The sequence below is a fragment of the Sanguibacter sp. A247 genome (assembly GCF_052324925.1).
GTDB lineage: Bacteria > Actinomycetota > Actinomycetes > Actinomycetales > Cellulomonadaceae > Flavimobilis.
The window spans coordinates 113,463-171,133 of record NZ_JBQPRE010000002.1 but is presented as its reverse complement, the minus strand read 5'-3'; the positions used below and the strand labels follow the sequence as shown (position 1 = coordinate 171,133).

Sequence of the window (57,671 nt, the reverse complement as noted above, 5' to 3'; positions counted from 1 at the left end):
AGCCGTCGTCGTGCGGTCGAGCTCGATGACGAGACGCTTGTCCGTCGCGTCCTCGGCGGCCGGCGACGCGTCGACGACCTTGGCCGCAGCCTCGGCGGAGTACGGCACGTACGCCTCCCCGACCTTGACGGCCACGGTGCCGAGGTCACCGGCGCGCGAGGCGTCGGCGTAACCGATCGTGCCCTCGGCAGCCGAGACCGTGTCGACGACACCCGAGGTGCCGTTACCGGACTGGCCGCCCGAGACGGGCCAGTCGCCCGACGGCTCGTGCGTCCACGCGCCCTCGCCAGCAGCGGCGAGGTACTCGGTGAAGTTCTCGGTCGTGCCCGACTCGTCGGAGCGGTTGACCGGGATGATCGCGAGGTCCGGGAGCTCGACGCCCTCGTTCTGCGCGGCGATCGCCGGGTCGTTCCACTTCGTGACGTCGCCGTTGAAGATCTGCGCGATCGTCTTGGCGTCAAGGTTGATGTGGGCGGCCGAGACCGACGGCAGGTTGTAGATGACCGCGATCGGCGAGATGTAGACGGGAAGCTCGAGCGCCTCGCCGCCGTAGCAGCGCGTCTGGGCCGCCGTGAGCTCTTCAGGCTTGAGCGCCGAGTCGGAGCCCGCGAAGAGCGTCGAGCCCGCAAGGAACTGCTCGCGGCCCGCGCCCGAGCCGGCCGCGTCGTAGGAGAACTGCACGTCCGGGGCGAGGTCCGCGAAGCCCGCGGCCCAGCCCTCCATGGCCTTGCCCTGCGACGAGGCGCCGGCGCCCGCGAGCGTGCCGCTCAGCTGGGCGGGGGCCTCGGAGGTCGTGTCACCGGAACCGGTGGAGCCGGTGGCGCCGGGGGTCGTCCCGTTCGAGTCGCTGCAGGCGGCGAGAGCGAACGCGAGGGCGCCGACGGCTACGAGGGACCCGGCGCGACGGCTGGTGCGGCTGATGCTCACTGGAGATCCATCCTGAAGTCTGTCCGTCGCAGGTCTTGTGCCTGCGATCCGTCCATGACGCTAAGCAGCCAAGATGACCCGCTCAGGTGGCCTCGGTGAACCCGCGGTGAACAGCCCCCGAAGTCGTCGGACGCCTCGCGCGCGCACAGAACACAGTGAAGGGGGCCGCCCCGGCAGCGCCAGGACGACCCCCTCCTCGTCGTTGCCGACTCAGTCGTCGGTCAGCTTGTAACCGAGGCCGCGCACCGTGACGAGCAACGTCGGGCTGCCCGGGTCCACCTCGATCTTCGCCCGGATCCTCTTGACGTGAACGTCGAGCGTCTTCGTGTCACCCACGTAGTCCGAGCCCCACACGCGGTCGATGAGCTGGCCGCGCGTGAGCACGCGGCCGACGTTGCGCATGAGCAGCTCGAGGAGCTCGAACTCCTTGAGCGGGAACGCGACAGGCTCACCGTCCACGGTGACGACATGACGGTCCACGTCGAGGCGCACGTTGCGCGCCTCGAGGACCTCGTCATCGTCGGCAACCTCGGCGCGCGCGCTCGTCGCAGCCGCCGTCGCAGCCGTGACCTCCGCGTGACGGCGCAGGACGGCCCGCATGCGGGCGAGCAGCTCGCGGAACGAGTAGGGCTTCGTCATGTAGTCGTCGGCCCCGATCTCGAGACCCACGACCTTGTCGATCTCACCGTCCTTCGCGGTGAGCATGATGACGGGAACGTTCGACCGCAGGCGCAGCTCGCGGCACACCTCGATGCCCGAGAGCCCGGGCAGCATGAGGTCGAGCAGGACGAGGTCGGCGCCGCCGTCGTCGAATGCCGTGAGCGCGTCGGGGCCCGTTCCGACGGCGACAACCTCGAAGCCTTCGCGTCGCAGCTGGTACGTGAGCGGTTCGGCGTAGGACTCTTCGTCCTCGACGACCAGGATGCGGGTCATGCGTCCTCTTCCTCCTCAGCGGCCGGCCCGGCAGGCGCCAAGGCTTCGGTCGGCCCGGCAGGCGCGATATGCGCCGCCGGGATCTTCATGGTGAACGTCGAACCCTGGCCCGGCTGGGACCAGATGGTCATCTCACCGCCGTGATCAGCGACAACATGCTTGACGATGCTCAGGCCCAAGCCGGTCCCCCCGGTCTCGCGCGAACGCGCCGGATCGACGCGGTAGAAGCGCTCGAAGATGCGGTCCTGGACGTCACGCGCGATCCCCACACCCTGGTCGACGACCGAGATCTCGACGAAGTCGAGCGCCCTACGGACACCCACCGAGACCGACGAGCCGTCCGGGGAGTAGTTGACGGCGTTGTCGAGCAAGTTCCGCAGCGCCGTGACGAGCAGGTTGTGGTCGCCGTACACGGCCGCGTCAAGGTCGCCCGCGCTCGCGAGGCGAATGTTCCGGCCCGTCGCCGTCGTGCGCGCACGATCGATCGACTCCTCGACGATCCCGCGCACCGCGACGGCCTGCACCTGCGTGAGCGCACTCGCCGACTGCAGCCGCGAGAGCTCAATGACCTCGTGGACGAGCGCACCCAGACGCGCCGACTCCTGCTGCATGCGCCCCGCGAAGCGGCGGACCGCCTCGGGGTCGTCGGCCGCGTCGTGCACCGTCTCCGCGAGCAGCGCGAGCGCACCCACGGGCGTCTTGAGCTCGTGAGAGATGTTGACGACGAAGTCCCGCCGGATCGCCTCAAGGCGCCGCGCCTCCGTGCGATCTTCCGCGAGGACGAGCACGTTCCGGCCGTCGACCTGGGCGACCCGCACCTGCAGCAGGACGTCACCGCGGCCCGACGGCCCGCGCGGCAGCTCGATCTCGACGTCGAGGATCTCCCCCGTGCGCCGCACCTCCGCAACCATGTCCTCGACCGCGCGGTGCGCGAGCGCGTCGTGCCGCACGAGACCGAGCGCATACGCGGGCGCCGACGCCCGCACGATCTCGTCGGCCTCGCCGACGACGACCGCCGCCGAGCGCAGCACCGCGAGCGCCCTGACGAAACCCTCGTCAAGATCAGCCGGCGGCCCAACCGGCGCCACACGCTCGCGCCGCTCGTTCCACAAGAACAGGAGCGTCGCGAACACGCCCGTGACGAGGCCGACGATGCCGGCGATCACGAAGAAGAGTCCGTCCACGTGCCCCAGCGTAGGCGGGCCCTACGCGTCCATGTGACCGCGCGAGGCTTGGACGACGGTTGCTCGCTCGAAGTTCACCAAGGGCGCGTCTGCCGTTCACCTTGAGGTAGCCGCACGCTGTGACAGTGAGGCGGGGCCGTCATGCCCCCGGCCACCCTGGCCGCGCAACCGCGCCCGGCACCATGTGCCAGGCCGAGCCGGCCTGCGGCCGACAACGATGAAGGAAGTGGACATGCGCGAGATCTTCGAGGCAGAGCTGCGGCAGATCGGCGACGACCTCGCCGCGATGGCGCGACTCGTCGAGTCGGCGATCAAGGACGCCGGGACTGCCCTGCTCGAGGCTGACCTCGAGCTCGCACAGTCCGTCGTCGAGAAGGACGGCGAGATCGACGCGCTCGAGCGTGACCTCGACGAACGGTGCGTGCTCCTGCTCGCACAGCAGGCCCCGGTCGCGACAGACCTGCGCGTCGTCGTCTCCGCCCTGCGGATCTCGTCGACGCTCGAGCGCATGGGCGACCTCGCCCGGCACATCGCGCAGATCGCACGCGGCCGCTACCCGCGGCCCGCCGTGGCCGGCGAGGTCGCGCTGACGTTCGCGCAGATGAACACCGCGGCCGTCGCGGTCGCCGAGCGCGTGACGCAGCTGCTCGAGTCACGCGACCTCAAGCTCGCGCACAAGATCGAGCGCGACGACGACCAGCTCGACGCCCTCCACCAGGACACATTCGCAGCCCTGCTCGGCGGCGGCTGGTCCGGAACCCCGCAAGAGACGGTCGACGTCACCCTGCTCGGCCGGTACTACGAGCGCTTCGGCGACCACGGCGAGTCGGTGGCTCGCCGCATGCTCTTCCTCGTCACGGGCGCATTCGAGGCCGCAGAGGCCTGACCTTCCCGCGCTCGGCGAATCGAACGCTGGCGTGACCGTCGGCGAGCCGACAACGTCCACGACCGACAACGTGCGCGTCGCGGGCCTCTCCCTGCTGTGGGGCCCCTTCCGCTCCTGGCTGCGCTGGGCACCTTCTGCTCCTGGCTGCGCTGGGCACCGCAGCAGCTCTCGCCTCATGCTCGGATGACCGTTCGCCGCACGAGAGGGCGGGGGCGCGGCCCGCAGACGACGAGACCCCCGGGAGCGATGCTCCCGGGGGTCTTGGCCGACAGTCGTCAGACGGTCACTTCTTGCCCTGGTTGGCGACAGCCTTGATGGCCTCCGCCGCAGCGTCGGGGTCGAGGTACTCGCCCGGCTTCACCGGCTTGAGGGTCTCTTCATCAAGCTCGTACACGAGCGGGATGCCCGTCGGGATGTTGAGGCCCGCGATGTCCTCGTCCGAGATGCCGTCGAGGTACTTGACGATCGCGCGCAGCGAGTTGCCGTGCGCGGCGACGAGGACGGTCTTGCCGGCCTTGAGGTCAGGAACGATCTCGGCATCCCAGTACGGCAGGGCGCGCTCGAGGACGTCCTTGAGGCACTCGGTGAGGACCTGCGGGGCGTCCGCGTAGCGCGGGTCAGCGTCCTGCGAGAACTCCGAGCCGACCTCGATCGCGGGCGGCGGGACGTCGTAGGAACGACGCCAGAGCATGAACTGCTCCTCGCCGAACTCGGCAAGTGTCTGGGCCTTGTCCTTGCCCTGGAGCGCACCGTAGTGACGCTCGTTGAGGCGCCAGTTGCGCTTGACGGGGATCCACAGGCGGTCCGCGGCGTCGAGCGCGAGGTGCGCGGTGTTCATCGCACGGCGCAGGAGCGACGTGTGGACGACGTCCGGGAGGACGCCGGCGTCCGTGAGGAGCCGGCCGCCGCGCTTCGCCTCCTCGACGCCCTTGTCAGAGAGGGCCACGTCGACCCAGCCGGTGAAGAGGTTCTTGGCGTTCCACTCGCTCTCGCCGTGGCGGAGCAGCACGAGGGTGTAGGTCATGGTTCCTATTGTGACGCACGCGCGGAGCGGCGCGCGGGGGACCTCGGTCCGTGGGACGTCAAACGTCGGCAACCGGCCGGGCGCCGCGGCGCGGCACGACTCCGATCCGCGCGCCGGAGACGCGCGGCGAGCTAGTTGCGTCCAGGCACCCCTTGGGGGTGCCCAGACGCAAGCAACTCACCGGCGCCGGGGACGCGCGACGAGTTAGTTGCGTCCAGGGACCCCTCAGGAGTGCCCGGACGCAAGCAGCCGGGAGCACGCTCCCGAACGCCCACACACATCCCACACGCACCCCGGCACGACGCCGATCAGCGCGCCGGGGCACGCGCGACGAGCTGATTGCGTCCCGGCACCCCCAGGAGGGTCGAGGACGCAAGCAACTCCCCAGGGCCGGGGACGCGCGGCGAGTTGGTTGCGTCCAGGGACCCCTTGGGGGTGCCTGGACGCAAGTAGCCGGGAGCACGCTCACGAACGCCCACACACATCCCGCACGCACCCCGGCACGACGCCGATCAGCACGCCGAGGCGCGCGCGACGAGCTGATTGCGTCCAGGCACCCCCAGGAGGGTCGAGGACGCAAGCAACCTGCCAGGGCCGGGGACGCGCGGCGAGTTGGTTGCGTCCAGGGACCCCTTGGGGGTGCCTGGACGCAAGTAGCCGGGAGTCGGCTGGACGACGGGGAGGACCCGCGGGAAGGGCCCGCGGGACGGGGACGCGCGGCAAGTTAGTTGCGTCCGGAGACCCCTTGGGGGTGCCTAGACGCAAGCAGCCGTGAGCACACTCACGAACGCCCACACACATCCCGCACACACCCCGGCACGACGCCGATCGGCACGCCGGGGACGCGCGGCGAGTTGGTTGCGTCCAGGGACCCCTTGGGGGTGCCTGGACGCAAGTAGCCGGGAGTCGGCTGGACGACGGGGAGGACCCGCGGGAAGGGCCCGCGGGCCGGGGACGCGCGGCGAGTTGGTTGCGTCCAGGGACCCCTTGGGGGTGCCTGGACGCAAGTAGCCGGGAGTCGGCGGGACGACGGGAAGGACCCGCGGGACGGGGACGCGCGGCGAGTTGGTTGCGTCCAGGGACCCCTTGGGGGTGACTGGACGCAAGCAGCCGGGAGCCGGCGGGACGACGGGAAGGGCCCGCGGGAAGGGCCCGCGGGCCGGGGACGCGCGGCGAGTTGGTTGCGTCCAGGGACCCCTTGGGGGTGCCTGGACGCAAGCAGCCGGGAGTCGGCTGGACGACGGGGAGGACCCGCGGGAAGGGCCCGTGGGCCGGGGGTCAGCCGTGGCGGGCTCGGCGAGCCTTCGTCGCCTCGCGGTAGACGTCGAGCATCCCGCGCGCCGCGACATCCCAGCCGAACCGCGCACCGACACCGAGCGCTCCCTCGCCCAGGCGCGCGCGCAGCGCATCGTCGCGGAGCACGCGATCAAGAGCGCGCGCCCACGTGCGCGGATCATGACCGTCGACGAGCAGACCCGAGACCTCGTCGACGACGACGGTCCGCAGCCCACCCACAGCGGTCGCGACGACGGGCGTGCCGCACGCCTCGGCCTCGGCCGCGACCAGACCGAACGACTCCGAGTGCGACGGCATCGCGACGACGTCCGCGCTGCGGTACCAGTCCGCGAGCGCCGCACGCGCGACCGGCGGACGGAACAGGACGTGGTCGCCCACCCCGAGCCGGTCGGCAAGGACGGCGAGCTCGCGCACGGCCGTCGGGCGGCCCGACGGTCCCCCGCACACGACGATCCACGGAACCGGACGCCCCTGCGCACGCAGCTCGGCCGCCGCCTCGATGAGCGTGTCCGGGCCCTTGAGCGGCTGAACTCGCCCGACGAACAGGACGAGCGGCCCGTGCGGGAGTCCGAGCTCGTCGCGCAGCGCGGGGTTCGCCGCACCGCGCGGACCGGGCAGGCCGTGGAAAAGATCGAGGTCCGCGCCCGGCGCGACGACGTGCACGCGCTCAGGGGCCGCGCCGTACAGGTCGCGCAGCTCGGCGGCCTCGTCGGGCGTCGACGCGACGAGCGCGTCGGCCGCCTCGACGACCTGCTCCTCGCCGACGACGCGACCGTGCGGCTCGGGCACGTCACCCGGCGCGAGCGCGGCGTTCTTCACCTTCGCCATCGTGTGCATCGAGTGCACGAGCGGAACGTCCCAGCGGTCCGCGGCGAGCCAGCCGACCTGCCCCGAGAGCCAGTAGTGCGAGTGCACGACGTCGTACCAGCCCGGCCGGCGCGACGCCTCGGTGCGCAGGACGCCCGCCGTGAACGCGCACAGCTGCCCCGGCAGGTCACCCTTGTCGAGGCCCTCGTACGGACCGGCCGGGACGTGGCGCACGAGCACGCCGTCACCGGCCTCGTGGACGTCGGGCTGCGTCGACCTTGTCGCGCGCGTGAAGATCTCGACGTGCGCTCCGAGCTCCGCCAGTGCGCGCGCAAGCCCCGTGACGTACACGTTCATGCCACCCGCGTCGCCCGTGCCGGGCTGCGCGAGGGGCGAGGTGTGGACCGAGAGCATCGCCACCCGGAGCCCGTCAGCGCGCACGACCTCACCGGGGATCGCGTGCGGGGGCACGCTGCGAAGCTCGTCGGATGCCATGCCCTCAGTATCTGCCAGTCGGCACGCCCCCGGGAGCCCGGCAGGCGAGACGCCGCTCACTCCGACAGGGGCCGGAAGTCCTAGATGATCCCGTGTTTAATCCGCCAGAGTTGTCCCATGACCGCTTCTGGTGAGACGACACCGAACCCGCTCGAGGCTCTGCGCGCGAAGCTCGCCGAGGAGCCGATGGCCGTCGACGCCGAAGCGCCCGTCGTGGACGCCGCGACCCTGCCCGACGACTACATCGTCTGCCACTGCACGAACGTCACCGCCGGTGAGCTGCGCGGGCTCATCCACGAGGCAGGCTGCTCGTCTCTCGACGAGATCCAGCGCTGCACACGCGCAGGTGGCTCGTGCGGCAAGTGCGTCCCGCTGCTCACCGAGGTCGTGACGATCGAGCTGGGCCGCGCAGGTATCGCCTAGCTCCGACCGCGTCGGCGTCGAGGCTCAGGCCTCGACCACGCACGACGGCCGCACGGGCAGGTCGAGTCGCCCGACGATCTTGCCCGTACCGTCGGCCGCGATGCGCAGCGCCTCGAGGCAGGCGCCGCCCTGCGACGCGACGAGCACGAGATCGCCGTCCACGCTGCGCGACGCCGCCGCGATGAGCGCGTGATGCCGCGGCCAGGTCGCCCCGAGCTGCGTGTCGGCAAGGTGTCGCAGCACGCACGGCCGGCCCTCCGCGTCACGTTCGACTGCGAACGTCGCGATGACGTCCGGCCCGCGCACCCCCAGGTACAGGCGCGTGCCGTCGGGTGAGAGCGAGATGTGCGCGGGGAAGGTGCCCTTGTCTGACGGGGGCGTCGTGCACGCGGGCCACGAGCCGACCGCGACCCCCGCGGCCGAGCCGTCGACGAGGTACGCGGTGACGGTCGAGTCGAGCTCGCCCGCGACGAACGCGACCCCCTCGGGGTGGAACGCGACGTGGCGCGGGCCCGAGCCGGGCGCTGCGTGCGCCGCGATGCCGTCGGCCTCGACCCGGACGACGCTTTCGGAGCCCTCGAGACGCAGCGAGTAGCGGCGCAGCCCGTCGGTCCCCAGGTCAGCAACCCACGCGTACTCGCCGCCGGGCAGCTCCCACGCCGAGTGCACGTGAGCCGCCTCCTGGCGGTCGGCGTTGGGCCCGGAGCCGAGGTGGACGTGCGTGACGCCGTCACCCGTCGGGCGTCCGTCGACGTCGAGCGGGATGACCGTGAGCGTGCCCGTGCCGTAGTTCGACACAAGGAGTGATCCGTCGTGCGGGCCCGCAACGATCGCGAGGTGGCACGGGTAGTCGCCGCCCGCGCTCAGCCGCGCCACCTCGGTGAGTGCGTCGCCGTCGACGTCGTACGCGACGACGATGCCCTGGGTGGTCTCGCTCGTCGCCCACAGGGTGCGGCCCGACGGGTGGAGCTCGACCCACGACGCGTGCGGGAGCTCGGCGGCATTGCCGCGGTCGACGAGCGTGCCGTCGGGAAGAAGGTCGACGCGTCGCACACCCGAGGGCTGCTCGGGGGCGTCGTCGCTGGTCGGGTACGTTCCGAGCCACAGGCGCACGGGGTCCACGGGGGTCCTTCCGGTCGGGCGGCCACGGCCGCCGGGATGCTCACCCGATCATGGCAGGACGAGCGCCGGCGGGCATGGGCGGCTCAGGGAGCGAGGAGCGCGGCGGGGTTGGCGATGAGTCCGCGCAGCACCTCGACGGCCCCGCCCGTCATCGCCGCCTCAGCGCCGACGACCGAGGACTCGACGACGAGGTCGGGACGCGGCGCGGTGAGGACCCGGGCCTCGAGCTGCTCGGTCACGTGCACGTGGAGGTACGGCGTGAGGGGTCCGTAGACGCCTCCGAGCACGATGTGCGCGACATCGGTGAGGTTGACGAAGGTCGCGAGGGCGACGCCGAGGGCCCAACCACCGCGTTCCAGTGCGGCGAGCGCGGCCGGGTCGCCTGCGTCGGCCTGTGCGCACAGGTCGCTGATGGGCCCGAGCCGGTCGAGGCCGGCCGCGACCATGAGCGAGTCCTTGCCCGCGTAGGCCTCGAGGCAGCCGCGGGAACCGCACACGCACGCGGGCCCGCTGGGCTCGACGGTTGTGTGGCCGAGCTCGCCCGCCCACCCGCGTACGCCGCCGAAGACGGCGTGGTCGTGCACGAGCGCGCTACCGATCCCGACCTCACCGGAGACGTAGAGGAAGCTGGGTTCGCGTCGACTGCGGGCCCGCCACTCCGCAACCGCCGCGACGTTGGCCTCGTTCGTCACGGTGACGCCGAGCCGGTCGAAGGGGGCGACGTCGCGCAGCGCCGCGAGGTCGACGTCGGCCCAGCCAAGGTTAGGTGCGAGGCGGAGCCTGTCGGCGGCGGGGTCGACGAGGCCGGGCAGGGCGAGGCTCGTGCCGACGACGTCGACGCCGCGGGACTCGAGGTCTGCGACGACGTCGCGTGCGTGGGCGGCGAGCTCCGCGAGCACGGTGGCAGGGTCGGAGCTGTGGTGGTCTCCCGGGACGACGAGGTCGGCGAGGATCTCGCCGGCCAGATCGACCGCGCGCACGCCGAGGTAGTCGACGTTGACCTCGAGCCCGAGGCCCGCGAGCGTGCCGCGTGCGGGGGTGAGAGGCACTGCGGGGCGACCGGCCGAGCCGGTCTGCACGGGTTCTCCCTCGGCGAGGACGCGCCATGCGACGAGCGAGTCGACGAGCGCGGACACGGTTGCGCGGGTGAGTCCGGTGGTCACCGCGAGGTCGGCTCGTGAGACCGGGCCGTCCGCATCGAGGACACAGCCGAGGACGAGCGAGAGGTTGTGGGCGCGCAGGCTTCCTTGGCGCGCCGCGGTGCCGCGGCCTGTGCCGCGCCCGTGGGCGCGGCCGGAGGCGGCCTGAGCGCCAGGCGGCCTCGATGTGCTCGTCGACATGGGTTGACCATACCGCCGGACGGCGATAAGTTCATCCACAATACAAATCTCGACGAGGAGACCCCATGTCGCTCAAGCCCACCCCCGCTGACAAGTTCTCGTTCGGTCTGTGGACCGTCGGCTGGAACGCCCAGGACCAGTTCGGCTCCGCAAGCCGCCCCTGGCTCGACCCGGTCGAGTCCGTCCACCGCCTCGCCGAGCTCGGCGCGGCCCACGTGACCTTCCACGACGACGACGTCGTCCCCTTCGGCTCCGACGCCGCCGAGCGCGACCGCATCCTCGCGCGCTTCAAGAAGGCGCTCGACGAGACCGGCATCACCGTCGAGATGGTCACCACCAACACCTTCTCGCACCCCATCTTCAAGGACGGCGCGTTCACCTCCAACGACCGCCGCGTGCGCCGCTACGGCCTGCGCAAGGTCCTGCGCAACGTCGACCTCGCCGCCGAGCTCGGCGCCGACACCTTCGTCATGTGGGGCGGCCGCGAGGGCGCCGAGTACGACTCCGCCAAGGACCTCTACGCCGCGCACGACCGCTACGCCGAGGGCATCGACACGGTCGCTGCCTACATCAAGTCCAAGGGCTACGGCCTGCGCATCGCTCTCGAGCCCAAGCCGAACGAGCCCCGCGGCGACATCCTTCTGCCGACCGTCGGGCACGCGCTCGCACTCATCGAGAAGCTTGAGAACGGCGACATCGTCGGCCTCAACCCCGAGACCGGCCACGAGCAGATGGCAGGCCTCAACTACACGACGGGCCTCGCCCAGGCGCTGTGGGCAGACAAGCTCTTCCACATCGACCTCAACGGCCAGCGCTCGATCAAGTACGACCAGGACCTCGTCTTCGGCCACGGCGACCTCTTCAGCGCCTTCGCGACCGTCGACCTCCTCGTCAACGGCTTCCCGGGTGGCGGCCCCCGCTACGACGGCCCCGTCCACTTCGACTACAAGCCCTCGCGCACCGAGGACTTCACGGGCGTGTGGGACTCGGCCGAGGCCAACATGCGCACCTACCTCCTGCTCAAGGAGCGCGCACTCGCCTTCCGTGCCGACCCCGAGGTCCAGGAGGCCCTCGAGGCCGCCGGTGTGCTCGAGCTCTCGCAGCCGACCCTCGCCGAGGGCGAGACCCTCGACGCGTTCCTCGCCGACACCTCGGTGTACGAGGAGCTCGACGTCGACGAGGTCGCGGCCCGCGGCTTCGGCTTCGTCCGCCTCAACCAGCTCGCGCTCGAGCACGCCATCGGCGCGCGCTGACACACTCGTGCCGGGGCTTCTCCGTCAGCCCCGGCACGCATGCTCGCCTGCCGGCCCCTTCCGGGCTCGACACGGCCGGCGCAGCCGGGCGGCCCTCCCTCGGGAGGGCCGCCCTCCGCCACATTGAGGCGGCTCTCCCACCCCGGCCGCGCAGGCGCCCTCCCCGGGCGCCGCACTCCCGCGTCCGCTCCCCCACCCCTTCGCAGCATTGGATCGCACATGCCTCTCGTCGCCGGTGTGGACTCGTCCACGCAGTCCTGCAAGATCGTCATTCGCGACGCCGCAACCGGCGCGCTCGTGCGCGAGGGCCGCGCCTCGCACCCCGACGGCACGACCGTCGACCCGCAGGCGTGGTGGGACGCGCTCGTCGCTGCCGCAGCTGACGCCGGCGGCCTCGACGACGTCGCCGCGATCTCGGTCGGCGGCCAGCAGCACGGCATGGTCGTGCTCGACGCCCAGGGTCAGGTCATCCGCGACGCGATGCTGTGGAACGACACGTCCTCGGCCCCCGACGCAGCCGATCTCATCGCCGAGCTCGGTGACGGCGACGTCGCCCGTGGCGCGCAGGCCTGGGCCGACGCCGTGGGGTCCGTTCCCGTCGCGTCGTTCACGGCGACCAAGCTGCGCTGGCTCGCACGGGTCGAGCCTGAGAACGCCGCACGCGTCGCGGCCGTGTGCCTCCCGCACGACTGGCTCACGTGGCGCCTGCGCGGCGCCCCCTCCCTCGAGGAGCTCACGACGGACCGCTCCGACGTCTCGGGCACGAGCTACTGGTCGCCTCGGACGGGCGAGTACCGCCGCGACCTGCTCGCACTCGCGCTCGGCCGCGACGATGTCGTGCTGCCGCGGGTCCTTGGCCCCGCGGAACGCGCGGGCACGACGAACTGCGACCTCACGCGCGGCGCCGTCGTCGGTGTCGGTGCGGGCGACAATGCGGGTGCCGCGCTCGGTCTCGGGCTCGGCGAGGGCGACGTCTCCGTCTCGCTCGGGACCTCGGGCGTCGTCGCAGCTGTCGCGACGGTTCCGACGGCTGACGCCTCGGGCCTCGTCGCAGGATTTGCCGACGCCACGGGTCACTTCCTGCCGCTCGTGTGCACGCTCAACAGCTCACGCATTCTTGATGCGGCGTGTCGTGTTCTGGGCGTGGATTACGACCGTCTCGCTGAGCTCGCGCTCTCCGCTCCCGCAGGCGCGGACGGTCTCGTGCTCGTTCCCTATCTCGAGGGCGAACGCACCCCCAACCTGCCCGACGCAAGCGCCTCGCTCCACGGCATGACGCTTGCTAATGCGACACCCGCACACATGGCGCGCGCGTTTATTGAAGGCATGCTCTGCGCCTTGGCCGACGGCCTTGACGAAATCGTCCGGCACGGGACTACGCCGCGTCGTGCGATTCTTGTCGGCGGCGGCGCCAAGTCCCCTGCCGTTCGCCAGATCGCTCCTGTCGTCCTGGGAATCGACGTCGTCGTTCCTCCCGCAGGCGAATATGTGGCCGACGGCGCCGCACGCCAGGCCGCGTGGGCGCTCGTCGGCGGGGAGCAGCCACCCGCGTGGAGCGAGCTCGCTGACGCGGGTGAGATCCGGCCCGCAGACACCTCAGAAGCCGGGCGCGCCGCGACGACGCTCGTGCGGGCCCGTTACGCCGAGGCACGTACGCACGTGCTCGACCGCGCCTGAGGCGCCCCGGGGGGCGTGCTCGCTCGCGGCCCCCTGACAGGTGAGGCGCGGGCTGTGGCCCAGGGATCGATGGTCCCGCGACGCGAGCGGGGCCCGACGACCAAGGTCGTCGGGCCCCGCTCGCGTGGTCCCGTCCGCGTGACGAGCCAGCCTGAGCTCAGATCAGTGAGCCGCCTCGTAGGCGGCGCGGATCTCCGCGGAGATCCGACCGCGGTCGCTCACCGTCATGCCCTGGGCGCGCGCCCACTCACGCATGACGGTGGCATCGCTCGACCCACGACGGCGCGAACCACGCACCGCCGGGGTTGCGCGGCCTGCGCGGGCGACGCGACGCCCGTGCCCCACCCAGGGGGCGAGTGCAGCACGCAGATCGGCTGCATTCTTGTCATTGAGGTCGATCTCGTACGTGACTCCATCAAGCCCGAAGGTGACGGTCTCGGTGGCCTCGCCGCCGTCGATGTCGTCTTCGAGAATCACCACTGTCCTCTGTGCCATTTCCGTCTCCCGTTGCTGCATCGTGTGATGGGTTGCCTCATTATGTTCACGCGGACGCAGTGTCGTCAAAAGATTCTTGACGGCTGTGGAGATCACGGTATAGCCACGTATTCCGGCGAGTTCTTCACGGCCGGTCCGTGAGACACGGGGGGCAGCAACGCTGCGCCGGGGGAATCAGCGCTCGCGCGAAGCAGCGTTATGAGCGGGAATGGCAACGCCGTCCTGCTCGGCCTCGAAATGGGCGAGAGCCTCGCGCTCGCTCCGGTCGGCACGGAGGATTGCGCGCATGCACAGCCAGAAGAGCGCGCCGACGCCGACCGAGGGAACGAGTGCGCCGATGGCGTTGAGGATGGTGTCCACCCGTCCATCGTACGACCCTCGCCTCGTGGCCCGAGCGGCCGTGCGCGAGGCGTAGACGACACACCGATGCCTCCATCGTTCGAAGTCATGAGGGACGCAATCACCCGTGCTCATGTGCGCATCGACGACGTTCGGGGCACGTCAGCCTGGTCGATACCGGATCGTTACCTCGGCGGGACTGTTGGAACCTCGCCGATCTCGATATGTTCAGTGGCACAACAAACCACAGACGCTTGCGTTCAAGGGTTGAACGCAGCAACATGTGACACGGACAACGTCCGCACAGTCGCGGACCCCGACCGCCTCATCGCCGAGGCACAGCAGTGCAACGCAGCACCCCGTATCACCGAGCCCTCTGGCTCACCTGAAAACGTGAACACCCGACGAAGGGACCACACCACGATGTCCAGGACCACCAAGCTCGTCGCCCTTGCGGCCGCCGCGAGCCTCACCCTCGGCCTCGCAGCATGCTCCTCCGAGCGTGCCCCAGAGACCCCCACGCCCGGTGCCGGCGGCGAGACGAGCAAGGCCGGACCCACGGCCGGCGGCCTCATCGGCATTGTCATGCCGACCCGCTCCCTCGAGCGCTGGAACAACGACGGCAAGCACCTCGACGACCTTCTCAAGAAGGCCGGCTACGAGACGTCACTCCAGTACGCCGACAACAAGGTCGACCAGCAGATCTCCCAGATCGAGACGATGGTCAACCAGGGCGCCAAGGTGCTCGTCGTTGCATCGATCGACGGCGAGGCCCTCGGCAACGCCCTCGAGTCAGCAGCAGCCAAGGGCATCAAGGTCATCGCCTACGACCGGCTCATCAACGGAACCGAAGCGGTCGACTACTACGCGACGTTCGACAACTACAAGGTCGGCCAGCTCCAGGGCGAGTTCGTCAAGGAGAAGCTGGGACTCGACACCGAGGCTGGCCCCTTCAACCTCGAGCCCTTCGCCGGTTCGCCCGACGACAACAACGCCAAGTTCTTCTTCTCCGGCGCGTGGGACGTCCTGCTCCCCTACGTGACGGAGGGCAAGCTCGTCGTCCCGTCCGGCAAGGCACCCAAGACGAACGACGAATGGCAGTCGATCGGCATCCTCGGCTGGGAGTCCGCCAAGGCCCAGGCCGAGATGGACAACCGCCTCAACGCGCACTACGGCGACAAGAAGGTTGACGTCGTGCTGTCGCCCAACGACTCGCTCGCACTCGGCATCGAGCGCGCCCTCGAGACCAAGGGCTACAAGCCGGGCTCTGACTGGCCGATCGTCACCGGCCAGGACGCTGACAAGGCCAACGTCATCAACATGCTCGCCGACAAGCAGTCGATGACCGTGTGGAAGGACACCCGCACCCTCGGCGACCAGGTCGCCAAGATGGTCGACCAGATCGTCAAGGGCGAGACCGTTGAGGTCAACGACACGGAGACCTACAACAACGGCAAGAAGGTCGTCCCGTCCTTCCTGCTCCCCCCGCAGGTCGTCACGAAGGACACCGTCCAGTCGGCGCTCGTCGACTCGGGCTTCTACAAGGGCTCTGACCTCGGCCTGTGATCGCTCGCGGCGCCGGGGCTCAGCCCCGGCGCCGCGTCGGTTCACCCCCACGAGTACGACGACGAGGACGAGAGATGGAAGACCTGGCAACGCACAGCACGATCCTCGAAATGCGCGGCATCACGAAGACCTTCCCCGGTGTCAAGGCGCTCGAGAACGTCACCCTCGAGGTTCGCCGTGGCGAGGTCCACGCGATCTGCGGTGAGAACGGCGCCGGCAAGTCGACGCTCATGAAGGTGCTCTCCGGGGTCTACCCCCACGGGAGCTACGACGGCGAGATCCGCTTCGAGGACGAGCCGTGCGAGTTCAAGAACATCCGCGACTCCGAGGAGCGCGGCATCGTCATCATTCACCAAGAGCTCGCGCTGAGCCCCCACCTCTCGCTCGCAGAGAACATCTTCCTCGGCAACGAGCGCCAGAAGGGCGGCGTCATCGACTGGACCCGCACCAACCGCGAGGCCGCCCTCCTGCTCGCCCGCGTCGGACTCTCCGAGCACCCCGACACCCTCGTGCGTGACATCGGCGTCGGCAAGCAACAGCTCGTCGAGATCGCCAAGGCACTGTCCAAGCAGGTCAAGCTCCTCATCCTCGACGAGCCCACCGCGGCGCTCAACGACGAGGACTCTGCCCACCTCCTCGACCTCATGCGGTCGCTCCAGGGCCAGGGCATCACCTCGATCATCATCAGCCACAAGCTCGGCGAGATCACCGCGATCGCCGACTCGACGACCGTCATCCGCGACGGCCAGACGATCGAGACCCTCGACATGGCCGGAGCCGAGCCCGTCACCGAGGACCGGATCATCCGCGGCATGGTCGGGCGCTCGCTCGACCAGCGCTACCCCCCGCACGAGTCCCACCCCGGCGACGAGGTTTTGCGCCTCGAGGACTGGACCGTCGAGCACCCGATCATCCACGATCGCCTCGTCGTCGACCACGCCAACCTCACGGTGCGCGCAGGCGAGATCGTCGGGCTCGCAGGCCTCATGGGCGCGGGACGCACCGAGCTCGCGATGAGCGTCTTCGGCCGTGCCTACGGGCGCAACCACACGGGCCGCGTCCTCATCAACGGCAAGGCGACCGAGCTCCGCTCGGTCCAGTCAGCGATCCGTAGCGGCCTCGCCTACGTGAGCGAGGACCGCAAGCGTTACGGCCTCAATCTCATCGAGGACATCAAGCGCAACATCGCCGCCTCCGCCCTCGGCAAGCTCTCTCGCTGGGGCGTCGTCGACGGCGGGCGCGAGGTCACGGTCGCAGAGAAGTACCGCACCGACCTCAACATCAAGACGCCGACCGTCGACGCCCTCACGGGCAAGCTCTCGGGCGGCAACCAGCAAAAGGTCGTCCTCGCGAAGTGGATCTTCACCGACCCGGACGTCCTCATTCTCGACGAGCCCACCCGCGGGATCGACGTCGGGGCCAAGTTCGAGATCTACCAGATCATCAATGCCCTCGCCGCAGAGGGCAAGGCGATCCTCATCATCTCCTCCGAGCTCCCCGAGCTCCTCGGAACGTGCGATCGCATCTATGCCATGAGCCAAGGCCGCATCACCGGTGAGGTGGATCGCGCTGAGGCCGACCAGGAGACGCTCATGCGCCTCATGACCAAGGAAAAGGAAGGGGCGGACGCGTGAACGCGCTGACGCAGTACCTCAGCCGCAATGTGCGGGATTACGGCATGATGGCGGCCCTCATCATCATTGTCATCGTGTTTCAGGTCCTCACCGACGGCAAGATCCTCGAGTCGTCGGCGATGGCAAGCCTCATCACGCAGAACGCCTACGTCTTCATCCTCACCATCGGCATGGTCATGGTCATCGTCGCGGGCCACATCGACCTCTCGGTCGGTTCGGTGGTCGCGTTCGTCGGTGGCGTCACCGGGTGGCTCATGATCAACCAGGGCCTGCCCTGGCCACTCGTCGTCGTCATCGCCATCGGTGTCGGTGCGCTCGTCGGCGTGTGGCAGGGCTTCTGGATCGCCTACATCGGCATCCCGGCGTTCATCGTCACCCTGGCCGGCATGCTCATCTTCCGCGGTCTCGCAATCGTCATCGCCGGCACGACGATCTCTGGGTTCCCCCAGGGCTTCAACGACGTCGCAGGCGGCTACATCCCCGCGTGGCTCGGCTTCACCGGCCCCTTCGACCTGCTCACCCTCCTCATCGGCATCGTCGCCATCGTCGGCCTCATCGTTGCGGGCCTGCGCAAGCGTGCCACGCTGCGGCGCGAGGGCCTGAACAACGAACCCATGGTCGCGTGGATCGTCAAGACGGTCGTCATCTCGACGCTCATCGGCTTCGTCACCTACAAGCTCGCCACGAACGTCGTCGCGAACCCCGAGAGCACCGGAACGCCGATGGTCCTCATCATCGTCGGTGCGCTCGTCCTCGCCTACACGTTCGTCATGGGCCGCACGGTCTTCGGTCGTCACATCTACGCGATCGGTGGCAACCTGCACGCTGCCGTGCTCTCGGGTGTCAACACCAAGCGCGTCAACTTCATGATCTTCGTCAACATGGGCATCCTTGCCGGCATCGCGGGCGTCGTCACGACCTCACGTGCTGGCGCCGCAGTCGCCTCCGCAGGTGTGAACTTCGAGCTCGACGCGATCGCCGCTGCCTTCATCGGTGGAACGGCCGTCACAGGCGGTATCGGCAAGGTCTCTGGCGCCATCATCGGTGCGCTCATCATGGGCGTGCTCAACATGGGTCTGTCGATCATGAACGTCCCCGCCGAGTGGCAGCAGACCGTCAAGGGCCTCGTGCTCCTCGCGGCCGTCGCCTTCGACATCCTCAACAAGCGCAAGTCCGCCGTGGCCTGATCGCCACTGCCCCACGACGAAGGGTCCGGCACCGTGAGGTGCCGGACCCTTCGTCGTCGGTCAGTGCCCGCACTGCTCGGTGCCTGCGCCCCCGTCGCGGGGCGCAGGCACCGAACGTGTCACAGAGGCTTGACGAGCGGGAACGTGATCGTCTCGCGGATGCCGTAGCCCGTGATCGCCATGAGCAGGCGGTCGAGGCCCATGCCCATGCCACCGCTCGGCGGCATGGCGAACTCCATCGCCGTGAGGAAGTCCTCGTCGAGCACCATCGCCTCGTCGTCGCCTGCGGCCGCGAGGAGCGCCTGCGCCTCGAAGCGCTCGCGCTGCACGACGGGGTCAACGAGCTCGGAGTACGCGGTGGCGAGCTCGAAGCCCCGGACGTAGAGGTCCCACTTCTCGACGAGCCCCGGCTTGGAGCGGTGACCACGCGTGAGCGGGCTCGTCTCGACCGGGAAGTCGCGCACGAACGTCGGGGCGACGAGGTGGTCACCCACGTGGTGCTCCCAGAGCTCTTCGACGAGCTTGCCATGGTTCTGCTTCTTCGGGTCGACCTTGAGGTCGAAGCGCTCGACGAGCGCGAGGAGGTGCTCGACGCTCGTGTCGGCGGTGATCTCCTCGCCGAGCTTCTCTGAGAGCGAGTCGTACATCGTGATCTCAGCCCACTCACCGCCGAGGTCGTACTCGGAGCCGTCCGCGAGCGTGACGAGCGTCGTGCCCCGCACGGCGAGAGCAGCCTCCTGGACGAGGTTCCGCGTGAGCTCCGCCATCGAGTTGTAGTCGCCATAGGCCTCGTACGCCTCGATCATCGTGAACTCGGGCGAGTGCGTCGAGTCCGCGCCCTCGTTGCGGAAGTTCCGGTTGATCTCGAAGACCTTCTCGATGCCACCGACGACCGCCCGCTTGAGGAAGAGCTCGGGCGCGATGCGCATGAAGAGCTCCATGTCGAACGCGTTCATGTGCGTGGCGAAGGGACGAGCCGCGGCGCCGCCGTGGATCGTCTGAAGCATGGGTGTCTCGATCTCGATGTAGTCGCGCGCGTGGAAGTTCTCGCGCAGCGAGCGCACGACGGCCGCACGCGTCCGGACCATGTCACGGGCCGCCGGGCGCGTGATGAGGTCGACGTAGCGCTGGCGGACGCGGGCCTCTTCCGAGAGCTCGGCGCTCGAGCCGTCCTCACGCTGATACAGGTTGGGCAGAGGGCGCAGCGACTTGGCGGCGATCTGCCACGAGTCGGCGAAGACCGACAGCTCGCCGCGGCGCGAGGAGCCCATGCGCCCGCTGACGAAGAGGTGGTCACCGAGGTCGACGTCGGCCTTGAACGCCGCGAGCCGCTCCTCGCCGACGACCGCGAGCGAGAGCATCGCCTGGAGGCGCTCGCCCGCGCCGTCCTGGATCGTCACGAAGCAGAGCTTGCCCGTATTGCGCAGGAAGACGACGCGGCCGGCGACGCCGACGACGTCGTCGGTCTCCTCGCCCACCTCGAGGTGACCGTACTGCGCGCGGACCGCGGCGATCGTCGTCGTCACTGGAACGGCGACGGGGTACGCCTCCTGGCCCGAGTCGAGCAGGCGCGCGCGCTTGTCCTTGCGGACCCGGATCTGCTCGGGGGTGTCGTCCGCCAGAGCGGCCGAAGGGTCCTGGATCGTAGGCGCGTCAGCACGCGCGGCGTCGGAGGCAGTCACGAGCCTGATTCTACCGACCCCGCGGCCGCACCTCCCCCGCGCCCACCGCTCGGAGAACGAGCGGGCGCACCCGCGCGGCGCGGCGCGTCAGGCGAGCAGGTCGAGCGCGAGGTCGAGGATCGGCGACGAGTGCGTGAGGGCACCAACAGACATGTAGTCGACGCCCGTCGCTGCGACGTCTGCCGCACGCTCGAGCGTGAGGTTGCCCGTGGCCTCGAGCTCGACGCGGCCCCGGTCCACCTCGAGGGCGCGCACCGCGTCGACGGTCGCGCGCAGTGCGTCGTCGTCCATGTTGTCGAGCAGCAGGAAGTCCGCACCCGCCTCGACGGCCTCGATCGCCTGGACCTGCGTGTCCGCCTCCACCTGGATCGCGACGTCGGGGAAGCGCTCGCGCACGCGCGCGACGGCCGCGGCCACCGAGCCGGCCGCCACGATGTGGTTGTCCTTGACCATCGCGACGTCGTACAGGCCCATGCGCTTGTTCGTGCCGCCGCCGCACCGCACCGCGTACTTGTCGAGCGCACGCAGGCCCGGCGTCGTCTTGCGGGTGTCAAGCACGCGAGCGCGCGAACCATCCGGGCGGATCACCTGGTCGAGCACGTCCGACCACGCGCGCGCAGCCGTCGCGACGCCCGAGGCGCGCGAGGCGATGTTGAGCATCGTGCGCTCGGCGATGAGCAGCGCCTGAACCGGGCCAGCGAGCCGCACTAGCACGTCACCCGCGCGCACGCGCGCACCGTCGACAACGTGGTGCTCAATCCGCACGGGGGCGAGGTCGAAGAGCTCGCACACCTGCGTGAGCGTCTCGCGAACCGCACCGAGGCCAGCAACCGTTCCGTCCTCGCGCGCGACCAGATCGGCCGTGCCGCGCACCGCCGGGTCGATCGTCGCCTGCGTCGTCACGTCACGGCGGTTCTCGGTCCCGAGATCTTCCTCGAGCGCCATCGCGACGGTCGCCGCGATCCATGCGCGGCCAGGCCCGGAATCACCCGGGAGCGTCGGGTCCGCGGGGTAGGCGGGCTGGTTCGGGGCTGCGGCGGCGGGCGATGCGGGGGTGGGCGCGGAAGTCACGCCCGAACGCTACCGCACGGGCGGCACCGCGCGGTCCGCGCTGGACGGGATCGACGGGTCAGTCCGCGTAGGTCGCGGCCGGGGGGAGCCCGAAGAACTCCTCGAGCGACGGACCACCCGCCTCACGGATCGCCTCGGCGACCTCACGGCCGACGTACCTCAGGTGCCACGGCTCTGGCTGGTAGCCCGTCCACTTCTCATGCGAGGCGGTGAACCGCACGATGTAGCCGTACTCGTGGGCGTGCTCCGTGAGCCACTGCGACGCCTCGGTCTCGCCAAAGCACGTCATGACACCGCACGCATCACCGAGCGCGACGACGTCGAGGGCGAGCCCCGTCTGGTGCTCCGAATGTCCTGCGCGTGCCGACGACCGCTCGGCCTCGACCTCGCCAAGCTCAGCGACCCAGCCCTCGAACGTCCGGGCCTGCTCGTCGTAGGTGCGCATGGCCGAGTGCACGCCGATGGGATGACCGTCACGTTGTGCGGCCGCACGCATCGCGCGCAGGGCCGTGGCCGCGTCGGTCCGCATCATCACGGACGTGCCGCCCACCGCAGCCAGCCCGTCCGGCGTGTAGTCGAGCGGGTCGAGCGGGCGACGCTTGTTGACGACGACGGTGACCGACGAGGAACTGTCGACGTCGTACCCGCGATGCGGCTCCCCGACCTCGTCCGCGCGGTCGTGACGCCCTGCGGACTCGGGCCCCGCGGGCGGAGTGCTCGCCGGCGGGGTGCTCGCGGGCGGAGTGCTCGCGGGCGCAGACGGTGCGGGCGGGGTCGAGGCCGTCGACGTCGTCCCCGAGCCAGAACCCGGCAGGGGCGTCGTCGCCCACGGGAGTGTCGGCTCCCAGATGTCGAGGGCGACATAGACGACACCCGCAGGCGCGAGAACGAGAAGAAGCGCGAGAACACGCACGGCACGCCGACGACGCTGACGTCGAGGGCGTGCCGAGGGGCTCATCGAGCGATCGTATCGGCGGGCCGGTGCATCAGTGCAGGGCCGAGGTGTGGGGCACGTGGAGGATCTCGAGGGATCCCTGCCGCGTCAGTCTGATGTCGATACGCAGCAGCCACGCGTCGTCCCGCTCGGGGAAGTCCGTCCGGGCATGTCCGCCGCGCGACTCCTCACGTTCGAGCGCCGACACGGCGAGGACGGTCGCCAGCTGGTGGAGGTTCGTCGTCTCCCACTCCCCCACCTGCGGGTGTGCGTCGACGACGCCCGCGGGCCGCGGCCCGCCGTTCGTCGGGACGGCGGCAAGGCGCTCGAGAGATGCGAGCAAGCCCTCCCTCGAGCGCAGGACCCCCGGCCCCGTCGCCGCCGCGCGCTGCACGCGCGAGCGCATCGCAGCAGGGACGAGGGCCGTCGGACCGTCGGTCGCGACGGGCTCGACACGCGCGAGCTCACCCGACGCCAGACGCGCCGCGACATCGACCGCTGCACGATGCGCGAAGACCAGGCCCTCGAGGAGCGAGTTCGAGGCGAGCCGGTTGGCCCCGTGCACTCCCGTGCACGCGACCTCGCCCGCCGCGTACAGGCCGGGCACGGTCGAGCGTCCGTCGAGGTCGGTGACGACCCCGCCCGAGTGGTAGTGCTGCGCGGGCGCGACAGGCACGAGGTCGGTCGTCCAGTCGATTCCGTGCTCGAGGAGCCGCTCGGTGATCGTCGGAAACCGCTCACGCAGGAAGTCCGCGCCGAGGTGACGGGCGTCGAGAAAGACGTGGTTGGCCTCGGTTGCGTGGAGGCGTTCGACGATCGCGTGAGCGACGACGTCACGCGGCGCGAGCTCTGCCATCGGGTGGACGTCGGGCATGAAGCGCACACCGTCGATGTCGACGAGCAGCGCTCCCTCACCCCGCACGGCCTCGGAGACGAGAGTCAGCTGGCCCCGCACGCCCGAGCCGGCCCACAGCACGGTCGGGTGGAACTGGACGAACTCGACGTCACCGAGCGTCGCTCCCGCACGCAGCGCGAGCGCGTCACCGTCACCCGTGGCCTGCGCGGGGTTCGTCGAGGAGCGGTAGACCTGACCGATGCCGCCCGTGGCGAGGATGACGGCGGGTGCGAGAACCGCGCCCACACCGTCACGACGCCCCTCGCCGATGACATGGAGCGTGACGCCTGCCACCGCGCCGGGCACCTCGCGCCCCTCATCATCCGTCGTCGGCTCGCCCTGCAGGAGGTCGAGCACGAGCGCGTGCTCGACGACCTCGATGCCCGGGTCGTTGCGCACCGCGTCGAGCTGCGCGATGAGAGCGCGCGAGATCTCGGCCCCGGTCGCGTCACCGCCCGCGTGCGCGATGCGGTCCGCATGATGGCCGCCCTCACGCGTCAGCGCGATGTCGCCGCCCGGAGCGCGGTCGAAGTGCGCGCCGCGCGCCACGAGCTCTCGCACACGCTCGGGGCCCTCGGTCACGAGGACCTCGACGGCGGCGCGGTCGCACACACCCACACCTGCCACGAGCGTGTCAGCGAGGTGAGCGTCCGGGGAGTCGGTCGGCGCGAGCGCCGCCGCAATACCGCCCTGCGCCCACACGGTTGAGCCCGACGACAACTCCCCCTTGGTGACCAGCAAGACCCGGCCTGACGCGCCAAGCCGCGAGCGCAGCTCGAGCGCGGCCGTGAGTCCAGCGATCCCCGAGCCGACGACGACGACGTCCGCGTGAACCGTCCAGCCCGGCTCGGGAGCCGTGAGCCGGCGGGCCAGGACGGGACGAGTCACACCCACGGTTGCGCTCGCTGCGGCGCTCGCGACCCCGGGGTCGACGAGGCTCACGCGAGGTCCACCGCGTCCTGCGGCCCCGCCTGCCCCTGGAACCCGGCGATGGGCAGGCCTGAAGCCTCGAGCCCGTAGCCCTCGGGCACGAGCCCGGGCTCCTCGTTGATGTCGACGATCGCGTTGCTCGCGTCGACGAAGACGACGTGCGGCATGAACGTCCGGGCGTCGGCGTCGCTCATGAGGCCGTACGCGATGAGGATGACGGTGTCACCGGGGTGCACGAGGTGTGCGGCGGCGCCGTTGATGCAGATCTGCCCCGAGCCGGCCTCTCCCGGGATGATGTACGTCGACAGGCGCGACCCGTTCGTCACGTCGACGACGTCGACCTTCTGGCCGGCAACGAGATCCGCGGCTCGCATGAGGTCGGCGTCGACTGTGATCGAGCCGACGTAGTGGAGGTCCGCCTGCGTGACCGTGGCCCGGTGGATCTTCGCGATCATCATGGGACGCTGAAGCGACGCGGGGGGTGTCGTGTTCATGAGGGATCCTCAGGCCTGGGCGTCGCCCGCGCTCGGCTGGGTGACGGTGACGGCCATGTTGTCGATGAGTCTGGTGGAGCCGAGGCGCGCCGCGACAAGGAGCAGCGCACTGCCCGCGTAGGACGCGGGCACGTCCTCCACGGTAGTCGGGTCGACGCAGACGAGGTAGTCGGGGACGACCCCCGCGGCCTCGAGCACCGCCGCGGCTGCGGCGCGCACGGCGTCCGCGCCGCGGTCCCCAGCCCCGACGCCGGCCTGCAGCGCCCGCGAGAGGGCGAGCGCCTGGGCGTGCTCGGCGCGCGAGAGGTAGGAGTTGCGCGACGACAGCGCGAGGCCGTCGGGCTCGCGGACGATCGGCACACCGAGGATCTCGACGGGAAGCTCGAGGTCGCTCACCATGCGGCGGATCGCGAGGAGCTGCTGCGCATCCTTCTCGCCGAACACCGCGATGTCAGGGGCGACGAGGTTGAGCAGCTTGAGGACGACCGTGAGGACGCCGTCGAAGTGCCCCGGGCGCACAGCGCCCTCGAGGACGGTGCCGATCGTCCCCGCGGTGACGCGCACGATGGGGTCCGACGGGTACATCTCGTCAGCCGACGGAGCAAAGACGACGTCGACGCGCGCCTTGCCGCGCGCAAGAGCGGCGAGGTCAGCGTCGAGGTCACGCGGGTAACGCTCGTAGTCCTCGCCCGGGCCGAACTGCAGGGGGTTGACGAAGTCGGTCACGACGACCTGCCCCTGGGGCCCGACAGCGGCACGGGCCGCACGCACGAGCGCGAGGTGGCCGTCGTGGAGCGCCCCCATCGTCATGACGACGGCGCGGCGCGGCGCCTCCTCGTCACCGTCGTCGTACGCGTCGAGGTCGACGCCCGCGAGCTCCTCGGGCGACCACAGGGCGGCGTCGAGCTCGTCGCGCGTCCGCGCGATGATCGGTCCGGTCATGATTCCTCCGAGCGGTCGGGTGCAAGCACGTCCATGATCTCGCGGGCGGGCGCGGGTGCGAGACGTCCGGTCCTCACGGAGCGGGCCGCGGCAGCGCGCGCGAGGGTCCGGTAGGACTCGAGGACGTCGAGCGCGTCCTCCTCGGCGGCGAGGCCCGCGAGCACCTCGAGGTGCTCGCGCACCGTCCCGACGTCACCCCGGACGACGGGACCGGTCAGCGCGGTCATGGCCCCCGGGTCCGCGGCCGACGGGGGTCGCGAGGAGTCGGCGACGTCGGAGGCGCGAAGCGCGCCGTCGAGCGCCGCGCGCAGGAGCGGGCCGAGAACCGCACCCGGCTGCTCAACCCCCGCCGCCCCGAGTGCCTGCGCGGCCTGGGAGACGAGGACGACGAGATGGTTCGAGGAGTGCGCGAGCGCTGCGTGGTAGAGCGAGCGACGCTCGTCGGGAAGGACGACGGGGTCACCGCCGAGCTCCATGACGATCGCCTGACCGATGGCCTCGACCATCGGGCTGCTCGTCACGGCGAACGCCGTGCCCTCGAGACGCGCGAGGTCGAGCGAGGTCCCCGTGAAGGTCATCGCGGGGTGGATCGCGAGCGTGATCGCTCCGGCCGCGGCGGCGGGAGCGAGGATCTGCGTGCCGTAGCGGCCCGAGGTGTGGATGACGAGCTGGCCGGGCTGCCACACGCCGAGCGCCGCGAGGCCCTCGACGAGGCCGCCCAGGGCGTCGTCGGGCACGGCGAGCAGCACGAGCTGCGCCGAGCGCACGACGTCGGGAACCTCGCGCACAGGTACGCCCGGCAGGAGCGTCGCTGCACGCTCGAGCGAGGCCTCGGACACCGCGGAGACCGCGACGACGTCGTGCTCGAGCGCGCGCAGCGCCGCGCCGAGGACGGCGCCCACACGACCCGCCCCGACGACCCCGACCGCGAGCCGTCCCGCGCGGGCGAGACTCACGCGGGTGGCTCGCTCTCACCCGGAGCATGGCCGGCCTCGGGCTCGGGCAGCGCGTCCACGAGCTCGGGGGCGACGCGACGCATCCACTGCTCGGGGCCCTCGGCGCGACGAGCGGCCCGTGCCCGCGTGTCCTGCTCATCAAGCAGGCGCGCAGCCTCGGACGAGGCGAGGTGCTGGACGACAGCCTGCACGGGCCCGTGCGTCACGTGGAGCGCGACGCTCGCGAGGCCCAGACGCCGCTGCCAGGGGCCCTGCTGAAGCCCGAGGGACTGGGTGCGCTCGTGCGGGACGAGCGTGAGGCTGCGCGTCAGGCGTCCGCGCCTCACGACGAGCGCGCGCCCCGCGACCGCGTACCCGTTGCGACGCCACGTGAGGGGGTCGAGCCAGCGCGCCGAGCGCGGGCTCGTCGTGAAGCCACCGTCGCTCCCGGAGCCGTCGAGACCTGCAGCGAGCAGCGCGAGCGGGTCCTCGACGCCAAGGTCGGGGAGCACGAGCCACAGGGCGTCGAAGGCCGTCGAGCGTGGGCCGACGGGCAGCAGGAGCGTCGAGACCTCCTTGGTGTCGGCGCCCATGGTGTAGCCGGCGACAGTGACGTCGACGCGCCACCAGTCCTTGCGCCGCCACAGGAGCGGCTGGCGCATGCGGATGGCCTGGACCCTGCCCGGAGGGATCGTCTGCGCGCGCGTCTCGAGCAGGCCTGAGCGCGACCGGATGCCGTCGGGTGAGACCGCGCCGACGAAGTTGGCCTCGGTGACGAGCCGCTGGAAGAGATAGCTGCCGAAGCCGAAGAGCATGGGGAAGAACGACACGAGCGGCGCCGCAGACGTCGTGACGATCGAGGCCACGACGATCCCGGCGACGACGAGGACGAGCACGGGCGTGAGGAACGAGCGCAGGACCGAGCCCAGCGTCGTCGCGAACGGCACCTCGAACAGGACGCGCTCGGGTGCGACGGGCGCCGCCTCACCCTCGGTGACCTCGACGCCCGCAGCGCGGGCCAGGAGGTCAGCCCGCAGCGCATCAGCGTCAGACCGGCGCAGGAAGCCGATCGCCACACCTGAGCCCGCACCGCCCGCGACCTCGAGCTTGAGCTCGGCGAGGGAGAAGACGCGCGCGAGGAGCGGCTGGACGATGTCGACGGCCTGGAGACGGTCGAGACGCGCCTGCTTCTGCTGCCGGAAGAGGATCCCCTTGCGCAGGTGGACCGCGTTCGCACCGATCGCATAGCGGGTCATGCGCCACGCGACCCAGCAGTACACGACGACGACGGCGATGATGGCGGCGAGACCGCCGACGATCCACAGCAGTCCCACGCCGCGCGCGAGATCGGCGGCCTCACCGAGGTCGTCGAGGTCGTCGAGGGAGTTCTGCACGACGATGAAGAGCATGACGACGATGACCGTCCAGCCGCGCACGACCGGGGTCACGGGGTGCATGCGCCGCCACGCAAGACCGGTCTCGGCCTCGACGACGGGGGCCGACGGGTCGGGGCGCGCGCTCACAGCCCGGCCAGCCGCGCCTCGCCGCGTGATGCGAGGCGATCACGCAGGCGCGCGGCCTCGACCGGGTCAAGACCGTCGATCGAGGCGTCGGTCGACGCCGACGCCGTGTGGAGCTGAAGTGACTTGATACCAAAGGCCCGTGCGAGCGGCCCCTGCGTCTCTTCGACGTACTGCATACGGCCGTAGGGCACGACGACAAGGTTGCGGAACATCACGCCCTTGCGAATGAGGAGGTCGTCCTCACGCTCGACGTACCCGATCGCGCGCACCTGACGGGCCACGATGATCGCGATCCACAGCCACACGACAGCGACCACGCCGGCGAGGGCCCAGAAGGCCGGGTGAACCAGCACCGCGAGCACGATGCCCGCGAGGAGCGGGAGGACGAAGAAGATCCCAACCGCGATCTGGCGCGCGGGGACGAGACGCGGTGAGACGCCCTGCCAGGTGAGGTCGGGGAGGTCGAACGGGGTGGACTCCACAGTCATGCGTCCAGTCTCCCACCAACCACGGACACGACAGGCGTCCTGACGTCCCGACGCGCCGCTGCCGCGAGCGTCGCGGCCAGGTGCGCGGCCGCCGCGGGCTCGAGCGGCCCGACGTCGACCGCGACAGGCCCGTCGACAAGGTGCACCGCGACCCTCACGACGTCCGCGCGACGCAGCAACGGGCCCTGGTCGAGCGCCACACCCTGGATGCGGTCGAGACCCACGAAGGTCACGCGCGGCGCGAGCCGTCCCGTGCGCACGAGCAGGCCGTCGGCCGCGAGCGCCGCAGCCCGCACTCGCCACGTCAACGGCGCGAGCCACCACGCCCGCGCGGGCATCCGCAGGACGCTCACGGGTGCGCCGTCGACCGTGGCGTCCGGCACGACGGTGCCGGCCCGTGCGGGCCACAGGTCCGCGAGAAGGCGCCGGTCGACGCGGGCGAGCGCGGGCATGGCGGCCTGCGCGACGACGAGGGCGGTCGCCGCGTCGCCCGCGGGCAGCAGGGCACCGGCGAGGTCGTCGTCCTCGTCATCGTCGTCAGAACCGTCGTCCGCGCCCACGAGCACGGTGACGGTCCACAGGTCGCCGCCCCACCACTGGGGGCGCGTACTCAGCCGTACCGCGTGGACGCGGCCGTCGCGCACCGTCTTCTCGGTGCGCGTCGCGAGGCCTGACGCGACGCGCAGGCCGGAGCCCGAGCGCTCGATCGTGCGGCCGGTCCCCTTTTCGAACGCGCCCCAGATGCGCTTGCCCGCGAACGCGACCGCGCCCGCTGCGAAGAAGAGGCCCTCACGGGCGCCGTCGACGCTCAGGGCGACGACGAGGACGACGAGCGCGGCCGCGAGAGCAGGCGCGACGGGGTCGCGCAGCACGAACGCGGTGAGGACCGTGCGCTGGTCGGTGCGGGCGAGGAGCGTACGGTCCCGCGTGGGGCGCGGCCTGGCCGTGCCCAACGGGACGGACGGGGGCGCTGCGTCGTCCGCGCTCTCGCGCGCCGCGTCGGGCGTCACGCGTGCGGCGGTGCGATCCAGTAGGCGTTCGCGCAGGGCGTCGGCCTGCTCGCGGCGCTGCGTCCCGACGATCATCGGCTCATCGCCGTCGCTCACGAGCACGCGTACCTGCGCGAGCCCGAGGGCGCGCGCGCCGAGCGACGCCGACACCTCGACGCCGTCGATCCGGTCGAGCCGCACCGTCGCGTGCGTGCGCGAGCGGCCCGTATAGCGATGGTGGAGCGTGTCGCCGTCGATCGCCCAGGCGGTCCTGCGGCGGCGGACCTCCGACCACACCCACAGCGCGGCCACGCCTCCGACGACGACAAGCACCCAGCGCGGGTCCGAGGCGGTCCGCCCGAGCCACGCAAGGACTCCCGACGCGTCCTCGGCCTCGCGCAGCGCGGCGTAGGCGGCGAGGCCGACGAGAGCGAGGACCGTCGAGAGCGATTCCGCGACGAACGTCAGCGGATGCGCGCGGAACCACGGGAGGTTCGGGTCGAGGTCGGCGGCGGCGTCGGGATCGTGGGCGGAGCCGGCGTCGGGCACGGCCGCGGGCACGGCCGCGGGCACGGCCGCGGGCACTGCGTCCGGCACAGCGTCGGGCACAGCGTCGGGCACGGCGTCGGGCACGACCGCGGCGTCGGGCCCAAGCCCGGGCCCGAGCCCGAGCCCGAGCCCGGGCGAGGTCATCGCGTCGGCCGGCGCCTCCGCACCACGCTCGCTGGCTCGGGGCCGGGCCCGCTCCAGAAGGTCCGCGCGCAGGGCGCGGGCAACGTCCGGTGCGAGCCCCTGCACGAGCGTTGCGCTGCCGGGCACCTTGACCGTGAGGGACGCGAGCCCCAGCCGGTCATCGATGATCCCCTCGGCGAGCTCGACCGAGCGCACGCGGCTCCACGGGATGCTCCGCACCGTCCGGACGAGCCACCCGGACCGCGCCAGGAACGCGGCCTCGCTCACAGCCCACGCGAGCCCGCGCACGTGGGCCGGCGCCGTCACGAGGACGAGCGCGAGCCACGCCGCGCACACGCCGACCGCGATCCAGGCCCACCGCGTCCAGAGCAGCGCGACCACGGCGCTCACGACGAGCGGGACACCGAGCGCCCACAGCGCCGTCTCGCACCGTGCACGCACCTGCCGCGGCAGTGGCGCGACCCACTGCGCTGATTCTTCCGCCACGCGTCCCGCTCAGGCCGGGGTCGCGGATGCCGAGCCCGACGAGGACCCGTCGTCGTGGCGGTCGTCGCCGCGGCCACGCACCCGGCACCAGCGCTCCACGACGAGACCCGCACCCGAGACGATCATCGACGCGAGCGTCGCCAGTCCCGCTGCGAGCGCCTTGGAACGCATCGCAGCAACATCGAGGTCACCCACGACGAGCAGCACGTGCCCCGCGTACCAGCCCGCGAGAGCCGCACCGGTGAGCGCAGCCGACTGCGCGAGCACGAGCGTGCGCGCGGCCCGCAGGCCGGAGAGCGAGGGCCGTGTGCCGCGCGTGTAGGCGCGCACCGCCCACCCCGTCCACAGCACGAGCCCCGCAAGGAGCACGAGCGCCACAGTCACCGGCCACGCGACGCGACCGACGACCGCGCCGCTCTTCTCCGCGAGGCTCAGCCCGCCCCACGCGAGGGCCATGACAGCCAGCGCGATGACGACGAGCCAGCGCACGCGCACCCCGGACGTCACTGCCGCGCGCCCCCGTCGTCAGTCGTCCAATCGAGACGGAGCCAGCGCACGCCGTCACGGTCGGGCGCGGTGGCAGCGAGCGCGGCGACGGGGCCGCCGCCCAGGCCGGGCAGCACCGCGTCCGGCGCGATCTGCGCCCACGGCGCCAGGACGAACGCGCGCTCGTGCGCGCGCGGGTGCGGAAGCTCGAGATCGTCGGTCACGCCGACGACTCCCTCGTAGGAGATGAGGTCGACGTCGAGGGTGCGAGGGCCCCAGCGCACGTCGCGCGTGCGCTGGTGCTCCTGCTCGACCGCGTGCGCAACCCGGAGGAGAGCCCGCGGCGACAGCGTCGTGCGGACGAGCAGGACGGTGTTGAGGAAGTCCGGCTGCTCGACGCCTCCAACAGCTGCCGTGCGCGCGAGAGGCGCGATGCGTTCGACGACGATGCCGGGCGCGCCAGCTAGGTCGTGGATCGCGCGCTCGAGGATCTCGCGCGGGTCCCCCATGTTCGAGCCGAGCGCGACGACGACGCGCGCCTCGCCCGCGGGGGCCCGGTCCATGAGGTCAGGCACGGGCACGTGGACGGGCTCGAGGAGACCCGTCGCGGGACCGTCGTCCGACGGATCGTGCCGCGAGACCTCGGCCGCGCCGAAGGCGCCCTCGTCCACGACGTGCGCGGGGCCCTCGTCCACTATGTGCGCGGGGTCCTCGAGCCCGGGCGGTGCGGGGATCGGCGGGACGGGCACGGGCGGCGCAGCCACCCCGGGTGCGCCCGGCGCAGCGGCCCCGGCCACTGCGGCCCCGGCCGCGGGGATCGTCGCAACCGACGACGCAGGCGCCGCGGCCGGGTCGAAGCGTGCCGAGGGGAGCTTGATCCGGTCACGGCGGATCGCGATGACGACGTCCTCGAACGCCACGCCCACGGGCGCGGAAGGCTTGTGCACCGCGACGTCGACAGCCGCGACGATCGTGTGGTCGAGGGCCGCCGCCGCGATCTGCTCGGCGAGCGTCTCGACGAGCCGCACCGCAGGACCCTCAAGGATCTCGACGACCTCGGCCGCGAGCTCGGCGTAGTTGAGGGTGTGCGCGAGATCGTCGGCGGCCGCGGCCCGGCGCGTGTCGACGTGCACGGTGACGTCAGCAACGAAGGTCTGGCCCTCCGCCCGCTCGTGGTCGAGGACCCCGTGAAACCCCGTGGCAGCGAGCCCCGTGAGCCTCACCTGATCGAGCTGGCGGCCGTGCGCGTCAAGAACTGGCCCGGGCAACTGAGTCACGTGTGCTCCTCGAACGAAAGAGTGCGTGTGCGGCGTGCGCCGTCCCACGCGCGGGCCACCCGGACGGCGTCGACGGAGCCGGGCACATCATGCACCCGCACGCACCAGGCTCCAGCCGCGGCGGCGAGCGCCGAGATCGCGGCCGTCGCACCGTCACGGGCGAGCGGAGGCGCCGGCTGCCCGTCCGGCCCTGCGAGCAGAGTACCGAGGAAGCGCTTGCGGGACGCTCCCACGAGCACGGGACGTCCAAGCGCGAGCAGCTCGTCAAGAGCTGCGAGAAGAGGCCAGTTCGACGCGCCGGGCTTCGCGAACCCGAGGCCCGGGTCAAGAATGACCTGCTCGCGGGCGACGCCCGCGGCGGCGAGCGCCGCGAGCCGCTCGCCGAGCTCGTCACGCACCGCAGTGACGACGTCGTCGTACTCGGCGAGCGTGTCCATGACATCGGCGTGCCCGCGCCAGTGCATCGCGACGTACGCCGTCCCGGACCGCGCGACGACGTCGTAGATCTCAGGTTCGGCGAGGCCACCCGACACGTCGTTGACGAGCACCGCCCCCGCCTCGATCGCGTGCGCGGCGACGCGCGCACGCGTCGTGTCGATGCTCACGGGGATGCCGCGGGCCGTGAGGTCGCGGACGACCGGGACGACGCGTGCGAGCTCGTCGCCCTCAGGGACACGGCTGGCGCCCGGCCGGGTCGACTCGCCGCCGACGTCGACGAGGTCAGCCCCCTGGGACGCGAGGAGAACCCCGTGCGCGATCGCGGCCTCGGGAGCGAACCACTCGCCACCGTCCGAGAACGAGTCCGGCGTGACGTTGAGGACGCCCATGACGAGGGCGCGGTCGAGCCGCGTGAGGTGGTCGGGCCACGGAGCCGGGTGAAGCACGTTCGTCAGCCTAGCGGGGCAGTCCGGGGCCCGGTCAGCGGCCAAGGACGAGGCTCATGGCCTCGGCGCGCGTCGCGACGTCACGCATCTGGCCACGCACCGCGCTCGTCACCGTGCGGGCTCCCGGCTTGCGCACGCCGCGCATCGACATGCACAGGTGCTCGCACTCGACGACGACGAGCACACCACGCGGCGCGAGGTGCGTGACGAGCGCGTCGGCGATCTGCGAGGTGAGCCGCTCCTGGACCTGCGGGCGGCGCGCGAAGACCTCGACGAGCCGCGCAAGCTTCGACAGGCCCGTGACACGGCCGTCGGCGCCGGGGATGTAGCCGACGTGCGCGACGCCGTGGAAGGGAACCAGGTGGTGCTCACACGTCGAGTACAGCTCGATGTCCTTGACGAGGATCATCTCGTCGTGGCCGATGTCGAACGTCGTGCCGAGCACGTCGGCCGGGTCTTGTCCCAGCCCCGCGAAGACCTCGGCGTAGGCGCGCGCGACGCGCGCCGGGGTCTCCTGGAGCCCCTCGCGGTCCGGGTCCTCGCCCACCGCGATGAGCAGCTCACGCACGGCGGCGGCGGCGCGCTCAAGATCGACGGTGTGCTCGGACGGACGGTTCTCGGCGCTCACGACGGACTCCTCAGGATGCGGGATGACGGCGGACGCGGCCGACGGGGACGCGACCTCACATGGTCAGTGTTCGACAGAGCCGGCGGCGGAGCCGGGCGTGCCGCCCTCGGGCACCTCGCCGACCGACTCGGCGGGACGCTCGTCGCGTGCGACGCCCTCGTCCTGCGCGATGATCGGCGCGTCGCCGCGCTCGGCCTTCTCAGCCTCGGTGAGGACGGGCGGACGGCTCGAGACCGTGCGCTGCTCGCTCGAGAGCCAGACCTCGCGTGCGGGACGCTTGACGACCGGCGTGAAGATCCGGGCGAGCTCGGCCTCGTTGAGCGTCTCCTTCTCCATGAGCTCGAGCACGAGGTGGTCGAGGACGTCGCGGTACTCGACGAGGACCTCCCACGCCTCGTCGTGCGCGGCGTCGACGATCTTGCGCACCTCGTGGTCGACCGTGCCGGCGACGGCCTCGGAGTAGTCGCGCTGGTGGCCGATGTCGCGGCCGAGGAAGGGCTCGCCATCGGTCGATCCCAGCCGGATCGCGCCGACGCGCTCGCTCATGCCGTACTCGGTGACCATCTTGCGTGCGGTCGCCGTTGCCTTCTCGATGTCGTTCGACGCCCCGGTCGTCGGGTCGTGGAAGACGAGCTCCTCAGCGACGCGACCGCCCATCGCGTAGGCGATCTGGTCGAGCAGCTCGTTGCGCGTCGTCGAGTACTTGTCTTGTGTCGGCATGACCATCGTGTAGCCGAGCGCGCGCCCGCGCGGCAAGATCGTCACCTTCGTCACGGGGTCGGTGTAGCGCATGGCCGCGGCCACGAGCGCGTGCCCGCCCTCGTGGTACGCCGTGATCTTCTGCTCCTTGACGTTCATCACCCGCGTGCGCTTCTGCGGGCCCGCGATGACACGGTCGATCGCCTCGTCGAGCGCGCGGTCGTCGATGAGCTGCGCGCCGGAGCGCGCCGTGAGCAGGGCAGCCTCGTTGAGCACGTTGGCGAGGTCGGCGCCCGTGAAGCCGGGCGTGCGCTTGGCAACCATGACGAGGTCGATGCCGTCGACGATCGGCTTGCCACGCGCGTGCACCTTGAGGATCGCCTCGCGGCCGCGCAGGTCAGGAGCCTCGACCGCGACCTGGCGGTCGAAACGACCCGGGCGCAGGAGCGCAGGGTCAAGGATGTCGGGACGGTTGGTCGCCGCGATGAGGATGACGTTCGCCTTGGGGTCGAAGCCGTCCATCTCGACGAGGAGCTGGTTGAGCGTCTGCTCGCGCTCGTCGTGGCCGCCGCCCATGCCCGCGCCGCGGTGGCGCCCGACGGCGTCGATCTCGTCGACGAAGATGATCGCCGGCGCGTTCTCCTTGGCCTGCTGGAAGAGGTCACGGACGCGGCTCGCGCCGACGCCGACGAACATCTCGACGAAGTCGGAGCCAGAGATCGTGTAGAACGGCACGCCGGCCTCGCCAGCGACGGCCCGCGCCAGCAGCGTCTTGCCTGTTCCGGGAGGGCCGTAGAGCAGCACTCCCTTGGGGATCTTGGCTCCCACGGCCTGGAACTTCGCGGGCTCCTGGAGGAACTCCTTGATCTCGTGCAGCTCCTCGACGGCCTCGTCGGCGCCCGCGACGTCGGCGAACGTCACCTGCGGCGACTCCTTGCCGACGAGCTTGGCTCGCGACTTGCCGAAGCCCATGACGCGCGAGCCGCCGCCCTGCATGCGGCTCATGAGGAAGAAGAAGATCACGCCGATGATGAGGAACGGCACGAGCACCGAGAACATCGAGGCGATGAAGCTCACGCGCGCGATCTCAGAGTCATAGCCCTTGGCGAGGCTCGCTGCCGTGACCACGTCGACGACGTCAGGGCCCTGCGGCGTGACGTAGAAGAACTCGACGCTCTTGCCCATGTCGTCCTTGCCGTCGACGAACGGCTCGGTGAGCGTGAGACGCACCCGCTGGTCACCGTCGACGACGACCGCGCGCTCGACCGTCGTCCCCTTGAGGAGCGCAAGCCCCTGAGAGGTGTCGATGCGCTTGACGCTCTCACCCGTCAGGGCCGCGAAGCCGATCCACAGCAGCACGCCTGCGAGCACGACCCAGACAAGGGGGCCCTTGGCGATCTTCTTGATGTTCATCGGCTACGGGCGTACCCGTTCCTTCCGCTCGCGGGAGTTCCGCTCCCGACGGTACATCCCCAGCCTGCGAGGTTCCCGCGTGTTCGCCCAGGGCAGGAACATGCGGCGACCAGGGCGTCCGCGCCCGCGGACGGCCCGGTTCGCTCAGCGCTCGTAGACGTGCGGGGCGAGCGTGCCGACGAACGGCAGGTTGCGGTACTTCTCGGCGTAGTCCAGGCCATAGCCGACGACGAACTCGTTGGGGATGTCGAAGCCGACGTAGCGCACGTCGATCTCGACCTTGACGGCGTCGGGCTTGCGCATCGCAGCCGCGATCTCGACGGACGCCGGACCGCGCGAGCGCAGGTTCGACATGAGCCACGACAGCGTGAGGCCCGAGTCGACGATGTCCTCGACGATGAGCACGTGGCGCCCCGTGAGGTCGGTGTCGAGGTCCTTGAGGATGCGCACGACGCCCGAGGACTTGGTGCCCGAGCCGTAGGACGACACCGCCATCCAGTCCATCGTCGCGGGCGTGTGGAGACGGCGGGAGAGGTCGGCCATCACCATGACCGCGCCCTTGAGGACGCCGACAAGCAGAAGATCCTTGCCTTCGTAGTCCGCGTCGATCTGGGCCGCGATCTCATCGAGACGCGTGCCGATCTGCTCCTCGGTCAGCAGAACGTGATCGATGTCGTTGCCGATGTCGGACAGGTCCACGGAAAGGCTCCTCAGGGTGAAGGTGGGTGTACCTCAAGCGTGCCACACCTGCGGGTCACGGCGATGCGTCCGGGGAGGTCGATGGGACCTTGCCCGTGCCAGTCCGTGACGAGAGCGTCGAGCGTGCGTACGTGCGCGCGTGCGAGCGCCCCGTCGGTCGCGCCCGATGCAACCGCCCAGCGTCGCAGGACGCGCCTGCGCACCGCTGTGGGCGCGGCAGCGAGGACCGCGACGTCAAGGCCCTCCCCGCCGTCGCCCCGCTGGCTGCTCGCCTCGACGAGCAGCCGCTCGGCGTAGAAGGAAAGCGCGTCGTCGTCCTCGCGCAGGAGCGCCGCGGTCCGCGCGAGCGCGGGCACGGCTCCCGGGCCCAGGACGTCGGTGAGGACGGGCAGCACGCGCGCGCGCAGCGCGGAGCGGCGAGGCGCAGAGGCGTCGTCGGGCCCGGGCGTGTTCGTCGGGTCGTGCCACGGCTCGAGGCCCGCCTCGGCGCACACACCCGCCGTCACCGCGCGCGAGAGGTCAAGAAAGGGGCGTCGGAGGCGTCCGCGCGCACGCCTCATGCCCGCGAGCGACCTCGCGCCCGCGCCGCGAGCGAGACCGAGCAGCACGCCCTCGGCCTGGTCGTCACGCGTGTGCCCGAGGAGGATGACGCCGTCGCTCCCGCCCGGGAGGGCGTCGAGCGCGTCCTCGAGCGCCCGGTACCTGGCGGCCCGGGCCGCGGCCTCGGGCCCTCCTGGCCCGTCGACCTCGACCCGGACAGTCACGGCCTCCAGGCCGAGGGCGGCACACGCGGCCGCGGCGCGCTCGGCAACGTCCGCGCTGGCCTCCTGCATCCCGTGGTCCACGACGACGACGCGCACGGGCCGCACCGACGTGTCCGCGTCGGCGTCCGCGGCCCGCGCGGCGTGGCGCGGCGGCCACACGCCGAGCTCGGCAGCGAGGCACGCGACGAGCGCGAGCGAGTCCGTCCCGCCCGAGCAACCCACGACGACGGCCGCACCCGGCGCGAGCTCAGCGAACGTCGCGCGCACGGCCCGCCGCCCCGCGACGAGGTTCGGGCTACGCACGCTCATCCGTGGACGCGCCGCACCCACGCGGCCGGATCAGCAAGCTCACGAGCAGACGGCAGGTGGTCCGGATGGTCCCAGACCGCGTTGAGCCGCCGCCGTCCGACGCGCATCATCGCGCCGCGCACAAAAGCGGCCCCGTCGGTGTACTGCGCAAGCTTCTCGTCGAGACCGAGCAGCTGCCGCAGAACCGTGTCGAGCGCGCCGCCGCGCGAGGCCCGGCGGGCATCGAAGGCCGTACGGATGCGACCGACGCCAGGCACGACGTTCTCGCCCACCCGGTCCATCATGACGTCGGCATGGCCTTCGAGGAGCGACATGACCGCCGCGATCTCGGCCATGCTCGCCCGCTGCGACGGAGTGAGGAGCCGGACGCCGAGCGAGCTCCCGGCGGGAGCTCTCACAGCCCTGCGCACCGTCGTCGTCCAGGCCCGTGCCCGCGCCGCAGGACCACCGCGGCCGAGCTCGGCCCCCGCCTCGACGACGTCAGCGAGCAGTGCCGCGACACGCGCACGCATGTGGTCGGCGAGCCACGGGGCCGCCGCGAACTGCAGCGCGTGCGTCTGCTCATGCAACGCGACCCACAGCGAGAACGGTTCAAGCTCGGCGCGGAGCGCACGCCCGACGCGGAGGACGTTGGGCGCGACGAGCAGAAGACGGCCCGGCTCCCCGGGCGCCGCGACGTAGGGGTCGAACTGCCCCAGGACGCGCGTCGCGACGAGCGCGAGCGCCGCACCGACCTCGGCGGCGCCGACCGCCTGGACGACGGGGCCGCCAGCGGTACCCCGCGCGACGCCGCCGTCGTCCGGGCCGAGGACTGACGCACCGAGGAGCGACTCCATGCCGTGGGACGCGGCACGCACCCACGAGGCTCGGTCGACGACGAAGACGTGCGAGAGAGGCGTCGAGCCGTCGAGCACGTCGCGGCCGTCGGCCGGGGTCATCGCGGTGACGTCGAGGACGTGCGGGACCGCGGCCGCCGCCGCACGACGCAGCGCGTCGACGTGCGCGACGAGAGCCGAACGCTCCTCGACCGGCCCCGCGGGAGCCAGGAGCGCACCCACACCCCGCGCCGCGTCCCAGTCGATGCTGGAACGCGCGTCGGGGCCCGAGCCTGTCATGCGCGTCATCCGCACCCGCAGGCCGCGACGCGGCTCACGAACTTGTCGATCGTCGCGCGTGCGTTCCAGGCGTTGTCGTCGGGGAAGTCGTCGACGAGGACCGCGAACACGAGCAACCGCCCGTCGGCCGTGACGAGCGTGCCCGCCAGGCTCGAGACGTTCGGCAGCGACCCGGTCTTGGCGCGGACGCGACCGCGGGCGTCGGTCGTCGTGAAGCGCTCGTGGAGGGTTCCCGAGACTCCCGCGAGCGGCATCTGCAGCGCGGCCTCGCGCAGCGCGGGCATCGCGGGGTCGACCATCCGCAGGAGCAGCTCGTTGAGGAGGCGCGGCGACAGGCGCGAGCCCTCACCGAGCCCCGACGCATCCGTGAGCTTGGCGCCCGTGAGGTCGACGTCGAGCGCCGCGACCGCGTCGAGCACCGCGGTCGTCGCGCCCTGGACCGAACCCGGCAGCCCTGCCTCGACCGCGACCATGCGCGCGACGACCTCGGTGATCGTGTTGTCAGAGGTCTGCAGGAAGTACCCGACGACCTCGGACATCGGGGCCGACGAGACCCGGCCGACCTCGGACGCACCCTCGGCAGGGACCCCGCGCGCGGTCGTCCCCGCGACCGTGATCCCCGCCTTGCCGAGCGCGGCCGCAAAGTCCCGGCCTGCGGCGAGCGACGGGTCGGCGAAACGTGGTGCGTATGTTCCGGCGGACCGGCGCGCGACGTCGACCGCGAGCGCGGTCACGGGTGCCGCATAGCCGGCCTCGATGTTGTCGGTGTCCCACGACGGGGCGACCGAGGGCCCCGAGAACAGTGAGTCGTCGACGCGAACGGTGACGGCGTCGAGGCCCGCCGCGTCGACGGCGACGGCAACCTGGTGAGCGAGATCCGCGAGCCCCGCGCGCCCGTTGACCTTCGCCGGGTCGCCCGCGCCCTCAGCGAGCAGCATGTCGCCGCCGCCCACGAGGGTCACGGTCGTGCCGTGGAGGTAGGCCGTCGTGTCGAGCGTGCGGTCCGAGCCGATCTTCGAGAGGGCCGCCGCCGCGGTGAGCAGCTTCTGGGTCGAGGCAGGGACGAAGTCCGTCGTCGCAGCGCGTCCCGCGATGCCCTGGCCCGTCGTCGCGTCGGTCACGAGGACGCCGACACGCTCGCCGACGTACTCCTCGGCCTTGGCGAGGTCGGCGACGAGATCTTCGACCGACGTGGCGGACGGCACAGGAGCATCCGCGGCGAGCCGCGACAGACCGCTCGTGAGCTCGGGTCCCAGACGTGCGCCTGGCGCGGTCGGGAAGGGTGCCGGAGGCGCTGCGACCGGCGCATTCGTGAGGAATCCCGGGACGAGGTCGAAGGTGTCCGCGACGAGATAGCCCCCGCCTGCGAGCAGCGCGAACGTCGTCGTCGCTGCTGCTGCACGTGCCGCCAGACCCATGGCGTTCCTCCTGCACCTCGGTCGCGGTTCACACCTTAGCCTCCGCGTGCGTCACACTGGACCCACAGGACGACGGCGACCGAGGTCGGCGCCCCCGTGCCCAGCACGGCGGACGCAGCACGGACCGTCCCCTGGCATGACATGCCACCAAGGCCCACGGGCCCGCGCCCCTGGCCCGCGGGACGAACGACGAGAGGTGCTCGGGACGGTGACGGCCGCCCCGTGTCTGGAGGAAGAGCAGTGGAGTTCGACGTCACGATCGAGATCCCCAAGGGTCAGCGCAACAAGTACGAGGTCGACCACCACACCGGTCGCATCCGTCTGGACAGGATGCTCTTCACCTCGACGCGCTACCCCGACGACTACGGCTTCATCGAGGGCACCCTCGGTGAGGACGGCGACCCGCTCGACGCACTCGTGCTCCTGGAGGAGCCAACGTTCCCGGGCTGCCTCATCAGGTGCCGCGCGCTCGGCATGTTCCGCATGCGCGACGAGGCCGGCGGCGACGACAAGGTGCTGTGCGTCCCCACGGGCGACCAGCGCGCCGCATGGCGCCAGGACATCGACGACGTCTCTGACTACCACCGTCTTGAGATCCAGCACTTCTTCGAGGTCTACAAGGACCTCGAGCCTGGCAAGTCCGTCGAGGGAGCCCACTGGGTGGGTCGTGCCGAGGCCGAGGCCGAGATCGAGCGGTCGCGCCAGCGTGCGATCGACTCGGGCTACGCCCACTGAGACACGTCGTGCGCGCCTAGCGCGTGGCACACGAAGGCCGACCACCTTGCGGTGGTCGGCCTTCGTGCGTCGCGGCGGGAAGGTGTCCGCTACGGGCGGCCCGCAAACGCCATGGTCTCCGCGTAGCGCACGGGAACTTCACGGACGGGGATGCCGGGGCGCGCAGCCTCGATCATCATGCCGCCGCCCGTGTACATCGCCACGTGGCGGATCGTGTTCGGGTCGGACGTGTCGTTGGCCCAGAAGATGAGGTCGCCGGGCCGCATCGAGGAGTAGGCGATCTTCTTCACCCGGACGTACTGCGAGCGGCTCGTGCGCGTGATGCCGACCCCGGCCGACTCCCAGGCGCGCATCGTCAGGCCCGAGCAGTCGTAGAGCGTCGAACCTGTCGCGCCCCAGCCGTACATCTTGCCGATCTGCGTACGTGCCCACGCGACCGCGGCGCGCCCCTGTGCCGCCGAGCCGACCGCGGTCCCCGTGCCGAGGCCCGGCGCCTGAGGCTCGGGCGTGGACGGCGTCGGGTCCGCCGTGGGTCGCGGCGCGGGAGGGGTCGTCGTCGGGCGCGACGTCGGCTCCGTCGTCGGCTCCGTCGTCGGGCGTGACGACGGCTCCGTCGTCGCAGGGTCGGCGGGCTCGGTCGTCGTCGCCGGTGTGGGCTCGCGCGTGGGGCGTGGGGCCGGCTCGTTCGTCGGGGTCTGTGTCGGGGTGGAGGTCGGCCGTGACGTGGGGCGCGAGGAGGGCTCGTCGCCCGGTGCGTCGGCCTCGTCGTCGGCACGCTCGCGCTCGACCTGCGCCTGCTCCTCGCGGCGCTGGTCCCGCTCACGGTCGATCCGGTCCTGCCGCTTGCGTTCGGCAGCGACGGTCGTCTGTCGCGCAGCAGCGAGCTGCGAGATGAGCGTCTCGCGGCGCGCCTCGGCAGCGTCGACCGCGTCCTGGGCGGCCTGCGTGAGGTCGTCGGTCTGCGCGCGCGCCTTTGTCGCCGCGGTCGCGGCCGACTGCGCAGCTGTCAGGGCGCTCGTCGCGTCGGCCTCGAGGACGTCGGCGACGAGCGTATCGGCGCGGAACTGCTGGACCGCGGCGTCCGCCGCGTCCCCGACCGTCCGCAGCGATGCCGCCCGGCGCACGACGTCCGTGATGCCGTCCGCCGAGAGCACCGCCTCGAGGTTCTGGATGGAGCCGCCCGAGCGGAAGCGCTCGAGAGCGATGCCGGCGAGGACCCGGCGCGAGGACTCCATGGTCTCGCGCGCAGCGGCGAGGCGCGTGCCGGCGACGTCGGCCGCGCTCTGTGCGTCGTCGAGCGCGACCTGGGCCGTGAGGAAGTCCTCGCCCGCGGTCGCAGAACGCGCCCAGGCCTCGTCAGCGATCGTGCTGAGGCGAGCGAGCTCGACCTCAATACCTGCGACCGAGCCCGCAACGGCGGCCTCCCGCGCGCGAGCCGCTGCGAGATCGTCGTCGGGGGCGCCGAGCGCTGCCGGCGCGGCAAGTCCGAGGACGAGCGCTGACGCGATGAGCGCGGACGCTGATCGACGGATCCGAGCAGGGCTGGACATGGGGCCTCCGGGACGGGACTGCAGTGCATGTCGAGGCTAGCGGTCCGCAGACTCGTTGTGAACTCCCACCTCAGGATCCTCACGAGTCACATCAGTCACAGGTGCCACGTGAGCCTCACGAGTCACACCAGCACCAGCGATCTCATCAGGCGGACGCGTCGTTCCACAACGTGGCGGCCGCCCCCTAGAGTGGCGCCCATGACCCGTCGAATGTGTCGCTGACACCACCGCACTCCCACCCGGCCACGGCCGGACCCAAGTGCGGACACGCCCCTTGGGCGATGACGGGACCGCACCCGCCCGTGCAGCGACACTGATTCGACGAGTCGCGCCACGGCACCAGGACACCGTCAGTCGCCCGCCCCGCAGGCAGACCCGACCACTTCCCCTGGAGCCACTCATGAGCAATGCAGCCTGGTCCTTCGAGACCCGCCAGATCCACGCTGGCCAGACGCCCGACCCGACCACGGGCGCCCGCGCCCTGCCGATCTACCAGACGACGTCGTTCGTCTTCCCCGACGCAGAGACGGCCGCCGCGCGCTTCGCGCTCGCCGACCTCGGCCCCATCTACACGCGTCTGGGCAACCCGACGACGGGCGCCGTCGAGGACCGCATCGCCTCGCTCGAAGGCGGTGTCGGCGCCCTCCTGCTCGCCTCCGGCCAGGCCGCGACCACGTTCTCGATCCTCAACCTCGCAGGCGCGGGCGACCACATCGTCGCAAGCCCCTCGCTGTACGGCGGCACCTACAACCTGCTCGGCCACACGCTGCGCAAGCTCGGCATCGAGGTCACCTGGGTCAGCAACCCGCACGACCCCGCCGAGTGGCGCACGGCCGCGCGGGACAACACCAAGGCCTTCTTCGCCGAGTCGATCCCCAACCCGCGCTCCGACGTCCTCGACATCCGCGCCGTCGCCGACGTCGCGCACGAGGTCGGCGTCCCGCTCATCGTCGACAACACCATCGCGACGCCCTACCTCCTGCGTCCCTTCGAGCACGGCGCCGACATCGTCGTCCACGCCGCGACGAAGTTCCTCGGCGGCCACGGCACGTCGATCGGCGGCGTCATCGTCGACGGCGGAACCTTCGACTTCGGCCAGGACCCCGCACGCTTCCCCGACTTCAACGAGCCCGACGTCACCTACAACGGTCTCGTCTACGCCCGCGACCTCGGCAAGGACGGCCTCTTCGGCGTCAACCTCTCCTACATCCTCAAGGCACGCGTCCAGCTGCTGCGCGACGTCGGCGCGTCGATCAGCCCGTTCAACGCGTTCCTCATCGCGCAGGGCATCGAGACGCTCTCGCTGCGCATCGAGCGGCACGTCGCCAACGCCGAGAAGGTCGCGGCGTTCCTCGAGGCGCAGGACGGTGTGACGACCGTCCACTACGCGGGCCTCGCGTCGAGCCCGTGGAACGCGACCGCGCAGAAGTACCTGCCGCGCGGCGCGGGCGCCGTCCTCGCGTTCGAGCTCGACGGCGACGCCGAGGTCGGCAAGGCGTTCGTCGACGCGCTCGAGCTCCACTCGAACCTCGCGAACATCGGCGACGTCCGCTCGCTCGTCATCCACCCCGCCTCGACGACGCACGCGCAGCTCTCACCCGAGGAGCAGGCGCTCTCGGGCGTCACGCCCGGCCTCGTGCGCCTCTCGGTGGGGCTCGAGCACATCGACGACATCCTCGCCGACCTCGGCCGCGGCTTCGCGGCCGTCGCCGCGCTGCGCGCGGGCGCCGAGGCGACCGTCTGATGTGTACCGACGCGGCGCCGACGAGCGACGGCCAGGCCGGCACCGGGGCTCCCCCGGACGGCACGGCCGTGCTGCGCGGCGCCGCGTCGGCTCCCTCGGCGGGCGGCGCGCCCGTCTCGACGGGCGGCACGCCCGCCGAGGTCTTCGCCGCGTCCGACCCGGCGCCTGCGCCCGGGCAGGTCGATGATGGTGCCGTGACGACGACGCCCGCGCCCCGCCCCCGGCGGCTCGCCCCGCCGTTCGCGGGCGCAACCCCGCGGCCGGGGACGGACGTCCCCGTCGCGCCGTCGGTCCCTCCCGGGCCGAGCGGCGCGTGGCGCGCCGGCGACGACGTCGGCAACCGGCAGTTCTGCGACGTCGGCACGCTCGAGCTCGAGTCCGGGCTCGACCTCCCGGACGTCACGGTCGCGTACGAGACGTGGGGCACGCTCGCCCCCGACGGCTCCAACGCCGTCCTCGTCCTCCACGCACTCACGGGCGACGCGCACGTCACGGGCGACGCGGGGCCGGGCCACCCGACGCCCGGCTGGTGGTCGCAGATGATCGGGCCCGGCGCCCCGATCGACACCGAACGCTACTTCGTCGTCGCCCCCAACGTCGTCGGCGGCTGCCAGGGCTCGACGGGCCCCGCGTCGCCCGCGCCCGACGGGCGCCCGTGGGGCTCGCGCTTCCCGCACCTCACGGTGCGGGACCAGGTGGCCGCGGAGGTCGCGCTCGCGCACGCGCTCGGCGTCACGCGGTGGCACTTCGTCGTCGGCGGGTCCATGGGCGGGCTGCGCGCCCTCGAGTGGGCGATCTGCGGCCCAGAGGCCGGGATCGACGTTGAGGCGATCGGCGTCATCGCGTCCGGCGCCCAGACGACGGGCGACCAGATCGCGTGGGCGCACCCGCAGATCGCGGCGATCCTCGCCGACCCGCACTTCCACGGTGGCGACTACTACGACGCGCTCGACGGCGTCGGCCCGCACGTCGGCCTCGGTATCGCCCGGCAGGTCGCGCACGCGACGTACCGCTCCGCGACCGAGCTCGACCGACGCTTCGGCCGCATCCCCCAACACGCCGAGGACCCGCTGCGCGGCGGCCGCTACGCGATCCAGTCCTACCTCGACCACCACGCGCACAAGCTCGCGAGCCGCTTCGACGCGAACTCCTACCTCGTCCTCACCCAGTCGATGCTCACGCACGACCTCGGCCGCGACCGCGGCGGCGTCGAGTCGGCGCTCGCGTCGATCACCGCCAAGGCCCTCGTCGTCGCCGTCGACTCCGACCGGCTCTTCCAGCCCGTCGAGTCCGAACGCATCACACGCAACGTGCCCGGCGCGTGGCCGCTGCAGGTGCTGCGCTCCGAGCACGGGCACGACGGGTTCCTCATCGAGTTCGACCAGCTCGGCCCCGTCGTGCGCCACTTCCTCAAGCGCCTCGTCACCCGCCGGGGCTGAGGGGCTCCGGACACAGTGCGGGGCCTGAGGGCCGTGCTTCTACGTGCTCGAGCCGCCGCCACGGCCAGCGACGGAGAAGGAGCGGGTCACCCGTGGGGGACGCACCGGCCGGCCGCGGGGCGTTGGAGGCTCTGGCAGAAGTGCGCGTGAAGTCGGTTCGGGCAGCAGCGCGGCGTGACAGCCCGTGGACTGCAGGCCCAGATCAAGCTGTAGCTGAGCGTCGTCGACGATCAACCCGTCGGCCTCCTCAAGGAACATCGCCAGCGTCACCTCGTCGTGGGCTGAGCCCACATGCCGCACGATCCGGCGTTGGCCCTGCACGGACTCCACGATCTGCACGGCCGTCGCACCCGACGCCGTCCGCACTCGCCGAACCCACACCATCCCCGGAGAATACTTAGTGCCTCAACCGAGGCACGAATCCACAGAGACGCGAGCATCACCGCAGGTCAACGAGCCGCACTCTCGCGCCTGTGGAGTACGTGACCCAAGTCAGGTCTGGACTGGCAGGCGAGGTTGAGGACCCGCCCGCGTCACCGCCACGGGAATCCCGTCGGCGGCGAGTTCGCTAGCGAGCGAGTAGGTCATCTTCCCGGGAGGTGGGCCTGGGCGAAGTAGGCCGCCGCCCTACGCAGGACCTCGTTCTCCTGCTTCAGTAGCTTCACGCGGCGTCCTAGCTCGCGTGCTTCCAGGGCGTCGGAGGCGACGCGTACGACGCCACCCGAGGAACTCGCGGGGATAGCGCTCGGACATGGGGACAACCTCTCAGCGTTGCCGACGGCGCCACAGATCAGGTGCTACCTGCTCGTGCAGTAGTCCCCACCGCCCCCTGTCCGACGAAGCCCGCCCGTCCGGGGAGCCGATGTCCGTCGACCTCACGGAGAGGGTGGACGCGTCGTCGTGTGGGCATATCGCGCCTCGCACGCGTCGACACGTCCGCAACACGTTTGTCTACGAAGAACCGACTAGTGAACTAGGTGTACTCACTCTTCTCCGTGCTCGCCGAGCAGGCGGCTTGCGAGATCATCACCAAGCTCCGAGCCCCTTTCCCATAGAACAAGGGACTCGCGTACTAAGCCTCTCTCCTCAAGGAAAATGCCAAGATTTGTCATGGCGTATACATCGCCACGTGCGACCGCATCGCGCAGAGTCCTTTCAGCATCTGAGTCCCGACCATCCTGCTCGTATAGATCAGCGAGAGTTACTGCAACATCTAGATGTCCTTGGGCGGCGTGGCGCTCAAGTAGTTCGACACCCTCATCGATACTAATCCGCGGATCCTGCACGTACTCAACGGCCGCTTCCCAACTTGCTTCTCGGCCCTCGCAAATCACGGTCCAGGCCCGTTCTTCCTCGCCGAGCCTCCTGAGAACCCGTGCAAGTCGCAATGAGGCTTCGGGCATCGATATTGCGTGCGAGTACAGCTCGCGCGCTTCTCGGAGCCTATCCATCCGTTCGAGCAGTTGTCCAGCTGCGAACGCTCCCTTAATGTCCCCGCGCGCACGCGCTTCGAGATGCATCGCCAGAGCCATTTCGAGCCTCCCCATATCTTCGTACAGGTAGCCAAGATTCAGACATGCGTCGTCGACGCCGAGACGAATCGCCTCCAGATAGAAGACTTCAGCAGCAGCCTCCCGAGTCATGGACTTAATGTCATTCGCGATATTGAAGAGCAAGTAGGCTTCCTTCGGCGCAAGAAGCCGTACCGAACGCTCAAGGTCGACCCGACCAGGCTCGCCGTAGAAATCAGACACTCAAACCCTCCCGGTGGATTTCTGCAATGGGGACGCTCATGCCAGCCGTGGTCGCTTGTTCGGGTTCTCGAATCGACGTCCGCCACCGTGCTCCTGCGCCCCGCTGTGCTTTTCTTTTCCGGATTTGCTCTTGCCGGTACGATGTCCGATTCTATCTGCGTTCTTGGCGAACGCCCAGCATTTTTCACCACCGCCTTGATCGAAGACTTCTTCAAGAATGGAGAAGCGCTCTTAGCGAAGCCCTTCCTCGCGGGAAAAGTGGCGCGTCTTCGTGAGGACGGCGCCGACCAGGGCCACGACAACCGCCGCCGCGGCCGCGAGCCCGCCGGCCATGAGGAGCCCCGGCAGCCCATCGGCAAGCATCGCGGCGACCCGGTCCGTGACGAGCGCGAGCACCCCGTCGCCCGGCAGCGCGAGCCACGTGACTGCCTCGCCCGCCACGACGCGCGCACCAGCGACGAGCCCGAGCGTCACGACGAGCACCGCGCCACCGCACGCCGCGAGCACCAGCCACCGCCGCCGCGCCGCCAGGACCGCGCCGACCAGGCCCACGACCGCGGCCCACGGTGCGAGGCGCCCCCAGAGGCCGACGACGCCGAGCGACTCACGGGCACGGTCGAGGCTCACCGACGTCACGACCGGCACGCGCACGTCGAGGTCGCGCAGCGCGTCCGGCACGGGCATGCGCAGCGCGTCGAGCCGCTCGACGACCCCGGCGAGCGCCGGCGCATCACGCAACGCGTCCGGCACGGGGAGCCGCAGGTCGTCAAGCTCGGCGACGACCGCGTCCGACAGCGTCCTGAGGTCGAGCACGACCGTACCGTCGGGGTCGACGCCCACCGCGGGCCGGTGCGCGTCGGAGACGTCGGGGCTCGTCAGCGTCCAGCGCACGCCCGTGTGCGCGGCCCGCTGGGCCGCGTCCCACGCGGTCGCGAACGCTGCGGTACCGACCGCGTGCCGGGCCGCGGCGACGACGCCGTCGCGCAGGCGCTCGCCGCCGGCGGCGACCGCGTCGTCGACGAGGTCCGCGACGCCGGGCACGCTCGCGAGCGGACCGAGCACCGACGTCACCGCGTCGCGCACCGCCCGGCCCGCGTCGACCTGCTCGAGCAGCCGCGTCGCGACCTCGTCCGCGAGACGCTCCTGGACGAGCGGGTCGCGCGCGAGCGGCGCGACGTATTCGACGTACGCGTCCGTGTCGTCGATCGCGCCGTGAACCCAGCGCGCGACGGGAGCGGTCGGCACCGCGACGGCGACAACGAGCACGCACACCACGACGACGATGCCCCGCACCCACCTGGCCATGTCGCGCACGCTACCGCGCTCCGCCCTGCACGCGCGCGCACGGGCGGGCACGATGGGGTCATGACAGCGACGTTCGACGACCTCACGACCGCCCTCGTCCGCCAGTGGCAGCGGCTCGAACGCTGGCTCGCACCGCTCGGCGACGACCTCCTCGGCACGGCGGCACAACCGAGCGCCCTGCCCGGCTGGACGCGCGGCGAGCTCGTCAGCCACCTGGGCCGCTGCATGGGCGCGCTCACCGCGGCCGTCCCCCAACCCGCGGGAACGCGGCCCGCGACGCTCTCGGAGTACCTCGCGAGCTACCCCGGCACGGCCGAGCAGATCACTGAGACGACGCGCGAGCTCGACGCCCACATCGCGGACGACCGGCTCGCCGAGGTGTCGCGGCTCGTCGAGGAGGCGTTCGCGCACCTGCGCACGCTCGGCGACGACGACGAGCTCGTCGTCCTCGGCCGCCGCGCGCCCCTGCGACTGCACGACCTCATCGTCACGCGCCTCGTCGAGCTCGTCGTCCACGCGGACGACGTCGCGCGCTCGTTCGCGGACGTCGCCGCGACCCGCGGCGCGGACGACCCCGTCGACCCAGGGGCGCTCACACTCGTCGCCGACGCCCTGTGCGGCATCGTCCGTGCCCGCGGCGGCTGGACCCTCGAGGTCAGCGACGCACGCCTGTGGGTGCGGCTCGCGGCAGGCCGCGCGCCCTACGACGTCGACGAGCTCGCCGTCGCGCTGCGCACACCCTTCACCGCCGACTCGGTGCCCGACCTCGGGAACGTCCTGCCGCTCCTGTAGCCGACACCTCCGCGGTTACGGCCAGAATGTGAAGATGTCGATGATCCACTCGACGAACCTGCCGCGCTGCCCCGGGCGTCGCTCACCCCGTCCCCGACGCCGTCCGCTGCGATTCACCATGCGGGCATGGTAGCCGCGCACCCCGCAGGCTGCCCCGCGCGACCGGAGGTCGGTATCGTGGCGTCATGCTGGCCGCCTACGTCGCCTCGACCTCGTCCACCGACCCCTTCGCGGGCCTTGTCGTCGGGGAACGCCCCGCCCCCGAGCAGCGCGACCACTGGACGACCATCGACGTCGCGGCCGCCTCCCTCAACCATCACGACCTGTGGTCACTGCGGGGCATCGGCCTGCCCGACGCGCTCCTGCCGATGATCCTCGGAACCGACGCCGCCGGAACGACGCCCGACGGTCGTCGCGTGCTCGTGCACGGGGTCATCGGCGCCGACGGCCATGGCGTGGGCCCTGCGGAACGGCGTTCGCTCCTGTCCGAGCGCTACCCCGGGACGCTCGCCGAGCAGGTCGCGGTCCCGACCGCGAACCTCATCGACGTGCCCGACGGCCTCGACCTCACGATCGCCGCGTGCCTGCCGACATCGTGGCTCACCGCGTACACGATGCTGTTCCGCGCGTGCGCGCTGCAGCCCGGGCACTCGGTCCTCGTGCAGGGGGCAGGAGGCGGGGTCGCCTCAGCCGCGATCGTCCTCGGCGTCGCGGCAGGCCTCGAAGTGTTCGCCACAAGCCGCAGCGAGGCCAAGCGGGCGCGTGCGACAGCCCTCGGCGCCGTTGCCGTCGAGCCCGGCGCTCGCCTGCCACGACGCGTCGACGGCGTCGTCGAGACCGTCGGGCGTGCAACGTGGCGCCACTCGGTGTCGTCCGTCCGACCAGGCGGGACCGTGGCCGTAGCCGGCGCGACGACGGGAGACCCCGAGGCGGCCGAGCTCACACGCATCTTCTTCCAGGAGATCCGCGTCCAGGGCGTCACCATGGGCGCACGCGACGACCTCACCTCATTGGCAGCACTGGTCGCACGGACGGGAATCGAACCGCCCATCGCCGACACCATGCCGCTTGCCGACGCCGCACGAGGGCTACGGGCGCTCGACGCGGGCGAACACTTCGGCAAGATCGTCCTGCGCACATGAGCGGAGATCGCCCGGGCGAGCGGTTTGCCCTCGACGACCTCACCCCGCCCAGGCCCGTCGGCATGCCCGCAGGATGGGCGGTCGACGTCCTCGGCGACGATTTTCGCTCGCTCACGATCCCCCTCCCCGATGACGACGAGGGGGACGTCGTCGCGACCCTCGTCCGACACGACCCCGGACTCGTCGGCGTCCGTCCTGCCCGCGCCGTCCTCTATCTGCACGGCTGGTCCGACTACTTCTTCCAGACCGGCCTCGCAGAATTCTGGACCGCACAAGGCGTCGCGTTCTACGCCCTCGACCTGCGCAAGTACGGGCGCTCGCTCCGTGAGCACCAGACGCCGGGCTACGTCGAGCACCTCTCGACCTACGACGAAGACATCGAGGCAGCGCTCGACGTCATTCACACCGAGCTGGGCCCGCACTGCGCCATCCTGCTCACCGCGCACTCGACGGGCGGGCTCGTCGCCGCACTGTGGGCGGCCCGCAACCCGGGCCAGATCACCGGGCTCGCGCTCAACTCACCCTGGCTCGAGCTGCAGGGTTCGTCGATTGCCCGCACGGTCTCCACCCCCGCGGTCGCCCAGATCGCGCGGTTCCACCCGCGCTCGCCGCTTCCCAACATCGACCCCGGCTTCTACGCCCGTGTCGTCGACGCACACTCGGGCGGAGCATGGACCACCGACCCGCGCTGGCGCCCCAACCCCTCGTTCCCTGTGCGCGCCGGGTGGTTGCGCGCAATTCTCGCAGGTCACGCGATCGTGGCCGCGGGCCTGTCGATCGACGTCCCCGTCCTCGTGTGCCTCTCAGCACGCACACACATCAACCCGCGCTGGAGCGAAGACATGCGCGGGGCCGACATCGTCCTCGACGTCGAGACGATCGCGCGACGCGTATCGTCACTTGGCCCGACCGTCACTCTCGTGAGGATCCCCGGCGGCATCCACGACCTCACGCTGTCGCCGCCCGAGCCCCGCGCGCGCTACTACACCCAGGTCATGCGCTGGTCGCTCGCCTACGGCTGGGGCTAGGCGAGCGCATCGACAGCGCGAGCCAGCTGATTGCGCGCACGCACCCCACAGGGGTGCCAGCGCGCAAGGTACTCGCTGAGCGACGGCGCGGGTCGCGCGTCGGGCGTCGGGCGTCGGCCGTCGGGCGTCGGGCGTCGGGCGTCGGGCCAGCGCCCTCCCACGCGCGAGCGGGTTGCGCGCACGCACCCCACAGGGGTGCCTACGCGCAAGGATCTCGCTGAGCACGCGGGCTGGTTGCGTGCACGCACCCCATCGGGGTGCCAGCGCGCAAGGTACTCGCTGAGCGAGGGCGCGGGTCGCGCGTCGGACGACGCGCGTTGGGCGACCCGTGCGGGCCGACGCCCTCGCACGCGCGAACTGGTTGCGCGCACGCACCCCATCGGGGTGCCTACGCGCAAGGAGCTCGCTGAGCACGCGGGCTGGTTGCGTGCGCGCACCCCTTGGGGGTGCCTGCGCGCAAAGAACCCGCTGAGTGCGCAGGGAAATCGTTCGGGACGACGGCGCGGGGCGGGCAACGCAGAGCGTTAGCTCAGTGATCGCATCTCGCGGACCAGCGGGAACCAGCGGGAACCAGCGGGAACCGGCGGCGATCAGCGGCACTCGGCGAGGGTCGGGCCCGTCGAGTCGCCCAAACGCCACATGCGCCAGCCGTCGACACCGGACGCACCGACTGCGGCGCACGCCGCCAAATCGGCCGACCAGAAGCACTGGCCGTCAGCAAGCTCGACGACCCCGTCGGTGTGGAGCGTCGCGTGAATCGTCTCTCCCCGCCGGTGGCGCAACCAGACGAGCGGCGCCGGGCCATCGAGCCGTGACGCGAGCGATGCCAGCGCCGGGTCGCGCGGACCCCGCGGTGCCGACGCGTGACGGGCGGGCTCAAGGTCCGTCCGGGCGTAGCCTGCCGACTGCTGCGGCACGTGGCCCGCCGACTGCTGCGGGGCGTAGTCGGACGCCTGCTGCGGGGCGTAGCCCGCTGCCTGCTGCGGCACGTGGCCCGCCGACTGCTGCGGCGCGTGGCCTGCCGCCTGCTGCGGCACGTAACCCGCCGCCTGCTGCGGCACGTAACCCGCTGCCTGCTGCGGCACGTAACCTGCCGACTGCTGCGGCGAGTACGGTGCCGCCTGGCGCGGCTCGTACGGGGCAGCCTGCGTCACGGGCTTCGCGTAGCCGGGCTCGGCGTACGTCGGCTCGGCGTACGTCGGCTCCGCGTACGTCGGCTCGGCGTACGTCGGCTCACCGGACGTCGGCTCCGCGTAGACGGGCTCCGCGTACGTCGGCTCCGCATACGTCGGCTCCGCGTAGACGGGCTCCGGCTCAGCAAGCGCCGGGGCGTCGTCGATCACCGCAGAACCTGCCGGCGCCGGGTCCGCGTAGGCCATCGCAGCAGCGAAGGAGCGCGAGGAGTCGCGCAGCGAGCTGAGATCGTTCGGGTTGGTGTCGATCGAGACCTCTTCGACAGACGCGAGCCGAGCCCGGTAGCGCGCCCCGGCATAGCCGGCCGGGTGCGCGGTCGCGCCTGTCGTCTCGGGTGCACCCAGCGGTTGGTACGGCCGCGGGTGAGCCGTGGCCTGCGTCGGCGCCTGCGTCACCTCGATCGCGGTCCGCGCCGGATTGACCGGCTCGTGCTGCGGGGTCGGCATGGGCTGCGGGGTCGGCATGGGCTGCGGGGTCGGCATGGGCTGCGGCCTCGACGGCGGCGTGTTGTCGGCGGGTCGGTGCTGCACACCACGCGCGGGTGCCTGCGGATGCGATGCGTCAGCGGACCGCTCCCCAGCCTCGGCGCGGGCTGCCGGACGCGACCCGTGCATCGTCGCGCTCGCCGGCAGGTGCTCGTAGGGCCCGGGCTCAGGACCGCCCGGGTTCGTCACGACGGGCAGCGCCTGGGTCGAGACCATCGCAGCGAGCCTGCGCTTCTCCGCCTCATGGTCGACGGACGACTGCGTGTCGACGACCGACGTGCGCGTCACCCGGGGCGCAGGGTCCGCGCTCGGCTCGAGCCCTCGCGGGCCGCGTCCGCCGAGGCCCAGGGGCGAGACGTCAAGGACGCGTCGGCCATCGGTTCCGCGCAGCACCCCGACGCGCAGGACCTCGACGCGACTTCCGGGCTGGCGCAGGAACTCGAGCGCGTCAAGGGCGTCGAGCGCAACCGCAGCGCACACGACGATGAGCCGTGCGCCGCCGGGACGACGCTCCCCACCCACGACCTCGGGAACGGACGTGAAGAGCTGCGCGCGGTCACTCACGAACGACTGCGGGCCACCGTGGTAGCGCTGGGCGAGCTCCGCGTCTCCGAGGCGCGAGGCGTGCCCAGCACGGACGATCGCCGACGCAAGCGTCGCAGCGTCGAGGTTCGTGACGATCTCAGTGACGACGACACCACCGAAGCCGTCGAGCGAGAGAAGGAACGGCTCGTCGTACCCTGCGCGTCCGCGCGCGACCGTGAGGAGTCGCTCGCCGAGGAGCGCGCCTAGGCGCTGCTCGATGATCTGCTCCACCTGTGCACCGATGCCGCCCGGAGCGGGCTCCATCGCCTGCACTGCGACCGCCTTGTCGGCGTCAAGCTCGAAGATCGCCACGTCGACCCCTGCCTCTCCCTGTGAGCGCGTGCGCTACCACGCGCGGGGCCAGCCTAGGCCCTCGGCGCGCCGCGCGCAGCCCTTACGGTTTGACCGGCAGATGCCGCGCGAGAAGTTCCGCGAGCGCCACACCGTCCGTGCCCCGCAGGTGGTCCGCCTGGGTACGGCACGAGAAGCCGTCGGCCACGTAGATATCGCCGTCGTTCATCGCGTCGAGCGCCGGGATCAGCTGCTGCTCGGCGACCTTGACCGAGACGTCGAAGTGGCCCTTCTGCATCCCGAAGTTCCCGGCTAGACCGCAGCAGCCCGAAAGCTCAGTCACGGTCGCGCCCGCAGCCTTGAGCAGCGCCCGGTCGGCCTCGAAGCCCATGACCGAGTAGTGGTGGCAGTGCGGCTGCACGACAGCCGTGACGTCCGAGAGGTCGGGCAGCGTCCACACCGCCGGGTCAGGCCCGACGGGCGCCGGGGAGGTGAGCAGCTCGGCCAGGGTCGTCGTCGCGCGTGCGACTGCGTGCGCGCGCGGGTCGTCGGGCAACAGCTCGAGCAGGTCGGACCGCAGGACCGCGGTGCACGACGGCTCAAGCCCGACGATGGGCACACCGTTGACCCCGAACGGCCCCAGGACGTCGAGCAGGCCCTCGAGCCGACGCCTCGCACCATCAAGCTGACCGGTCGAGATCCACGTGAGCCCGCAGCAGGCCTCCTGGTCCGGGACGATGACGTCGTAGCCGGCCGCGACCAGCACCTCGACCGCGGCGGTCGGCACCTGCGGCGCCATCGTGTCCGAGAACGTGTCGGTCCACAGGACAACCTTGGTGCGTCCGCGCACGCCCGGCGTGAGCGGCGTCCCGTCGCGTGCTCCCAGCACGCCCGTCGTCGGCGTCGCCGCAGCCGATGACGTCACCGGCAGCCCGCCACGGCGCCACACGCGACGGAACGGCTTCGACGAGAACGTCACCATCTTGGGCCGCGCCGTATCCATGCCGCCGACCGCAAGAATGAGCTTCGCGAGCGGTCGCACCCTGAACACGGCGTTCGCGAGAGCTGCCAGCCCAGGGACCGCCGTGACGAGCCGCGCCCACCGCGGCAGCCAGCCGAGCGAGTAGTGATCGATCGGCCGCAGCCGCCCCGAGTACGAGCGGTGCAGCACCTCAGACTTGAGCATCGCCATGTCGACGCCCGCGGGGCAGTCCTTCGAGCAGGCCTTGCACGACAGGCACAGGTCGAGCGCTCCGTGGACCTCGGGCGAACGCCAGCCACCCTCGACGAGCCGGCCGTTGAGCATCTCTTGGAGCGTGCGCGCACGTCCCCGGGTCACATCGTTCTCGTCGCGCGTCGCCTGGTACGACGGGCACATGAAACCAGCGCCCGACGACGAGTTGTCGGCACGACACTTGCCGACGCCGGTGCACCGGTGCACGGCCTTGGTGATGTCGCCGTCGTCGTGCGTGAACGCGAACCCCGTGCCCTTCTTGCCCGGGCGCGCGACGACCTCGTGCCGCGCCGCAGGGCGGCGCAGGTCAGCGTCGAGCGGAGCCGGACGCACGACGACCCCCGGATTGAGCATGTCCCGCGGGTCGAAAAGCGCCTTGAACCGCTCGAAGAGGTCGATCGCCCCCTCGGAGTACATGAGCGGCAGCAGCTCGCTACGAGCCCGGCCGTCCCCGTGCTCGCCCGAGAGCGAACCGCCATGCTTCGCGACGAGCGTCGCCGAGTCGACGATGAACCGCCGGAACACCGCCGCATCGTGCTCGAGCGGCAGGTCGATGCGCACGTGGATGCAGCCATCACCGAAGTGTCCGAACGCCATGCCCTCGACGCCGTAGGACTCCATGAGCGCGTCGAACTCGCGCAGGTACGCGCCCAGGCGCGCAGGCGGGACCGCGGCGTCCTCCCAGCCGGGCCACGCCTGGCTCCCCGACGGGGTGCGCCCGCCCAGGCCTGCACCATCAGCGCGGATGCGCCACATCGCGGTCGCCTCAGGACCAGGCGGCAGGACGACGGCCGCGCTCGTCGACGCCGCCGACGCGATACGGCGGGCCTTCTCGAGAGCGTCGTCGAGGCCATCTCCCGCGACCTCGACCATGAGCCAGCCCGCGCCCTGGGGAAGCGGCGGAACCGAGGCCGCGCCCTTGACGCGCCGCACGACGTCGACGAGGCGGGCGTCGAGGCCCTCGATCGCCAGGGGGTCGAGAGCGAGCAGCGCGGGCACGTCGTCCGCGGCCGTTGGCATGTCCGGGTAGCCGAGGACGACGAGCACGGGCGCGGCCGCCTGCTCGACGAGCCGCACCGTCGCACCGAGCACCGTGACGACGGTGCCCTCCGTCCCCACGAGCGCCTTTGCGAGATCCCGGCCGTTCTCAGGCAGCAGGTGCTCGAGGGAGTACCCCGAGACCTGACGGCCGAAGCGACCGAACTCCGTGCGGATGAGCGCCATCTCGGCGGTGACGAGCTCGTCGAGGCCCGGGGTGACGGCGAGCGCACCCGCTCCGGCACCGGCTGTGAAGCGGCGACCGAGGCCGTCGACGACGTCGAGCTCGATCGTGTTGTCGGCCGTCCGTCCGTACGCGACCGCGTGCGGGCCGCACGCGTTGTTGCCGATCATGCCGCCGAGCGTCGCTCGGTTCTGCGTCGAGGGGTCGGGTCCGAACCGGAGCCCGTGGGGCGCCGCAGCCTGCTGCAGGCTCGACATGACGACACCCGGGTCGACGCGCGCCGTGCGGGCCTCGGGGTCGATCTCATGGATGCGGTGCAGGTGGCGGGAGAAGTCGAGGACGACGCCCGGGCCGACCGCATTGCCCGCGACCGACGTGCCGGCCCCGCGCGCCGTCACGGGAGCGCCAGCCTCCCGCGCGACCTCGAGCGCGGCGAGCACGTCCTCGGTGCTGCGCGGGATGACGACGACCTGCGGCGGGACACGGTAGTTCGAGGCGTCCGTCGAATACTGCGCGCGGCGCGAGGTCGACGCGTCGACCTCTCCCGCGACAGCGGCGCTCAGCGCCGCAACGAGGTCGGAGACCTCGGACGTACGGGGGGCGGGCAGAGTTTCGGGTGCGCTCGACACGGTGGAATCCTCCCACGACCTGGACACGCGTGTCCGGACCTCGGACCTAGCGGACGGTCAGACCACCGCCGCAGACCGGCCGCTCGCGCACGTGCGCGAGCGACCGGGCGGGCGCGCCGCCCTCAGGCGGCGCGGGCGAACGAGCCTCAGGCGAGCGATGCCGCGAGAGTGATCGTCGTGCCCGCAAGGGCCTTGCTCAC

General features: G+C 71.5%; 47 protein-coding genes and 1 pseudogene (2 of these 48 cut by a window edge). 13 read left to right on the top strand and 35 right to left on the bottom strand.

Translation table 11 applies throughout. The features are described from left to right. From pstS to ACTVCO_RS04895, 3 genes are all read right to left on the bottom strand, one after another. On the bottom strand, positions 1-927 hold the 5' portion of the coding sequence (gene pstS / locus ACTVCO_RS04905) for a phosphate ABC transporter substrate-binding protein PstS (RefSeq protein ID WP_443727294.1). 219 nt of this gene lie to the left of the window's left edge; the window shows 927 of its 1,146 coding nt (coding positions 1-927); its start codon is at positions 925-927; its stop codon lies beyond the left edge, outside the window. Positions 928-1,137: 210 nt separating this feature from the next. Beyond that, the gene (locus tag ACTVCO_RS04900; RefSeq protein ID WP_443727293.1) at positions 1,138-1,860 is read right to left on the bottom strand and encodes a winged helix-turn-helix domain-containing protein; all 723 of its coding nucleotides are present in this window, start codon (positions 1,858-1,860) and stop codon (positions 1,138-1,140) included. Next, positions 1,857-3,053: a sensor histidine kinase gene (locus tag ACTVCO_RS04895; RefSeq protein WP_443727904.1), complete on the bottom strand. Its 1,197-nt coding sequence runs from the start codon at positions 3,051-3,053 to the stop codon at positions 1,857-1,859. The genes ACTVCO_RS04900 and ACTVCO_RS04895 overlap by 4 nt, the downstream gene beginning before the upstream one ends. A gap of 223 nt (positions 3,054-3,276) precedes the next feature. Between ACTVCO_RS04895 and phoU the strand changes: the two genes are divergently transcribed. Next, positions 3,277-3,930, top strand: coding sequence for a phosphate signaling complex protein PhoU (gene phoU / locus ACTVCO_RS04890; RefSeq protein WP_443727292.1), 654 nt, complete (start codon positions 3,277-3,279; stop codon positions 3,928-3,930). A gap of 283 nt (positions 3,931-4,213) precedes the next feature. Here the strand turns inward: phoU and ACTVCO_RS04885 are convergent, their stop codons facing one another. Next, positions 4,214-4,954 carry a phosphoglyceromutase gene (locus tag ACTVCO_RS04885; protein ID WP_443727291.1) on the bottom strand — a complete coding sequence of 247 codons (741 nt, stop codon included), beginning with the start codon at positions 4,952-4,954 and terminating at the stop codon, positions 4,214-4,216. A 1,278-nt stretch (positions 4,955-6,232) separates the two neighbouring features. Continuing rightward, entirely contained in the window at positions 6,233-7,471 is a 1,239-nt protein-coding gene (gene mshA / locus ACTVCO_RS04880; protein WP_443727903.1) for a D-inositol-3-phosphate glycosyltransferase, read from the bottom strand. A 198-nt stretch (positions 7,472-7,669) separates the two neighbouring features. On the opposite strand from mshA, the gene ACTVCO_RS04875 reads away from it, so the two are divergent. Beyond that, positions 7,670-7,975 carry a (2Fe-2S)-binding protein gene (locus ACTVCO_RS04875; RefSeq protein WP_443727290.1) on the top strand — a complete coding sequence of 102 codons (306 nt, stop codon included), beginning with the start codon at positions 7,670-7,672 and terminating at the stop codon, positions 7,973-7,975. Between the two features lie 24 nt (positions 7,976-7,999). On the opposite strand, the gene ACTVCO_RS04870 is transcribed toward ACTVCO_RS04875, so the two are convergent. Both ACTVCO_RS04870 and ACTVCO_RS04865 read right to left on the bottom strand, forming a co-directional pair. Then, positions 8,000-9,097, bottom strand: coding sequence for a lactonase family protein (locus ACTVCO_RS04870; RefSeq protein WP_443727289.1), 1,098 nt, complete (start codon positions 9,095-9,097; stop codon positions 8,000-8,002). Between the two features lie 83 nt (positions 9,098-9,180). Then, positions 9,181-10,437 (bottom strand): ROK family protein, encoded by a 1,257-nt coding sequence (locus ACTVCO_RS04865; protein WP_443727288.1) that lies wholly within the window; start codon positions 10,435-10,437, stop codon positions 9,181-9,183. 65 nt (positions 10,438-10,502) lie between these two features. Between ACTVCO_RS04865 and xylA the strand changes: the two genes are divergently transcribed. Then, the gene (xylA, locus tag ACTVCO_RS04860; RefSeq protein ID WP_443727287.1) at positions 10,503-11,690 is read left to right on the top strand and encodes a xylose isomerase; all 1,188 of its coding nucleotides are present in this window, start codon (positions 10,503-10,505) and stop codon (positions 11,688-11,690) included. Between the two features lie 219 nt (positions 11,691-11,909). After that, positions 11,910-13,367 carry a xylulokinase gene (xylB, locus tag ACTVCO_RS04855; RefSeq protein WP_443727286.1) on the top strand — a complete coding sequence of 486 codons (1,458 nt, stop codon included), beginning with the start codon at positions 11,910-11,912 and terminating at the stop codon, positions 13,365-13,367. Positions 13,368-13,529: 162 nt separating this feature from the next. On the opposite strand, the gene ACTVCO_RS04850 is transcribed toward xylB, so the two are convergent. Both ACTVCO_RS04850 and ACTVCO_RS04845 read right to left on the bottom strand, forming a co-directional pair. After that, complete coding sequence (locus ACTVCO_RS04850) at positions 13,530-13,862, bottom strand: histone-like nucleoid-structuring protein Lsr2 (protein ID WP_443727285.1); 333 nt, start codon at positions 13,860-13,862, stop codon at positions 13,530-13,532. 174 nt (positions 13,863-14,036) lie between these two features. Then, positions 14,037-14,222, bottom strand: a complete 186-nt coding sequence (locus ACTVCO_RS04845; RefSeq protein ID WP_443727284.1) for a hypothetical protein — start codon at positions 14,220-14,222, stop codon at positions 14,037-14,039. Between the two features lie 402 nt (positions 14,223-14,624). Between ACTVCO_RS04845 and chvE the strand changes: the two genes are divergently transcribed. The 3 genes from chvE to mmsB all read left to right on the top strand — a co-directional run bounded on the left by chvE (position 14,625) and on the right by mmsB (position 18,588). Further along, complete coding sequence (gene chvE, locus ACTVCO_RS04840) at positions 14,625-15,767, top strand: multiple monosaccharide ABC transporter substrate-binding protein (protein ID WP_443727283.1); 1,143 nt, start codon at positions 14,625-14,627, stop codon at positions 15,765-15,767. Between the two features lie 74 nt (positions 15,768-15,841). Beyond that, positions 15,842-17,401, top strand: a complete 1,560-nt coding sequence (mmsA, locus tag ACTVCO_RS04835; protein WP_443727282.1) for a multiple monosaccharide ABC transporter ATP-binding protein — start codon at positions 15,842-15,844, stop codon at positions 17,399-17,401. Beyond that, positions 17,398-18,588, top strand: coding sequence for a multiple monosaccharide ABC transporter permease (gene mmsB, locus ACTVCO_RS04830; RefSeq protein ID WP_443727281.1), 1,191 nt, complete (start codon positions 17,398-17,400; stop codon positions 18,586-18,588). Before mmsA ends, mmsB begins: the two co-directional genes overlap by 4 nt. Positions 18,589-18,707: 119 nt before the next feature. Here mmsB and lysS read toward each other — a convergent pair whose 3' ends face one another. The 19 genes from lysS to dacB all read right to left on the bottom strand — a co-directional run bounded on the left by lysS (position 18,708) and on the right by dacB (position 40,342). Next, a complete protein-coding gene (lysS, locus tag ACTVCO_RS04825) occupies positions 18,708-20,270 on the bottom strand; it encodes a lysine--tRNA ligase (RefSeq protein WP_443727280.1) in 1,563 nt (520 codons plus the stop codon). Positions 20,271-20,357: 87 nt separating this feature from the next. Then, positions 20,358-21,341 carry a carboxylating nicotinate-nucleotide diphosphorylase gene (gene nadC / locus ACTVCO_RS04820; protein WP_443727279.1) on the bottom strand — a complete coding sequence of 328 codons (984 nt, stop codon included), beginning with the start codon at positions 21,339-21,341 and terminating at the stop codon, positions 20,358-20,360. Positions 21,342-21,399: 58 nt separating this feature from the next. Then, positions 21,400-22,299 carry a D-alanyl-D-alanine carboxypeptidase family protein gene (locus ACTVCO_RS04815; RefSeq protein WP_443727278.1) on the bottom strand — a complete coding sequence of 300 codons (900 nt, stop codon included), beginning with the start codon at positions 22,297-22,299 and terminating at the stop codon, positions 21,400-21,402. 28 nt (positions 22,300-22,327) lie between these two features. After that, positions 22,328-24,058: an L-aspartate oxidase gene (locus tag ACTVCO_RS04810; RefSeq protein ID WP_443727902.1), complete on the bottom strand. Its 1,731-nt coding sequence runs from the start codon at positions 24,056-24,058 to the stop codon at positions 22,328-22,330. Between the two features lie 50 nt (positions 24,059-24,108). Continuing rightward, positions 24,109-24,594, bottom strand: coding sequence for an aspartate 1-decarboxylase (gene panD / locus ACTVCO_RS04805; RefSeq protein ID WP_443727277.1), 486 nt, complete (start codon positions 24,592-24,594; stop codon positions 24,109-24,111). A 9-nt stretch (positions 24,595-24,603) separates the two neighbouring features. Next, positions 24,604-25,536 carry a pantoate--beta-alanine ligase gene (panC, locus tag ACTVCO_RS04800; protein WP_443727276.1) on the bottom strand — a complete coding sequence of 311 codons (933 nt, stop codon included), beginning with the start codon at positions 25,534-25,536 and terminating at the stop codon, positions 24,604-24,606. Further along, the gene (locus ACTVCO_RS04795; protein WP_443727275.1) at positions 25,533-26,492 is read right to left on the bottom strand and encodes a Rossmann-like and DUF2520 domain-containing protein; all 960 of its coding nucleotides are present in this window, start codon (positions 26,490-26,492) and stop codon (positions 25,533-25,535) included. Before ACTVCO_RS04795 ends, panC begins: the two co-directional genes overlap by 4 nt. After that, positions 26,489-27,994, bottom strand: coding sequence for a PH domain-containing protein (locus ACTVCO_RS04790; RefSeq protein WP_443727274.1), 1,506 nt, complete (start codon positions 27,992-27,994; stop codon positions 26,489-26,491). The genes ACTVCO_RS04795 and ACTVCO_RS04790 overlap by 4 nt, the downstream gene beginning before the upstream one ends. After that, positions 27,991-28,482 (bottom strand): PH domain-containing protein, encoded by a 492-nt coding sequence (locus ACTVCO_RS04785; RefSeq protein WP_443727273.1) that lies wholly within the window; start codon positions 28,480-28,482, stop codon positions 27,991-27,993. Before ACTVCO_RS04785 ends, ACTVCO_RS04790 begins: the two co-directional genes overlap by 4 nt. Then, entirely contained in the window at positions 28,479-30,650 is a 2,172-nt protein-coding gene (locus ACTVCO_RS04780; protein WP_443727272.1) for a PH domain-containing protein, read from the bottom strand. Before ACTVCO_RS04780 ends, ACTVCO_RS04785 begins: the two co-directional genes overlap by 4 nt. Positions 30,651-30,659: 9 nt before the next feature. Further along, positions 30,660-31,157 carry a DUF3180 domain-containing protein gene (locus tag ACTVCO_RS04775; protein ID WP_443727271.1) on the bottom strand — a complete coding sequence of 166 codons (498 nt, stop codon included), beginning with the start codon at positions 31,155-31,157 and terminating at the stop codon, positions 30,660-30,662. Then, complete coding sequence (gene folK / locus ACTVCO_RS04770) at positions 31,154-32,413, bottom strand: 2-amino-4-hydroxy-6-hydroxymethyldihydropteridine diphosphokinase (RefSeq protein ID WP_443727270.1); 1,260 nt, start codon at positions 32,411-32,413, stop codon at positions 31,154-31,156. The genes ACTVCO_RS04775 and folK overlap by 4 nt, the downstream gene beginning before the upstream one ends. After that, complete coding sequence (gene folP / locus ACTVCO_RS04765) at positions 32,410-33,240, bottom strand: dihydropteroate synthase (RefSeq protein WP_443727901.1); 831 nt, start codon at positions 33,238-33,240, stop codon at positions 32,410-32,412. The genes folK and folP overlap by 4 nt, the downstream gene beginning before the upstream one ends. 91 nt (positions 33,241-33,331) lie before the next feature. Next, complete coding sequence (gene folE / locus ACTVCO_RS04760; RefSeq protein WP_443727269.1) at positions 33,332-33,925, bottom strand: GTP cyclohydrolase I FolE; 594 nt, start codon at positions 33,923-33,925, stop codon at positions 33,332-33,334. Between the two features lie 63 nt (positions 33,926-33,988). After that, entirely contained in the window at positions 33,989-36,037 is a 2,049-nt protein-coding gene (gene ftsH, locus ACTVCO_RS04755; RefSeq protein WP_443727268.1) for an ATP-dependent zinc metalloprotease FtsH, read from the bottom strand. 144 nt (positions 36,038-36,181) lie between these two features. Beyond that, entirely contained in the window at positions 36,182-36,736 is a 555-nt protein-coding gene (gene hpt / locus ACTVCO_RS04750; RefSeq protein ID WP_443727267.1) for a hypoxanthine phosphoribosyltransferase, read from the bottom strand. An 11-nt stretch (positions 36,737-36,747) separates the two neighbouring features. After that, entirely contained in the window at positions 36,748-37,809 is a 1,062-nt protein-coding gene (gene tilS, locus ACTVCO_RS04745; protein WP_443727266.1) for a tRNA lysidine(34) synthetase TilS, read from the bottom strand. Next, on the bottom strand, positions 37,806-38,924 hold the full coding sequence (locus tag ACTVCO_RS04740; protein WP_443727265.1) for a zinc-dependent metalloprotease: 1,119 nt from the start codon (positions 38,922-38,924) through the stop codon (positions 37,806-37,808). Before ACTVCO_RS04740 ends, tilS begins: the two co-directional genes overlap by 4 nt. Before the next feature lie 5 nt (positions 38,925-38,929). Next, entirely contained in the window at positions 38,930-40,342 is a 1,413-nt protein-coding gene (gene dacB, locus ACTVCO_RS04735) for a D-alanyl-D-alanine carboxypeptidase/D-alanyl-D-alanine endopeptidase (RefSeq protein ID WP_443727264.1), read from the bottom strand. 240 nt (positions 40,343-40,582) lie between these two features. Here dacB and ACTVCO_RS04730 point away from each other — a divergent pair, with 240 nt between their 5' ends. Next, a complete protein-coding gene (locus ACTVCO_RS04730) occupies positions 40,583-41,077 on the top strand; it encodes an inorganic diphosphatase (protein WP_102510058.1) in 495 nt (164 codons plus the stop codon). Positions 41,078-41,166: 89 nt separating this feature from the next. Here the strand turns inward: ACTVCO_RS04730 and ACTVCO_RS04725 are convergent, their stop codons facing one another. Then, entirely contained in the window at positions 41,167-42,627 is a 1,461-nt protein-coding gene (locus ACTVCO_RS04725; RefSeq protein ID WP_443727263.1) for a C40 family peptidase, read from the bottom strand. Positions 42,628-43,027: 400 nt separating this feature from the next. Here ACTVCO_RS04725 and ACTVCO_RS04720 point away from each other — a divergent pair, with 400 nt between their 5' ends. Together ACTVCO_RS04720 and metX are read left to right on the top strand one after the other, a co-directional pair. Further along, a complete protein-coding gene (locus ACTVCO_RS04720; protein WP_443727262.1) occupies positions 43,028-44,371 on the top strand; it encodes a bifunctional o-acetylhomoserine/o-acetylserine sulfhydrylase in 1,344 nt (447 codons plus the stop codon). Continuing rightward, positions 44,371-45,810 (top strand): homoserine O-acetyltransferase MetX, encoded by a 1,440-nt coding sequence (gene metX, locus ACTVCO_RS04715; protein WP_443727261.1) that lies wholly within the window; start codon positions 44,371-44,373, stop codon positions 45,808-45,810. The genes ACTVCO_RS04720 and metX overlap by 1 nt, the downstream gene beginning before the upstream one ends. Positions 45,811-46,341: 531 nt before the next feature. Here metX and ACTVCO_RS04710 read toward each other — a convergent pair. The 3 genes and pseudogenes from ACTVCO_RS04710 to ACTVCO_RS04700 form a co-directional block, all read right to left on the bottom strand. After that, positions 46,342-46,499 (bottom strand): annotated as a pseudogene (locus ACTVCO_RS04710) (IS3 family transposase); the annotation flags it as partial. Between the two features lie 294 nt (positions 46,500-46,793). Further along, positions 46,794-47,564: a hypothetical protein gene (locus tag ACTVCO_RS04705; RefSeq protein WP_443727260.1), complete on the bottom strand. Its 771-nt coding sequence runs from the start codon at positions 47,562-47,564 to the stop codon at positions 46,794-46,796. A gap of 231 nt (positions 47,565-47,795) precedes the next feature. Beyond that, positions 47,796-48,869 carry a hypothetical protein gene (locus ACTVCO_RS04700; protein WP_443727259.1) on the bottom strand — a complete coding sequence of 358 codons (1,074 nt, stop codon included), beginning with the start codon at positions 48,867-48,869 and terminating at the stop codon, positions 47,796-47,798. A 60-nt stretch (positions 48,870-48,929) separates the two neighbouring features. Between ACTVCO_RS04700 and ACTVCO_RS04695 the strand changes: the two genes are divergently transcribed. The 3 genes from ACTVCO_RS04695 to ACTVCO_RS04685 all read left to right on the top strand — a co-directional run bounded on the left by ACTVCO_RS04695 (position 48,930) and on the right by ACTVCO_RS04685 (position 51,831). After that, positions 48,930-49,661 carry a maleylpyruvate isomerase N-terminal domain-containing protein gene (locus tag ACTVCO_RS04695; protein ID WP_443727258.1) on the top strand — a complete coding sequence of 244 codons (732 nt, stop codon included), beginning with the start codon at positions 48,930-48,932 and terminating at the stop codon, positions 49,659-49,661. Positions 49,662-49,846: 185 nt separating this feature from the next. Continuing rightward, complete coding sequence (locus tag ACTVCO_RS04690; RefSeq protein ID WP_443727257.1) at positions 49,847-50,803, top strand: zinc-binding dehydrogenase; 957 nt, start codon at positions 49,847-49,849, stop codon at positions 50,801-50,803. 62 nt (positions 50,804-50,865) lie between these two features. Next, complete coding sequence (locus tag ACTVCO_RS04685) at positions 50,866-51,831, top strand: alpha/beta hydrolase (protein WP_443727900.1); 966 nt, start codon at positions 50,866-50,868, stop codon at positions 51,829-51,831. Positions 51,832-52,421: 590 nt separating this feature from the next. Here ACTVCO_RS04685 and ACTVCO_RS04680 read toward each other — a convergent pair. From ACTVCO_RS04680 to ACTVCO_RS04670, 3 genes are all read right to left on the bottom strand, one after another. Then, entirely contained in the window at positions 52,422-54,407 is a 1,986-nt protein-coding gene (locus ACTVCO_RS04680) for a hypothetical protein (protein ID WP_443727256.1), read from the bottom strand. Positions 54,408-54,489: 82 nt separating this feature from the next. Then, positions 54,490-57,471, bottom strand: coding sequence for an FAD-binding and (Fe-S)-binding domain-containing protein (locus ACTVCO_RS04675; RefSeq protein ID WP_443727255.1), 2,982 nt, complete (start codon positions 57,469-57,471; stop codon positions 54,490-54,492). Between the two features lie 146 nt (positions 57,472-57,617). Then, positions 57,618-57,671, bottom strand: partial view of an OsmC family peroxiredoxin gene (locus ACTVCO_RS04670; RefSeq protein ID WP_443727254.1) — the 3' portion only. Its footprint extends 384 nt past the window's final position; 54 of the gene's 438 nt are visible here — the last part of the coding sequence; the start codon falls outside the window, past its right edge; the stop codon is at positions 57,618-57,620.

Excerpts from the sequence above, each read along its gene's own strand:
- ACTVCO_RS04785 (WP_443727273.1), bottom strand. The coding sequence starts at position 28,482 with ATGACTGTGGAGTCCACCCCGTTCGACCTCCCCGACCTCACCTGGCAG.
- ACTVCO_RS04850 (WP_443727285.1), bottom strand. The coding sequence starts at position 13,862 with ATGGCACAGAGGACAGTGGTGATTCTCGAAGACGACATCGACGGCGGC.
- mmsA (WP_443727282.1), top strand. The coding sequence starts at position 15,842 with ATGGAAGACCTGGCAACGCACAGCACGATCCTCGAAATGCGCGGCATC.
- ACTVCO_RS04815 (WP_443727278.1), bottom strand. The coding sequence starts at position 22,299 with ATGAGCCCCTCGGCACGCCCTCGACGTCAGCGTCGTCGGCGTGCCGTG.
- xylB (WP_443727286.1), top strand. The coding sequence starts at position 11,910 with ATGCCTCTCGTCGCCGGTGTGGACTCGTCCACGCAGTCCTGCAAGATC.
- ACTVCO_RS04725 (WP_443727263.1), bottom strand. The coding sequence starts at position 42,627 with ATGTCCAGCCCTGCTCGGATCCGTCGATCAGCGTCCGCGCTCATCGCG.
- ACTVCO_RS04700 (WP_443727259.1), bottom strand. The coding sequence starts at position 48,869 with ATGGCCAGGTGGGTGCGGGGCATCGTCGTCGTGGTGTGCGTGCTCGTT.
- ACTVCO_RS04740 (WP_443727265.1), bottom strand. The coding sequence starts at position 38,924 with ATGACAGGCTCGGGCCCCGACGCGCGTTCCAGCATCGACTGGGACGCG.
- metX (WP_443727261.1), top strand. The coding sequence starts at position 44,371 with ATGTGTACCGACGCGGCGCCGACGAGCGACGGCCAGGCCGGCACCGGG.
- chvE (WP_443727283.1), top strand. The coding sequence starts at position 14,625 with ATGTCCAGGACCACCAAGCTCGTCGCCCTTGCGGCCGCCGCGAGCCTC.
- panD (WP_443727277.1), bottom strand. The coding sequence starts at position 24,594 with ATGAACACGACACCCCCCGCGTCGCTTCAGCGTCCCATGATGATCGCG.
- ACTVCO_RS04865 (WP_443727288.1), bottom strand. The coding sequence starts at position 10,437 with ATGTCGACGAGCACATCGAGGCCGCCTGGCGCTCAGGCCGCCTCCGGC.
- dacB (WP_443727264.1), bottom strand. The coding sequence starts at position 40,342 with ATGGGTCTGGCGGCACGTGCAGCAGCAGCGACGACGACGTTCGCGCTG.
- xylA (WP_443727287.1), top strand. The coding sequence starts at position 10,503 with ATGTCGCTCAAGCCCACCCCCGCTGACAAGTTCTCGTTCGGTCTGTGG.
- panC (WP_443727276.1), bottom strand. The coding sequence starts at position 25,536 with ATGACCGGACCGATCATCGCGCGGACGCGCGACGAGCTCGACGCCGCC.
- folP (WP_443727901.1), bottom strand. The coding sequence starts at position 33,240 with ATGGGCGTCCTCAACGTCACGCCGGACTCGTTCTCGGACGGTGGCGAG.
- ACTVCO_RS04900 (WP_443727293.1), bottom strand. The coding sequence starts at position 1,860 with ATGACCCGCATCCTGGTCGTCGAGGACGAAGAGTCCTACGCCGAACCG.
- ACTVCO_RS04690 (WP_443727257.1), top strand. The coding sequence starts at position 49,847 with ATGCTGGCCGCCTACGTCGCCTCGACCTCGTCCACCGACCCCTTCGCG.
- mshA (WP_443727903.1), bottom strand. The coding sequence starts at position 7,471 with ATGCTCTCGGTCCACACCTCGCCCCTCGCGCAGCCCGGCACGGGCGAC.
- ACTVCO_RS04875 (WP_443727290.1), top strand. The coding sequence starts at position 7,670 with ATGACCGCTTCTGGTGAGACGACACCGAACCCGCTCGAGGCTCTGCGC.
- ACTVCO_RS04685 (WP_443727900.1), top strand. The coding sequence starts at position 50,866 with ATGCCCGCAGGATGGGCGGTCGACGTCCTCGGCGACGATTTTCGCTCG.
- tilS (WP_443727266.1), bottom strand. The coding sequence starts at position 37,809 with ATGAGCGTGCGTAGCCCGAACCTCGTCGCGGGGCGGCGGGCCGTGCGC.
- ftsH (WP_443727268.1), bottom strand. The coding sequence starts at position 36,037 with ATGAACATCAAGAAGATCGCCAAGGGCCCCCTTGTCTGGGTCGTGCTC.
- ACTVCO_RS04885 (WP_443727291.1), bottom strand. The coding sequence starts at position 4,954 with ATGACCTACACCCTCGTGCTGCTCCGCCACGGCGAGAGCGAGTGGAAC.
- ACTVCO_RS04695 (WP_443727258.1), top strand. The coding sequence starts at position 48,930 with ATGACAGCGACGTTCGACGACCTCACGACCGCCCTCGTCCGCCAGTGG.
- ACTVCO_RS04720 (WP_443727262.1), top strand. The coding sequence starts at position 43,028 with ATGAGCAATGCAGCCTGGTCCTTCGAGACCCGCCAGATCCACGCTGGC.
- phoU (WP_443727292.1), top strand. The coding sequence starts at position 3,277 with ATGCGCGAGATCTTCGAGGCAGAGCTGCGGCAGATCGGCGACGACCTC.